Annotated in this window: 49 protein-coding genes and 1 pseudogene (1 of these 50 running past the window's edge); 24 read left to right on the top strand and 26 right to left on the bottom strand. The window is 61.0% G+C overall.

Features of this window, described 5'->3' with window-relative positions:
- Both AC3WKX_RS22110 and cobA read left to right on the top strand, forming a co-directional pair.
- Positions 1-2,668: the 3' portion of a nitrate reductase gene (locus AC3WKX_RS22110; protein WP_102605097.1), read on the top strand. It extends 41 nt beyond the left edge of the window; 2,668 of the gene's 2,709 nt are visible here — the last part of the coding sequence; the start codon falls outside the window, past its left edge; the stop codon is at positions 2,666-2,668.
- Positions 2,669-2,677: 9 nt separating this feature from the next.
- Entirely contained in the window at positions 2,678-3,421 is a 744-nt protein-coding gene (cobA, locus tag AC3WKX_RS22105; protein WP_003215019.1) for a uroporphyrinogen-III C-methyltransferase, read from the top strand.
- A gap of 60 nt (positions 3,422-3,481) precedes the next feature.
- On the opposite strand, the gene AC3WKX_RS22100 is transcribed toward cobA, so the two are convergent.
- The 8 genes from AC3WKX_RS22100 to ppsA all read right to left on the bottom strand — a co-directional run bounded on the left by AC3WKX_RS22100 (position 3,482) and on the right by ppsA (position 11,617).
- Positions 3,482-4,465 (bottom strand): OmpA family protein, encoded by a 984-nt coding sequence (locus tag AC3WKX_RS22100; protein ID WP_102605098.1) that lies wholly within the window; start codon positions 4,463-4,465, stop codon positions 3,482-3,484.
- A 107-nt stretch (positions 4,466-4,572) separates the two neighbouring features.
- Positions 4,573-5,163 (bottom strand): RNA polymerase sigma factor SigX, encoded by a 591-nt coding sequence (sigX, locus tag AC3WKX_RS22095; protein ID WP_003215014.1) that lies wholly within the window; start codon positions 5,161-5,163, stop codon positions 4,573-4,575.
- 87 nt (positions 5,164-5,250) lie between these two features.
- Positions 5,251-6,075 carry a mechanosensitive ion channel family protein gene (locus AC3WKX_RS22090; protein WP_008432650.1) on the bottom strand — a complete coding sequence of 275 codons (825 nt, stop codon included), beginning with the start codon at positions 6,073-6,075 and terminating at the stop codon, positions 5,251-5,253.
- A gap of 2 nt (positions 6,076-6,077) precedes the next feature.
- The gene (locus AC3WKX_RS22085) at positions 6,078-6,323 is read right to left on the bottom strand and encodes a hypothetical protein (protein WP_003215011.1); all 246 of its coding nucleotides are present in this window, start codon (positions 6,321-6,323) and stop codon (positions 6,078-6,080) included.
- 86 nt (positions 6,324-6,409) lie between these two features.
- Positions 6,410-7,405, bottom strand: a complete 996-nt coding sequence (locus AC3WKX_RS22080; protein ID WP_003215009.1) for a zinc transporter ZntB — start codon at positions 7,403-7,405, stop codon at positions 6,410-6,412.
- 25 nt (positions 7,406-7,430) lie between these two features.
- A complete protein-coding gene (gene rraA / locus AC3WKX_RS22075) occupies positions 7,431-7,922 on the bottom strand; it encodes a ribonuclease E activity regulator RraA (protein WP_003215007.1) in 492 nt (163 codons plus the stop codon).
- A 222-nt stretch (positions 7,923-8,144) separates the two neighbouring features.
- Positions 8,145-9,134 (bottom strand): alpha/beta fold hydrolase, encoded by a 990-nt coding sequence (locus AC3WKX_RS22070; protein WP_102605099.1) that lies wholly within the window; start codon positions 9,132-9,134, stop codon positions 8,145-8,147.
- A gap of 107 nt (positions 9,135-9,241) precedes the next feature.
- Positions 9,242-11,617 (bottom strand): phosphoenolpyruvate synthase, encoded by a 2,376-nt coding sequence (ppsA, locus tag AC3WKX_RS22065; RefSeq protein WP_102605100.1) that lies wholly within the window; start codon positions 11,615-11,617, stop codon positions 9,242-9,244.
- 178 nt (positions 11,618-11,795) lie between these two features.
- Here ppsA and ppsR point away from each other — a divergent pair, with 178 nt between their 5' ends.
- Positions 11,796-12,614 carry a posphoenolpyruvate synthetase regulatory kinase/phosphorylase PpsR gene (gene ppsR, locus AC3WKX_RS22060; RefSeq protein ID WP_003215001.1) on the top strand — a complete coding sequence of 273 codons (819 nt, stop codon included), beginning with the start codon at positions 11,796-11,798 and terminating at the stop codon, positions 12,612-12,614.
- A 189-nt stretch (positions 12,615-12,803) separates the two neighbouring features.
- Here ppsR and AC3WKX_RS22055 read toward each other — a convergent pair whose 3' ends face one another.
- Complete coding sequence (locus AC3WKX_RS22055) at positions 12,804-14,228, bottom strand: aminotransferase-like domain-containing protein (protein WP_032899027.1); 1,425 nt, start codon at positions 14,226-14,228, stop codon at positions 12,804-12,806.
- Between the two features lie 150 nt (positions 14,229-14,378).
- Between AC3WKX_RS22055 and AC3WKX_RS22050 the strand changes: the two genes are divergently transcribed.
- The 7 genes from AC3WKX_RS22050 (at position 14,379) to AC3WKX_RS22020 (ending at position 23,128) form a co-directional block, all read left to right on the top strand.
- A complete protein-coding gene (locus AC3WKX_RS22050) occupies positions 14,379-15,272 on the top strand; it encodes a DMT family transporter (protein ID WP_166742189.1) in 894 nt (297 codons plus the stop codon).
- Between the two features lies 1 nt (position 15,273).
- Positions 15,274-17,133, top strand: coding sequence for a molybdopterin-synthase adenylyltransferase MoeB (moeB, locus tag AC3WKX_RS22045; RefSeq protein WP_008432662.1), 1,860 nt, complete (start codon positions 15,274-15,276; stop codon positions 17,131-17,133).
- 24 nt (positions 17,134-17,157) lie between these two features.
- On the top strand, positions 17,158-18,072 hold the full coding sequence (locus AC3WKX_RS22040; RefSeq protein WP_043225528.1) for a PLP-dependent cysteine synthase family protein: 915 nt from the start codon (positions 17,158-17,160) through the stop codon (positions 18,070-18,072).
- A gap of 22 nt (positions 18,073-18,094) precedes the next feature.
- Positions 18,095-19,087 carry a serine O-acetyltransferase gene (locus AC3WKX_RS22035; RefSeq protein ID WP_003214992.1) on the top strand — a complete coding sequence of 331 codons (993 nt, stop codon included), beginning with the start codon at positions 18,095-18,097 and terminating at the stop codon, positions 19,085-19,087.
- 2 nt (positions 19,088-19,089) lie between these two features.
- Positions 19,090-19,818 (top strand): alanyl-tRNA editing protein, encoded by a 729-nt coding sequence (locus AC3WKX_RS22030; RefSeq protein WP_003214990.1) that lies wholly within the window; start codon positions 19,090-19,092, stop codon positions 19,816-19,818.
- 227 nt (positions 19,819-20,045) lie between these two features.
- Positions 20,046-21,791 (top strand): ABC transporter permease, encoded by a 1,746-nt coding sequence (locus tag AC3WKX_RS22025; protein WP_003214988.1) that lies wholly within the window; start codon positions 20,046-20,048, stop codon positions 21,789-21,791.
- A gap of 14 nt (positions 21,792-21,805) precedes the next feature.
- Positions 21,806-23,128 carry an ABC transporter ATP-binding protein gene (locus AC3WKX_RS22020; protein ID WP_008432668.1) on the top strand — a complete coding sequence of 441 codons (1,323 nt, stop codon included), beginning with the start codon at positions 21,806-21,808 and terminating at the stop codon, positions 23,126-23,128.
- Between the two features lie 113 nt (positions 23,129-23,241).
- On the opposite strand, the gene prpD is transcribed toward AC3WKX_RS22020, so the two are convergent.
- The 6 genes from prpD to AC3WKX_RS21990 form a co-directional block, all read right to left on the bottom strand.
- Complete coding sequence (prpD, locus tag AC3WKX_RS22015) at positions 23,242-24,726, bottom strand: 2-methylcitrate dehydratase (protein WP_008432670.1); 1,485 nt, start codon at positions 24,724-24,726, stop codon at positions 23,242-23,244.
- Between the two features lie 166 nt (positions 24,727-24,892).
- Positions 24,893-26,083 (bottom strand): 2-methylaconitate cis-trans isomerase PrpF, encoded by a 1,191-nt coding sequence (gene prpF, locus AC3WKX_RS22010; protein WP_087695199.1) that lies wholly within the window; start codon positions 26,081-26,083, stop codon positions 24,893-24,895.
- A gap of 42 nt (positions 26,084-26,125) precedes the next feature.
- The gene (gene acnD, locus AC3WKX_RS22005) at positions 26,126-28,720 is read right to left on the bottom strand and encodes a Fe/S-dependent 2-methylisocitrate dehydratase AcnD (RefSeq protein WP_102605101.1); all 2,595 of its coding nucleotides are present in this window, start codon (positions 28,718-28,720) and stop codon (positions 26,126-26,128) included.
- Positions 28,721-28,921: 201 nt separating this feature from the next.
- Positions 28,922-30,049 (bottom strand): bifunctional 2-methylcitrate synthase/citrate synthase, encoded by a 1,128-nt coding sequence (gene prpC, locus AC3WKX_RS22000; RefSeq protein ID WP_008432675.1) that lies wholly within the window; start codon positions 30,047-30,049, stop codon positions 28,922-28,924.
- 40 nt (positions 30,050-30,089) lie between these two features.
- Complete coding sequence (gene prpB / locus AC3WKX_RS21995) at positions 30,090-30,983, bottom strand: methylisocitrate lyase (RefSeq protein WP_003214976.1); 894 nt, start codon at positions 30,981-30,983, stop codon at positions 30,090-30,092.
- Entirely contained in the window at positions 30,980-31,693 is a 714-nt protein-coding gene (locus AC3WKX_RS21990) for a GntR family transcriptional regulator (protein ID WP_008432676.1), read from the bottom strand. The genes prpB and AC3WKX_RS21990 overlap by 4 nt, the downstream gene beginning before the upstream one ends.
- A 272-nt stretch (positions 31,694-31,965) precedes the next feature.
- Here AC3WKX_RS21990 and rloA point away from each other — a divergent pair, with 272 nt between their 5' ends.
- The 6 genes and pseudogenes from rloA (at position 31,966) to AC3WKX_RS21960 (ending at position 37,256) form a co-directional block, all read left to right on the top strand.
- On the top strand, positions 31,966-32,499 hold the full coding sequence (gene rloA / locus AC3WKX_RS21985; protein ID WP_023659091.1) for a retropepsin-like aspartic peptidase RloA: 534 nt from the start codon (positions 31,966-31,968) through the stop codon (positions 32,497-32,499).
- A 5-nt stretch (positions 32,500-32,504) separates the two neighbouring features.
- The gene (gene rloB, locus AC3WKX_RS21980; protein WP_003214971.1) at positions 32,505-34,037 is read left to right on the top strand and encodes an osmotic stress tolerance membrane protein RloB; all 1,533 of its coding nucleotides are present in this window, start codon (positions 32,505-32,507) and stop codon (positions 34,035-34,037) included.
- Entirely contained in the window at positions 34,037-35,023 is a 987-nt protein-coding gene (locus AC3WKX_RS21975) for an alpha-L-glutamate ligase-like protein (protein WP_003214969.1), read from the top strand. Before rloB ends, AC3WKX_RS21975 begins: the two co-directional genes overlap by 1 nt.
- Before the next feature lie 5 nt (positions 35,024-35,028).
- Positions 35,029-36,369, top strand: a complete 1,341-nt coding sequence (pabB, locus tag AC3WKX_RS21970) for an aminodeoxychorismate synthase component I (protein WP_102605102.1) — start codon at positions 35,029-35,031, stop codon at positions 36,367-36,369.
- Positions 36,370-36,597: 228 nt separating this feature from the next.
- Positions 36,598-36,900, top strand: a pseudogene (locus AC3WKX_RS21965) (type II toxin-antitoxin system HigB family toxin).
- Positions 36,900-37,256 (top strand): helix-turn-helix domain-containing protein, encoded by a 357-nt coding sequence (locus AC3WKX_RS21960; RefSeq protein ID WP_087695204.1) that lies wholly within the window; start codon positions 36,900-36,902, stop codon positions 37,254-37,256. The pseudogene AC3WKX_RS21965 and the gene AC3WKX_RS21960 overlap by 1 nt, the downstream one beginning before the upstream one ends.
- Before the next feature lie 103 nt (positions 37,257-37,359).
- Here the strand turns inward: AC3WKX_RS21960 and thrH are convergent, their stop codons facing one another.
- Positions 37,360-37,977 carry a bifunctional phosphoserine phosphatase/homoserine phosphotransferase ThrH gene (thrH, locus tag AC3WKX_RS21955; RefSeq protein ID WP_102368354.1) on the bottom strand — a complete coding sequence of 206 codons (618 nt, stop codon included), beginning with the start codon at positions 37,975-37,977 and terminating at the stop codon, positions 37,360-37,362.
- Between the two features lie 152 nt (positions 37,978-38,129).
- Here thrH and AC3WKX_RS21950 point away from each other — a divergent pair, with 152 nt between their 5' ends.
- From AC3WKX_RS21950 to AC3WKX_RS21940, 3 genes are all read left to right on the top strand, one after another.
- Positions 38,130-38,864: a phosphoadenylyl-sulfate reductase gene (locus AC3WKX_RS21950; protein ID WP_003214958.1), complete on the top strand. Its 735-nt coding sequence runs from the start codon at positions 38,130-38,132 to the stop codon at positions 38,862-38,864.
- A gap of 352 nt (positions 38,865-39,216) precedes the next feature.
- Entirely contained in the window at positions 39,217-40,746 is a 1,530-nt protein-coding gene (locus AC3WKX_RS21945; protein WP_008432689.1) for an NCS1 family nucleobase:cation symporter-1, read from the top strand.
- A 13-nt stretch (positions 40,747-40,759) separates the two neighbouring features.
- Complete coding sequence (locus tag AC3WKX_RS21940) at positions 40,760-41,488, top strand: aspartate/glutamate racemase family protein (RefSeq protein ID WP_003214954.1); 729 nt, start codon at positions 40,760-40,762, stop codon at positions 41,486-41,488.
- Between the two features lie 118 nt (positions 41,489-41,606).
- Here the strand turns inward: AC3WKX_RS21940 and AC3WKX_RS21935 are convergent, their stop codons facing one another.
- Positions 41,607-42,530 (bottom strand): LysR family transcriptional regulator, encoded by a 924-nt coding sequence (locus tag AC3WKX_RS21935; protein WP_102605104.1) that lies wholly within the window; start codon positions 42,528-42,530, stop codon positions 41,607-41,609.
- 114 nt (positions 42,531-42,644) lie between these two features.
- On the opposite strand from AC3WKX_RS21935, the gene AC3WKX_RS21930 reads away from it, so the two are divergent.
- Both AC3WKX_RS21930 and AC3WKX_RS21925 read left to right on the top strand, forming a co-directional pair.
- Positions 42,645-43,391 carry a 3-oxoacyl-ACP reductase family protein gene (locus tag AC3WKX_RS21930; RefSeq protein WP_008432692.1) on the top strand — a complete coding sequence of 249 codons (747 nt, stop codon included), beginning with the start codon at positions 42,645-42,647 and terminating at the stop codon, positions 43,389-43,391.
- Between the two features lie 120 nt (positions 43,392-43,511).
- The gene (locus tag AC3WKX_RS21925) at positions 43,512-46,982 is read left to right on the top strand and encodes a hybrid sensor histidine kinase/response regulator (protein ID WP_003214948.1); all 3,471 of its coding nucleotides are present in this window, start codon (positions 43,512-43,514) and stop codon (positions 46,980-46,982) included.
- 102 nt (positions 46,983-47,084) lie between these two features.
- Here AC3WKX_RS21925 and AC3WKX_RS21920 read toward each other — a convergent pair whose 3' ends face one another.
- Positions 47,085-48,449 carry a DNA recombination protein RmuC gene (locus AC3WKX_RS21920; RefSeq protein ID WP_173883039.1) on the bottom strand — a complete coding sequence of 455 codons (1,365 nt, stop codon included), beginning with the start codon at positions 48,447-48,449 and terminating at the stop codon, positions 47,085-47,087.
- A gap of 175 nt (positions 48,450-48,624) precedes the next feature.
- A complete protein-coding gene (locus AC3WKX_RS21915; RefSeq protein WP_023659092.1) occupies positions 48,625-48,948 on the bottom strand; it encodes an SEL1-like repeat protein in 324 nt (107 codons plus the stop codon).
- A gap of 846 nt (positions 48,949-49,794) precedes the next feature.
- Here AC3WKX_RS21915 and AC3WKX_RS21910 point away from each other — a divergent pair.
- The 3 genes from AC3WKX_RS21910 (at position 49,795) to AC3WKX_RS21900 (ending at position 52,188) form a co-directional block, all read left to right on the top strand.
- Positions 49,795-50,019, top strand: a complete 225-nt coding sequence (locus tag AC3WKX_RS21910) for a hypothetical protein (protein WP_003214941.1) — start codon at positions 49,795-49,797, stop codon at positions 50,017-50,019.
- Between the two features lie 265 nt (positions 50,020-50,284).
- Complete coding sequence (locus AC3WKX_RS21905; protein ID WP_102605106.1) at positions 50,285-50,767, top strand: hypothetical protein; 483 nt, start codon at positions 50,285-50,287, stop codon at positions 50,765-50,767.
- A gap of 146 nt (positions 50,768-50,913) precedes the next feature.
- On the top strand, positions 50,914-52,188 hold the full coding sequence (locus AC3WKX_RS21900) for an OmpP1/FadL family transporter (RefSeq protein WP_026078188.1): 1,275 nt from the start codon (positions 50,914-50,916) through the stop codon (positions 52,186-52,188).
- A gap of 65 nt (positions 52,189-52,253) precedes the next feature.
- On the opposite strand, the gene AC3WKX_RS21895 is transcribed toward AC3WKX_RS21900, so the two are convergent.
- From AC3WKX_RS21895 to cobU, 7 genes are all read right to left on the bottom strand, one after another.
- On the bottom strand, positions 52,254-52,805 hold the full coding sequence (locus tag AC3WKX_RS21895; RefSeq protein ID WP_102605107.1) for a glutathione peroxidase: 552 nt from the start codon (positions 52,803-52,805) through the stop codon (positions 52,254-52,256).
- A gap of 150 nt (positions 52,806-52,955) precedes the next feature.
- Complete coding sequence (locus AC3WKX_RS21890; RefSeq protein WP_161635735.1) at positions 52,956-54,155, bottom strand: MFS transporter; 1,200 nt, start codon at positions 54,153-54,155, stop codon at positions 52,956-52,958.
- A 62-nt stretch (positions 54,156-54,217) separates the two neighbouring features.
- Positions 54,218-54,622 (bottom strand): MarR family winged helix-turn-helix transcriptional regulator, encoded by a 405-nt coding sequence (locus tag AC3WKX_RS21885; protein WP_003214925.1) that lies wholly within the window; start codon positions 54,620-54,622, stop codon positions 54,218-54,220.
- A 42-nt stretch (positions 54,623-54,664) separates the two neighbouring features.
- Complete coding sequence (locus AC3WKX_RS21880; RefSeq protein ID WP_003214923.1) at positions 54,665-55,393, bottom strand: adenosylcobinamide-GDP ribazoletransferase; 729 nt, start codon at positions 55,391-55,393, stop codon at positions 54,665-54,667.
- A gap of 2 nt (positions 55,394-55,395) precedes the next feature.
- Entirely contained in the window at positions 55,396-55,971 is a 576-nt protein-coding gene (gene cobC, locus AC3WKX_RS21875; protein ID WP_102368349.1) for an alpha-ribazole phosphatase family protein, read from the bottom strand.
- Complete coding sequence (cobT, locus tag AC3WKX_RS21870; RefSeq protein ID WP_087695210.1) at positions 55,968-57,023, bottom strand: nicotinate-nucleotide--dimethylbenzimidazole phosphoribosyltransferase; 1,056 nt, start codon at positions 57,021-57,023, stop codon at positions 55,968-55,970. Before cobT ends, cobC begins: the two co-directional genes overlap by 4 nt.
- Positions 57,020-57,541: a bifunctional adenosylcobinamide kinase/adenosylcobinamide-phosphate guanylyltransferase gene (gene cobU / locus AC3WKX_RS21865; protein WP_102605108.1), complete on the bottom strand. Its 522-nt coding sequence runs from the start codon at positions 57,539-57,541 to the stop codon at positions 57,020-57,022. The genes cobT and cobU overlap by 4 nt, the downstream gene beginning before the upstream one ends.
- Between the last annotated feature and the right edge of the window lie 130 nt (positions 57,542-57,671).

Below are 57,671 nucleotides of genomic sequence, written 5' to 3'. Positions count from 1 at the left end.
GGTCGGTTGCGGCGTACTGATCGAGCATGATGGCTCGCAGATCCTCGGCGTCAGTGGCGATCCGAGTCATCCGGCCAACTTCGGAAAATTGTGCAGCAAGGGCTCCAGCCTGCACCTCACCGGAGACCTCGCGGCCCGCGCGTTGTACCCGGAACTGCGGCTGGGCAAAGGCCTGGCCCGCAGCCGCACCGACTGGGATACCGCCCTGGAGCACGCGGCGAACGTGTTTGCCGAAACCATCGCTGAACACGGGCCGGACAGCGTCGCGTTCTATATTTCCGGGCAGTTGCTGACCGAGGATTACTACAGCTTCAACAAACTGGCGCGGGCGCTGGTGGGCACCAACAATATCGACAGCAACTCGCGGCTGTGCATGTCTTCGGCGGTGGTCGGCTACAAGCGCAGCCTGGGGGCCGACGCGCCACCGTGCAGCTACGAGGACCTGGAGTCGAGCGACTGCGTGATGATCGTCGGCAGCAATATGGCCTACGCGCATCCGGTGTTGTTCCGACGCCTGGAGGAAGCCAAGGCCCGCCGGCCACAGATGAAAGTGCTGGTAATTGATCCCCGGCGCACCGACACCTGCGACTTGGCGGACCTGCATCTGGCGATTTTGCCGGGTACGGATGTCGCATTGTTCCATGGGATCCTGCACTTGCTGTTGTGGGAAGACTGGATCGACCGCGACTTTATCCAGGCCCATACCGACGGCCTGGTCGAACTCAAACGCCTGGTTCACGACTACACACCGCAAATGGTCACGCAGTTGTGCGGGATCAGTGTCGAGCAACTGCGTCTGTGTGCGGAATGGGTCGGCACCTCGGCGAGTTTTCTGTCGTTGTGGTGCATGGGGCTCAATCAGTCCACCGCCGGCAGCGCGAAGAACAGCGCCTTGATTAACCTGCATTTGGCGACCGGCACCATCGGCCGCCCTGGCTGCGGACCTTTCTCCCTGACGGGTCAGCCGAATGCCATGGGTGGGCGGGAAACCGGCAGTTTGTCGAATTTACTGCCTGGCCATCGTGAGGCTGCCAACCCCGAACATCGGGCAGAAGTAGCCGCGTATTGGGGGGTCGACCAACTGCCGGCCAGCACCGGGCTGACCGCCATCGAATTGTTTGAACAGATGCAGGCCGGCAAGATCAAGGCCTTGTGGATCGCGTGCACCAACCCCGCCCAATCCCTGCCCGACCAGAACACCGTGCGCCAGGCCCTGGAAGCGTGTCCGTTCGTGGTGCTACAGGAAGCCTTTCGTACAACCGAGACGGCGCGTTACGCCGACCTGTTGCTGCCAGCCGCGAGCTGGGGCGAGAAGGAAGGCACAGTGACCAACTCTGAGCGGCGCATTTCCCACGTTCGCCGAGCCATCGCCCCACCTGGGGAAGCGCGGCCGGACTGGGCAATCACCGTGGATTTTGCCCGACGCCTGGAGCAGCGTCTTTGTCCCGGAAAACCGGGGCTTTTTGCCTTTGAGCAACCGGCACAGATCTTTGATGAATACAAGCTGCTGACCCGTGGGCGGGACCTGGACCTGTCGGGTATCAGCCACGCGCTGCTGGACCGGATAGGCCCGCAGCAATGGCCATTCCCGGCCGATGCGGTGGGCGGAACGCCAAGGCTGTACACCGACGGATTTTTCCCTACGGAGACTGGCCGGGCGCACTTTGTCGCCGACCCTTATCGCGCCGCCAAGGAGCAGCGTGACGCGCGCTTCCCACTCACCCTGATCACCGGCCGCCTGCGGGACCAATGGCATGGCATGAGCCGCACCGGCACCGCTGCGCAGCTGTTCGGCCATGTCAGTGAAGCAGTGCTCAGCCTGCACCCGGACGAACTGCGTCGCCATCGCTTGAAGGAAGGGGATCTGGTCAGCCTGAAAAGCCGGCGCGGCAGCGTGATTGTGGCCGTCGGCAGCGATGACAGCGTGCGTCCCGGCCAGGCTTTCCTGCCGATGCACTGGGGCGACCGTTTTCTTAAAGGCGGCGTAAATGCGCTGACCCAGCCGGCATTCGACCCGCTGTCCAAACAGCCGGAACTCAAGCACAGCGGCGTGCGCCTGGAGGCGGTGCGGCTGCCCTGGCACTTGTTTGCGCTGATTGAAGGCGATGTGCAGCAACACTTCGAAGCGTTGCGACCGCTGTGTGACGGCTTTGCCTACGTCAGCCTGAGCCTGACCGGACGCGAGCGGCCTGCCCTGCTGATTCGTGCGGCGCATCACGAGGCGCCCGCCCTTGAACTGCTCAAGCAGATCGACCAACTGCTGGGCCTCAACGACGGCCCCGTGATGGCGTACGACGACCCGCGGCGCTCCATTGGCAAGCGGGTAAAGATTGAAAAAGGCCGTATCACCGCGATCCGCCTGGCTGGCGAAACCCTGGCTCGCCACTGGCTGCAAAGCCTGTGGCTGGAAGGTCGCACCGATGAGCAGTTACGCCGCTGGTTGTTGGCGCCATTGAGTGCGCCACCGGGGGGCGGCTCAAGCAGCAACAAGACGCTGTGCAACTGCAAGAACGTCAGCGAAAGCGCGGTCTGCGCCGGCATTGCCCGGGGCCTGGACCTGAACGGGCTGAAGCAGGAACTGGGTTGCGGCACGCAATGCGGCTCCTGTGTGCCGGAAATCAAACGGTTATTGGCGAGTGGCAAGCAGCCAATCGCGATCAGAGTGTGAGGCAAGCATATGAGCGCAAAAGTCTGGCTGGTGGGCGCAGGCCCCGGCGATCCGGAACTGCTGACACTCAAGGCGGTGAGAGCCCTGCGGGAAGCCGATGTGGTGCTGATCGATGATCTGGTCAACCCGGCGCTGCTGGAGCATTGCCCCGCTGCACGGCTGATCACCGTGGGCAAACGCGGTGGCTGCCGTTCCACCCCACAGGCGTTTATCCATCGCCTGATGTTGCGTTATGCCCGGCAGGGTAAGTGCGTGGTGCGGCTCAAGGGCGGCGACCCGTGCATTTTTGGTCGCGGCGGCGAAGAGGCGGCGTGGCTCAGGCAGCAAGGGGTGGAAGTGGAGTTGGTCAACGGCATTACGGCAGGGCTGGCCGGGGCAACGAACTGCGATATCTCGCTGACGTTGCGCGGTGTCAGCCGTGGCGTCACGTTGGTCACGGCCCATACCCAGGACGACAGCAGCCTCAATTGGCGGGCCCTGGCCGAGGGCGGCACGACGCTGGTGATCTATATGGGGGTGGCGAAACTGGGGGAAATCCGCCGGCAATTGCTGGAAGGTGGCATGAGCGATGACATGCCGGTGGCGATGATTGAAAACGCTTCACTGCCACAACAGCGCGAATGCCGCAGCAGCCTCGCCCGGATGCAGGATGATGCGCACGAATTCGCGCTCAAGAGCCCGGCTATCCTGGTGATTGGCCGGGTTGCGCAAGCGACGCAGGCGCTTGCGGCCCTGGCCAGCGCCACGGCCTGAGGCAAACTGCAGGCGAAAAAAAGCCCGGCCTAAGCCGGGCTTTTTTCTACAACTCAGTAATTACTGAGCTGCTTGTGCTTCTACCGAGGCTTCTACGCGACGGTTGATAGCACGGCCAGCTTCAGTTGCGTTGTCAGCAACTGGGCGGGATTTGCCATAACCAACCGAGCTTACACGGTTAGGAGCAATACCGTCTTTGACCAGGACTTGCTTAACAGCGTCAGCACGACGCTGGGACAGCTTCTGGTTGTAAGCGTCAGGACCGACGGAGTCAGTGTGACCTTCAACAACGGTGGTGGTTTGTGGGTACTGTTTCATGAAGTCAGCGAGGTTTTTCACGTCGCCGTAGCTGTTAGGCTTAACAACCGACTTGTCGAAGTCGAACTTCACGTCCAGCTCAACACGAACAACCTGAGCAACCGGAGCTTCTGGCTCTGGGGTTGGCTCTGGAGCTGGTGCTGGGGTAGGAGCTGGAGCAGTTTTGCCAGCGTTGCCGCCGAAGTTTACGCCCAGGCCAACCAGTGCGGAGTAGTCCCACTTGCCGTTGTCGATAGCGTAGTCAGCTTCAACACCAGCACGTGCGAACAGGTTGTCGGTGAAGTAGTACTTCACACCAGCGCCAGCAATAGCCAGGGTCGACTGATCGCGACCGCTGTGACCATCAGCCTGCACGTTGGTACGGCTCTGGTGGCCGAAACCGCCCTCAACGTATGGACGCAGGGAGTCTACGCCAGCTTGACCGAAGTGGTACTGGGCAGTAACGCTGCCGGTATCACCTTTGATCTTCTGGTTGCCAGTACCGTCGTTCGAACGGGTGTGGTTGGTAGTGTCGTAGTTCAGGTTGATCGACACGTCGTCGGTCAGGAAGTAACCGATGCTGGCGCCAGGATTGAAGCCGTCTTCGATATGTTTGACGCTATCGTTGAACTGCTTTTTGTAAAACAGCTGGCCTTCAACTGCGCCTTGGCCTTGTGCCAGAGCGCCGACAGAAGTGGCAGCAATAAGAGTACCAATGGCCAAGCCCAAGGTGTTTTTCAGTTTCATCCGTTAAATCCCCATCTGGTGATTGTAAAGCAGTCCCACATACCGGGGGACAACTCGGCGACAAGTCTAACAGAACTTGCCTACACGTAAGAGATATTTGCCACGCACTAAGTTTCAGTGCTGCCCGCAAATTTCTCACGTAATTTATCAAGAGCGCGTTTGTAACGCATTTTTGTAGCACTCAAACCCATATGCATGATGTCAGCGATCTCCTGAAACTCCAGCTCTGCGACAAATCGTAGCACCAGAATTTCCCGGTCAATCGGATTCACATGCACCAACCAGCGATCGAGTCCGCCCTTTTCTTCCGGGGTAGGCGCCTTTTCCTCAGACGCTTCCTCAAGGGGGTCCAGACTCAAAGCATCCATCAAGCGACGCTTTCGCCGTTCCTTCCGATACTGCGTGATGCACTCGTTGTACGTGATGCTATAGAGCCATGTCTTGAACTTCGATTTTCCCTCGAAGTTCTTCAGGCCGTATAGCACCTTGAGCATCACTTCCTGACAGACATCATCCGCATCTCTATCGTTCCCTAAATACCTTGAACAAACGTTGAACAGAGTGCGTTGATACCTGCGCATCAATTCTTCGTACGCGCGTGTTACGTGAAACAGCTCCGTGTGCGAGCGCGCGACCAACTCCTCATCAGAGAGCTCACGGGGGTCATAGCGCGTGGACAGCGTTTGGGCTTTATTCAAAACAAGTCGTGCCGACAGTCAGGTCAATGTCCGCCATGGCCTGGATACCCAGGTTTGCGGCGGCGTACATTAGCAGGATTCGCCGGGTTAGCGGCTAGTCACATGCTGTTCCAGCAGGATCCGGTTCGAAAGCGACACCAGTTCGCCATCGTCCGTCAGCACTGTCGTCTTGACCGTGCCGATCTCCTCGATCTGCCCTTCGACCTCGCCCACACGCACTTGTTGCCCAACCTGATATAGCTCACGCACATAGATTCCCGCAAGAATCTGCCCGGCAATTTCCCGGCTTCCCAGTCCCATGGCCAGCGCAACGGCCAGACCAACGGTAATCAAAACAATCACAATCACATGGTTCAGCAGGTCGGTCTTGACCTCCAGCTGGCTGATCGCGACCGAAATACTGATGATAATCACCAGACCCTGGGCAATTCGCCCCAGGCCGCTGGCATAATCCAGACCCACGCCTTCAGCCGCCCCACGCACCAGGCCATTGGCCAGTTGCGCCAGCAAAACCCCTACCAGCAACACCAGCGCGCCACCGAATACTTTCGGCAAATACAGCGCCAGCATGTCGAGCGTAGCTGAAACTCGCTCAAGTCCAAGGGATTCAGCCGCAGAAACCAGAAAAATCAGCAAAACAAACCAATAAACGATCTTGCCGATCAGGGTCGAGATCGGCACTTGCAACCCGGCACGCCCCAAAATCTTGGTCAGGCCGGTGCCACCCATCAATCGATCAAGACCCAGCTTGGCCAGCAATTTGGAAAGCAGGGTGTCAAGCAGCTTGGCCACGACAAAACCCAGCAGTACCACCACCAGTGCACCAAACAGGTTGGGAATGAAATTCGCCACCTTGGTCCACAACGCAGTCATTGCAGTTACCAGACTCTGGGTCCAGAGATCGAGTTCCATATTCATTCAGCCTTATCAGCAGTGCGTGCAAGAGGTTTACGACGGGAAACCGGTGAGACATGGGCCGAACCATTGTTCAAGGCCATCATCAACGCCGGCAACCAGCGGCCAAGCAGACCGAACAGATCCCCCGCCCCGACCTGGCGGTTGGCGGTTTTCAAGACGCGACCCAGGCAAGCATCGTCGTCCCGGTTGGACGGCGAGGCATTGAGCATGTCACGCAAAGACTGTTCGAACGGATCGTGCATAAAAAACCTCTCGCAAGTGATTTAAAAGACGAGGGTAAAATTCTTCGGGTCACATGACCTCTTTCCACGTTCAGGTCACATTCAGCTCAAACCCAACGTAACCGTCGAAACAACCACCATTGCCCGACCGCCACCGTGACCATCATCAGGCAGGCAATCAGGAACCCGTAAGGGCTGGAAGAGAACGGAATTCCGCCTACATTGATGCCCAGCAAACCGGTCAGGAAACTCATCGGCAGGAAGATCCCGGTGATGATCCCGAAGCGGTACATGGTGCGGTTCATGCGCAGGCTCAAACGCCGGTCTTCGGTCTCCAGCACAAGCCCCACGCGCTCCCGGGCCAGCTCAAGCTCTTCCAGGTAGCGGGTCAGGCTGTTGTTCAATTCGTTCCAGTAGTCAGCATCGTCGTCACAGAACCAGGGCAATTTGATCCGGGTCAACTGCGCGAAAATATCCCGCTGCGGCGACAGGAAACGTTTAAGCCCGGCGGCGCGCCGACGGATCTGCAAAACGCTGCCGTGCTCCGGAGTATACCGTTCGTCGGCATCCAGTTTTTCTTCTTCGATATCGACGATTTCGGACAAGTCGCTGACCAGATCCTGAACCTTGTTGGTCAGGTACTGCGCCATATACAGGACCAGTTCCGAGGAAGTCTTCGGCCCCTTGCCGTCTGCCAGTTGCACCAGCAACTCGTCGGTGGCGCGCAATGGGCGCAAACGCAGGGAAATCACCCGCGCTGCCGAGGCAAAGATCCGCACCGAGACCATGTCTTCCGGTTCGGCGCCGGGATTGAGGTTGACCCCGCGCAAAAACAGCAGCAGTTCGGCATCCGGCAGCGGCAACAGGCGTGGGCGAGTGTTCTCCTCCAGCAGCAGGTCACAGGCGAATTCGCTGAGGCCGCTGGATTTGCGCAACCAGGTCTGGGTCTGGGGATGGCTACGGTCCCAATGCAGCCACAGGCTTTCCTGAGGCTGCAGTTGCAGCTCATCAAGCTCTGTCCGGGCAATCGAACGCGCACCACCTTTACCGTCCAGCACCAGGGCATGCACCAGCCCCCACTGCGCGTTTTCTTCCTCGAACATCCTCACCCCTGTCGGCTACTGCTGTTTATTCAGGCATCTTCAGCGGGCTGGGGGAGACGATCACACCGTTATTGTCGGCGTACACGTACTCGCCCGGGCGGAAGGTCACGCCGGCGAATGTCACCGCCACGTTCAAATCGCCAATACCGCGCTTGTCAGTCTTCATCGGGTGGCTGGCCAGGGCCTGCACGCCCAGGTCGGTCTGGGCGATTACGTCGACATCGCGGATGCAGCCGTAGATCACCAGCCCTTCCCAGCCGTTTTTCGCGGCTTTCTCGGCGATCATGTCGCCCAGCAACGCGCGGCGCAGGGAACCCCCACCATCGACCACCAGCACCTTGCCGGCCCCATTGAGTTCGGCTTGTTCCTTGACCAGGGAATTGTCTTCAAAGCACTTGATGGTCACGATCTCGCCACCAAAGGAGTCCCGGCCGCCGAAATTGCTGAACATCGGCTCAACCACCTGCACCAGCTCCGGATAGGCGTCACACAGGTCGGGGGTAAGGTAATGGTTCATCGAGAAACTCCTGTAGGTGAAAGAAGGTGTCAAACATCCCACTGTTTACTTACATCTGGAAACGCTTTGCCGTGAAGGTTCTTTAATCCGGGCCGAATAGTCAGGCCCATCGGATAGCAACGCAAGACCCACTGCGCGACTGAATATGACCAGAACCACCCAACGCGTCATATCTTAGCCTCTACGGCAAACAAGCGAAACGCCCCTGATAGAGCCTCGCGCTCAAACCGCTGCCAGTTCCTGCGCCTGCGCCCCCAGCAAAGGTGTAAGCGGATTTTTCAACCAGCGCGTCACCAGCGGCCACACTTCAGCCTGGGCGGCCTTGCTGACGAGCATCTCGACATGCCCGAAATCCCCGCTGAACCCTTGCTGGCGCCCCAGGCACAGGTATTGGCGATGCTCGGAGCCGACCTGCTCAAAGAGCTTGCGACAGGCCCAGTCCGGGTCCTGGTAATCGCCGGCGGCGCTCACCGCCAACAGCGGCACGTCAACCTCGGCCAGGCCTTTCCACCAATCCTGCTTACCTTCGCCAAAGCGGCCGAACAGCCCATTCCAGCGCATGGCTTCAATCAATACGCCCGCCGGCTCGTCCTCCGGGCCGCGTTTCCACCGAGCGCCGGACAATTGGCCGAAACGTTTCAAGAGCAGGCGACCGGTCCACTCCACCGGTGGCAACTTCAACGGCCAATGCGTGCGACTGACCTGGCAGCCAAACAGCGCCACCGAGGCCACTGCCGGCGCGCCAAGGTGCTGCCCACCCAGGGCCGCAGCCAGGGTTGTGCCACCCAGGGAATGCCCGATCCAGTGGGGAATCTGCCCGCTTTGCTCACGCACGAAGGCGGCAATGGCCGGCAAGTCGTAGCGAGCATAGTCGGCGACACGATTCCTGGCGTAGTCCTGGTTGCGCCGGGACAGCCCGTGACCGCGCATTTCCGGGATCCAGACGTCAAACCCTTCGCGCGCCAGGTAGGCGCCCAGGCCGATCCCCTTGGGCGAGTACCAGAAGCGGCGGTTGGAAAAACTGCCATGCAACAAAACCACCGGCACGCCCCGGTTTTCCGGGACGTCAGCCAGGCCCAGGCGGGTCACGGCCAGCTCGACGGTACCGTCAGGGCTGTTGCCGGGTTTCAGCCGATACACATCTTCACTCAGGTCGCCACGACGCTCAGCGCTGATCAAGGCGACGGGAAACAGGTTGCTGCTGCTTTGCATAATGCTCTTGCACAAAAAAGGGCGGCGTCCGGAAGGAGTTCCGCCCTGTACAGAATGAGAAATGCCGGCCAACCGCAAGGTTGACCGGCACTTTTGGGTGTTGCGTATTACGCCTGGGCTTGACCTTCAGCCAGGAAGAACCAGGTTTCCAGTACGGAATCGGGGTTCAGCGAGACGCTTTCGATGCCCTGCTCCATCAGCCACTTGGCCAGGTCCGGGTGATCGGAAGGGCCTTGGCCGCAGATCCCGATGTACTTGCCGGCCTTGTTGCACGCCTGGATGGCGTTGGCCAGCAGCTTCTTGACCGCAGGGTTACGCTCGTCGAACAGGTGGGCGATGATCCCGGAGTCGCGGTCCAGGCCCAGGGTCAGCTGAGTCAGGTCGTTGGAACCGATGGAGAAGCCGTCGAAGAACTCCAGGAATTCTTCAGCCAGGATGGCATTGGATGGCAGCTCGCACATCATGATGACGCGCAGGCCGTTCTCGCCACGGGACAGGCCGTTTTCAGCCAGCAGGTCCACCACCTGGCTCGCTTCACCCAGGGTGCGCACGAACGGCACCATGATTTCGACGTTGGTCAGGCCCATCTCGTTGCGCACGCGCTTGAGGGCACGGCATTCCAGCTCGAAGCAGTCGCGGAAGGCTTCGCTGATGTAGCGCGAGGCGCCACGGAAGCCCAGCATCGGGTTTTCTTCTTCCGGCTCGTAAAGCTTGCCGCCGATCAGGTTGGCGTACTCGTTGGACTTGAAGTCCGACAGGCGCACGATGACCTTTTTCGGGTAGAACGCCGCTGCCAGGGTGCTGATGCCTTCCACCAGCTTCTCGACGTAAAAGCCCACCGGGTCGTTGTAGCCGGCGATGCGCTTGTCGACGCTTTCCTTGATGTCCGGCGGTAGGCCGTCGTAGTTCAGCAGGGCCTTGGGGTGCACACCGATCATGCGGTTGATGATGAACTCCAGGCGGGCCAGGCCCACACCGGCGTTCGGCAATTGCGCGAAATCGAAGGCGCGGTCCGGGTTGCCGACGTTCATCATGATCTTGAACGGCAGGTCGGGCATGGCGTCGATGGAGTTTTGCTTGATATCGAAGCCCAGCTCACCTTCGAAGATGAAGCCGGTGTCGCCTTCAGCACAGGACACGGTCACGCCCTGGCCGTCTTTCAACAGTTGGGTGGCGTTACCGCAACCGACCACTGCCGGAATCCCCAGCTCGCGGGCGATGATCGCCGCGTGGCAGGTACGCCCGCCACGGTTGGTGACGATGGCGCTGGCGCGCTTCATCACCGGTTCCCAGTCCGGGTCGGTCATGTCGGAAACCAGCACGTCGCCTGGCTGGACCTTGTCCATCTCGGACACGTCCTTGATGATCCGCACCTTGCCGGCGCCGATGCGCTGGCCGATGGCACGGCCCTCCACCAGCACGGTGCCGGTTTCTTTCAACAGGTAGCGTTCCATGACGTTGGCCGAGGTGCGGCTCTTCACGGTCTCAGGGCGGGCCTGGACGATGTACAGCTTGCCGTCGTCACCGTCCTTGGCCCATTCGATGTCCATCGGGCACTTGTAGTGCTTCTCGATGATCATCGCCTGCTTGGCCAATTCGCTGACTTCGGCGTCGGTCAGGCAGAAACGCGCGCGTTCGGCCTTGTCGACATCAACGGTTTTCACCGAGCGACCGGCCTTGGCCTCGTCGCCGTAGATCATCTTGATCGCCTTGCTGCCCAGGTTGCGGCGCAGGATGGCCGGGCGGCCGGCTTCAAGGGTGTGCTTGTGGACGTAGAATTCGTCCGGGTTCACCGCGCCTTGTACGACGGTTTCGCCGAGGCCGTAGGCGCCGGTGATGAACACCACGTCGCGGAAGCCCGATTCGGTGTCCAGGGTGAACATCACGCCGGCGGTGCCGGTTTCCGAACGCACCATGCGCTGCACACCGGCAGAGAGGGCCACCAGCTTGTGGTCGAAACCCTGGTGCACGCGGTAGGAAATAGCACGGTCGTTAAAGAGGGAGGCAAACACTTCCTTGGCTGCGCGGATCACGTTTTCCACGCCGCGGATGTTCAGGAAGGTTTCCTGCTGGCCGGCAAAGGAGGCGTCCGGCAGGTCTTCGGCGGTGGCCGAGGAGCGCACGGCGACAGCCATGTCGGGGTTACCGGCCGACAGCGTGGCAAACGCGGAGCGGATCTCGGCGTTGAGCTTCTCGGGGAACTCGGCTTCCATGATCCATTGACGGATCTGGGCGCCAGTCTTGGCCAGGGCGTTGACGTCATCGACGTCCAGCGCATCGAGGGCGGCATGGATCTGATCGTTGAGGCCGCTCAACTCGAGGAAATCACGGTAAGCCTGGGCAGTGGTGGCAAAACCACCTGGCACCGATACACCGGCACCCGCAAGATTACTGATCATCTCGCCCAGGGATGCGTTCTTGCCCCCTACGTGCTCTACATCATGGACGCCGAGCTTATCGAGGGAAACTACGTACTCTACCAAGGTGATCTCTCCACTTTCTGTGTTGGAAAAGCTCAGGACGCCGGCGGCTCAGTAGGAGCGGTTACCGGCGTTTGTGGCCTGGACCTGGAAAATAAGTGAGAATGCGGCCCACTGCGGGACGGCAAAATCGCGCCTATCATATCCAAGATTCGTCATCAGCTTAAGGCCCAAGGCTCAAATGAAACGATCTGCTTTCTTTATCTCCGACGGCACCGGCATTACAGCCGAAACCCTGGGTCAAAGCCTGCTGGCGCAGTTCGAAAACATTACCTTCAGCAAATTCACGCGACCCTATATCGATAGCGTGGATAAAGCGCGAGCCATGGTACAACAAATCAATCTGGCGGCCGAAAAAGACGGATTTCGTCCGATCATTTTCGACACCATCGTCAATCAGGACATTCGTGAGATCCTCGCCACCTCCAATGGTTTCATGATCGACATCTTCTCTACCTTCCTGGCGCCGCTGGAACAAGAGTTAAGTGAACATTCGTCATACTCTGTCGGAAAATCTCACTCCATTGGCCATAACTCCAACTATATGGAGCGGATCGAGGCGGTGAACTTCGCCCTCGACAACGACGACGGCGCCCGCACCCACTACTACGACAAGGCTGATTTGATCCTGGTGGGCGTGTCCCGCTGCGGCAAGACGCCGACCTGCCTTTATATGGCCATGCAGTTCGGGATTCGCGCGGCCAACTACCCGCTGACCGAAGACGACATGGAGCACCTGACGCTGCCGAGCGCCCTGCGCGCGCACCAGCACAAGCTGTTCGGGCTGACCATCGACCCGGACCGCCTGACGGCGATTCGCAACGAGCGCAAGCCCAATAGCCGTTACTCCAGCTATGCGCAGTGCGAATTTGAAGTGCGGGAGGTGGAAAATCTGTTCCGCCGGGAAAATATTGCGCACATCAATTCCACGCATTTTTCGGTGGAAGAGATTTCGGCGAAGATTCTGGTGGAGAAAGGGGTGGAGCGGCGGTTCAAGTAACTCCGCTCCCTGGCCAAGGTGCTTGTATGGCGAGGGAGCTTCTGTGGCGAGGGAGCTTGCTCCCGCTCGACTGCGCAGCAGTCGCAAACCAGACGACTGGTATTTAGTGAATGGCTTTGGGGCTGCTTCGCAGCCCAGCGGGAGCAAGCTCCCTCGCCACAGGGGTCATGTTCACACAAGCTGTTGGGTTCACAGGTGAAACCGCCCCCCGCCCTGCCCCAGCGCCGTCGCCAGCGCATCGAACCCATCCAGCAGCAACTGATCATCCCCCGACGTATTGCAGATGCTCGCCCGAATGAATTGCGGCACCGCCGTCTGCCCCACGGCAAACGCTTCGGCTGTCGCAATCAGGTAATTGTTCTGCTTTAACTCCGCCTCGATTTCCGACGCGCGCCATGGCTCCGGGACTTCGATCCAGAAGTGCGGGCTGTTCAGGTGAGTGCGGTACTCCAGCCCGATCAACAAACCTTCCACCAGTGCCTTGCGGCGGCTGATTTCCTGGATCTGCTGGTGCAACAGGTGTTCCGCCGTGCCGTTTTCGATCCACTGGGTCGCCAGTTCCAGCGTGACCGGCGTGGCCATCCAGCAGGTGGAACGCAGGGCCGCAGAAATCCGGCTGACCAACGCCGGCGGTGCATGCACGTACCCAACTCGCAAGCCTGCCGATACCGCCTTGCTCAGGCTGCTGATCAGAATCGTACGCTCCGGGGCAAAATGACTCAGGGGCGGCGGACGGTCTTCCACCAGCACACCGTGGGCCTCATCCTCGAGAATCAGCAGGTTGTGTTCCCGACAGACCTTCACCAATGCCTCACGGCGCGCGACCGACAGCACCGCCGTCGTAGGATTCTGGATGGTCGGCGTGCAGTACAACGCCGACACCCGGTGATTGCGGCAGACTTCATCCAGCGCCCCCGGCAGCAGCCCTTCTTCATCCATTTCCAGGCCGATCAGGCGGATGCCCAGCATGCGCGCGGCGGTGATCAACCCTGGATAGGTCAACTGTTCGGTCACCACCGTATCGCCGGCTCGCAACAGCGCCATCATTGCGCAGAGCAACCCATGCTGGCCGCCGTTCACGCAAATCACCTGCTCGGGAATCGGGTGGAAATCCCGCTGCACCAGCCACTGCGCACCCGCTGCCCGGTAACGCGGCAGCCCGGCATCCGGGGTGTAGGCACTGATGTCCTGCAAGAACTTGGCGTTGTTCGCCAGCGTCTGGAAGCTCTGGGCCAGGAACGTGGTCTCCTGCCCGGGGATGTGCATGTTGCGGCTCATATCAAAGTATTGCCGCGGCTCGTCGCTGAAGTTGCGAAAGCCTTCATCCCGTTGGCGCTCCATCCCACGCTTGCGTACGAAAGTGCCGTCGCCCACCCGCGCCACTACCAGCCCCAGGCGTTCCAGCTCACCGTAGGCGCGGCTGATGGTGCCAATGGTGACCCCCAGATTGTCGGAAAGCACCCGATGAGGCGGCAGTTTTCTTCCCGGTTCAATCAAGCCTTCAAGGATGCCTCGCTCCATGACATCGGACAGGCGCTTGTACTTCACGCCCTGCCCGTTGGAGAGTCCCTCTCGCATAATTGACACCATGTCAATATTTGTTTTGACAGCCATCATTCGCCCTAATAGTGTGCTTTTACGGGTTCAATCACCGAATCATGGCACTCAATATAGAGGTCAATTCGGTCTCATGGAAGCAATGTCACGATGCCAATGTCCGCCGTTCTCGAAAATGCTGAAAAAACAAAAACTCACAAGCAGTGGTTGGCCGGGCTGATTACCAGTGTGATGTTCCTGATCGTGTGTCTCAGCTGGGGCACTACCTGGCTGGGCATCAAGATCGCTGTGGAAAGCGTGCCACCGCTGACCTCCGCCGGGCTGCGGTTCCTGATCGCATTTCCGCTGTTCCTGTGTTTCGCCTGGGTGCGCCGCGAGCCGATCCTGTTTCCCCGGGAAAGCCGCTGGTTCTTCGTGTTTGTGACGCTGTCCTACTTCAGCGTTCCGTATTACCTGCTCAACTACGGCGAGATGCATGTCTCGTCCGGCCTCACCGCGCTGCTGTTCAGCTGCATGCCGGTGTTTATCCTGATTTTCTCCGCGCTGTTCCTGCGCGAGCGCATCTACTTTTCCCAGGTGATCGGTATCGCCATCGGGTTCGGCAGCCTGTACATGATCATCAAGAGCCAGGGCCTGCACCTGGACCATGCCGAGTTCTTCGGGGTGCTGGCGATCCTGGCTGCGGCGATCATGCATGCCTTGTGCTACGTGATTACCAAGAAACAAGGCAGTGCCATCAGCGTGATCACCTACAACACCCTGCCCATCGGCATTGCCGGGTTGATGCTGTTTGTCGCCGGGCTGTGGTTTGAAACCCCGACCTTTGAAGACATCACCCTGCGTTCCTGGAGTGCGCTGTTCTACCTCGGGCTGGTGGCCTCGGTGGGCGGCTTTATCGTGTATTTCATGCTGCTCAAGCGCCTGAGCCCGATCATTTTGTCCTTCGTGTTCATCATCTTCCCGGTGTTCGCGGTGATCATCGGGGCCTGGTACGAGGGCGTGCAGATTTCCAGGGACCTGATGATGTATTCGGCGATCCTGCTGGCCGGCTTTGCCATCACCAAGCTGCCCATCGAAAAGCTCCTGGCGAAGAAAAACTGAGATGAAGGTCCTGAGCCCAAGCGCACTGGAGCAGATCTACGCCCACGCCGACCGCAGCTACCCCGAGGAATGCTGCGGTTTCGTTTTCGCCGATGGCAGCGTGTACCTGGGCAGCAACATCCAGAACGAGCTGCACCGCAAGAACCCCGAGATGTATCCACGCAGCGCCGCCAACGGCTACACCTTTTCGGTGGCCGACACGCTGATGATGAACAAGGCGTTTCGCGGTGATAACCCGGTGGTGGTGATCTACCACTCCCACCCTGACGTCGGCGCGTATTTCAGCGACGAAGACCAGGACAAGGCCCTTTTCATGGGCGAGCCGATCTACCCCGTAAGCTACCTGGTGGTGGATGTTCGCCAGGGCAAGACCCAAGGTTCCAAGCTGTTTGCCTGGGATGGCAAACACTTCGCCCAAAAACCCTTCAACGACCTGCAAACGGAGTTGTGCATGAACGCTGTCTCTTTCCCCGACATCCTGGTCCGCGTGGCCAAGCTGCCAGCATCGACCCTCGAGGGTGCCGGATCGACATTGCGCGAAGTCATTGAAAATCTCTGCATCGAGCACCCGCAATTGCGGGCGCACCTGCTCTACGAGAACAACCAGCTCAAGGAACACTTCCTGTTCACCGCCGAAGAGGAACTGATCGACGCCAACGACCGGTTGCCCGAAAAAGCCAAAATCGAAGTGTTGCTGGCCACTTCCGGCGGCATGGACGTCGACCAACTGAGCAACGAAGAAGTGCAGCGCTACGTGCGCCACATCACCCTGCCCGGCGTCGGCCGCGAAGGCCAGTTGAACCTGAAGAAAGCCCGCGTGCTGATCATCGGCACCGGCGGCCTCGGCTCGCCCATCAGCCTGTACCTGGCGGCAGCCGGCATCGGCACCCTGGGGCTGGTGGATTTCGACGTGGTGGAAAGCAGCAACCTGCAACGCCAGATCGTCCACGGCAACAGCACCTTGGGCCTGCCCAAGGTCGAGTCCGCCAAGCAGCGCTTGCAGGACCTCAACAGCCACATCCAGATCAACACCTACGACACCGCCTTCAACACCGACAACGCCCTGGAACTGGTGGGCGCCTATGACCTGGTGATCGACGGCACCGACAATTTCGAAACCCGCTACCTGGTCAACGACGCTTGCGTGCAATTGGGCAAGCCGTTGGTGTATGGCGCGATCTATCGCTTCGACGGGCAGATCAGCGTACTCAACTATAAAGGCGGGCCGTGCTATCGCTGCCTGTTTCCCCAGGCACCACCGGCGGAACTGGCACCCAACTGCAGCGCCGGCGGGGTCATCGGCGTATTACCCGGGGTGGTCGGGATGATCCAGGCCACCGAGGCGATCAAGCTGCTGATCGGGATTGGCGAACCGTTGTCGGGCCGATTGATGCGCTTTGACGCGCTGGCGATGAAGTTCAGCGAGATCCGCTTCAAGCGCCGCGCCGACTGCCCTTGCTGCTCGGAACTGCGCCACAGCCAAACCATCGCCCCCGCCGTCTGCGCCGACGCCCTGCCAAGCCAACCCTCCCTGGCCGAAGAACGCTACATCAAGCCGCGGGTGCTCAAGCAACTGCTCGAGCAACACAGCAAGGCCGACGTACTGCTGGATGTACGGGACGCCAGCGAGCTGGAAGTGTGCAAGTTGCCGGGGGTGGTGCACATCCCGCTGGCCGAGCTCGACGGGCAACTCGCCAACCTCAGCCGCGACAACACGCACTACCTCATCTGCTACGCCGGGACCCGCGCGGAGCAAGCCGCCAGCACCTTGCTGGCCGCCGGATTCGCCAACACCAAAGTACTGCAAGGTGGCATGAAACACTGGGTTCGCGACGTCGAACCCGACATGCCTTTGTACTGATCAGCGGCCATGGGCTCTTACTTGATGTTGCATAACTCGATACTCGACGCCATTGGCCAAACGCCCATCGTGCGCCTGGAACAGTTTTCCGAAGACCTCGGCATCGAGGTCTACGCCAAGCTGGAATCCCTCAACCCCGGCGGCAGCCACAAGGCACGCATCGCCCTGGGCATGATCCTCGACGCCGAGCGCCGGGGCATTCTGATTCGTGGCTCAGGGCAAACCATCATTGAGCCCAGCGGCGGCAACACCGGCATCGGCCTGGTGATGGCCGGTAACGTGCTGGGCTATAAAGTGGTGCTGGTGATCCCCGACAACTACAGCCCCGAGAAGCAGAAACTGCTGCGCCTGTACGGCGCCAGGGTGGTGCTGTCGGACAGCCGCCTGGGCAACAATTCCCACGGCGAAAAGTGCATGGAGCTGCAGCTGGAAAACCCCAGCTACGTGATGCTCAACCAGCAGCGCAACGGCGCCAACCCGCAGACCCACCGTGACACCACCGCCCGGGAAATCATCCGCGCCTTCGGCGAGCTGCGTGTGGACTACTTCGTCAGCGGCATCGGCACCGGGGGCCATATCACCGGCATCGGCGAAACCCTCAAGAGCACCTGGCCGGCGATCCGCGTGATGGGGGTGGAGCCGGAAGAGTGCGACCTGCTCAGCGACCGCCATGCGCCGCACCATATCCAGGGCCTGTCGATCGGCTTGATCCCGAGCATTCTCAACGTCGCGATCATTGACGGAATGCTCAAGGTGTCGCGCCAGGAATGCCTCGACATGATCAAACGCATCATGCGCACCGACGCCATCAGCCTCGGGCTGTCGTCGGCCGCCAACATGGTAGCCATCGCCAAGCTGGCGCCGGAGCTGCCCACCGACACCGTCGTGCTGACCATGGTCTACGACAGTGCCGACAGCTATCTGCCCTGTTTTGAATAACAACTATTGCGGGGGTGCCTCCATGGGGGGCTTTATCGACATGCAACAACTGCACGATGAGTTGCTCACCCACCTCATCACCACGCTTACGCCTGCGCAGTTGAAGCAGCTGGAGGCGCATCTCGCGCCGCTGATCCAGGCGGCGGCCCAGGCGGTGGCCGAAGACCTGATCGCCTATGCCTGGCGCGACCCGGCGTCCCGTGGGCGCGGAGAGCTGATCCTCGAGTCCTACGCCTCGTTCAAGGCCGTGCTGTATTACCGCCTGGCCCACCTGGTGTGGAATTTCCCGGACAAGAACAACGGCGTGTTTTCCGCCATCGCCCTGAAGCTGAGCAACCAGGGCAAGATCCTGTCCGGCGCCGAAATTCACCCCGCGGCGCGGATCGGCCGGCGCTTTGTGCTGGACCACGGTTACGGCACGGTCATCGGTGAAACCTGCGAGATCGGCAACGACTGCTACATCCTCTGCGGCGTGACTCTCGGCGCCCGGGGCATCGCCAACAACCCGGACGGCAAGCGCCACCCGCGGCTGGGCAACAACGTGGAAGTCGGCTCCGGCGCGCGGGTGCTCGGTTACGTGCTGATCGGTGACAACGTGTTCATCAGCCCGTCCTGCGTGATCACCCAGGACGTGCCGGCCGGCACCAAGGTCAAGGTGGTCAACCAGATCCAGTTGCAGAAAAACGATGAGTCGGACCACAGCAATTACCTCGGCGCGTTTGCCCTCGACGAACGCCTGCACGTGGTGGGCGAAGTCAACGCCAGCCACAAGGTGACGGTATTGGACGCTGACTTTCATCCCCTGCCCGGCCTGCTGCTGGAGCCGACAGTCAAGGAACGTCATCACCTGCAATTCCGCCTGCGGCACATCGAAACCAACGCCTACCCGCCGCGCCTGCCGCTGAACCTGAAAGTGACCGGGCCCGAATTTGAAATCACCCTGCTATCCCCTCCTGGCTTGAGCGCGATGGTTCGTCGCCTGCTGCAAGCCAGCCCACTGATCGTCGGAGGTTGAACATGTCCGTGCACACCATGGAAACCCTCGCGCTGTTCGACAGCGCGCCTTACCAGAATGCCTTCAGTGCGCGGGTGATTGCCGTCAGCGAACAGGGAATCGCCCTGGAGCACACGCTGTTCTACCCCACCGGCGGCGGCCAACCGGGGGACACCGGCCATTTCATCCTGCCCGACGGCAGCCGCGTGGACATCACCGGCACCGTGCGTGACCCGGTGCTGCGCTCGATCATCTGGCACCAGGTAGAACACTGCCCCGAGCAACTGGCCGCCGGGATGCAGGTAGACGCCAGCCTGGACTGGGAACGTCGCTACCAGCACATGAAAATGCACACCTGCCTGCACCTCCTGTGCTCGATCATCGACGCTCCGGTGACCGGTTGCAGTATCGGCGCCGACAAGGGCCGCCTGGATTTCGACCTGCCGGAAATGACCCTCGACAAAGAGACCATCACCCGTGACCTCAATGCCTTGATCGAACAGGCTCATGGGGTGAAAACCCTGTCCATGCCCGCCTCGGAGTATTCAACCCTGCTGCAGATCACTCGCACCCAGGCGGTGGCGCCACCGGTCATCCAGGGGGCAGTACGGGTGATTGAAATCGCCGGGATCGATATCCAGCCCTGCGGCGGCACCCATGTGACCAATACCGAGGAAATCGGCCGGGTGTTCTGCGAAAAAATCGAGAAGAAGAGCAAACACAATCGCAGGGTGATCCTGCGGTTTGAATAACCGCCGAGCGACGACCGGGGCGCCGACGCCCTAGTCGCCGTTCGTACAGGAAACTGACAGCAAATTTATGCGCTTGTAACATTCAGAAACGTACAATCCCGCCAGCAACGCCTCGTTGCCCCTGACTCGCGAAAACAGCGCCCGCCCTTCTCGGTGGGTCATTCGTGCAGCAGCTAAGCTCACTCCCATCACGCCCCTGAACCTGAACGCTGCAGGAATGACTGCCTATGAAAAGAGTGTTCCGTCACTACATCCCTGCATCCACATTGCGCTTGCTACCCAACCGCTGGGATTTGGTCGCCCTGCCCCTGGTGATCGGCTTTTTACTGTTTTTCTCCATCACTGCGCGGGAAACCTGGGCGCCTATCGCCACCCTGCAGAGTGAAGTGATCTCGCTGGACCCGGCCAACCTGCCGGAATACGCGATGCGCACCACGATGCGCATGCTGGCGGCGATGGTTGCAGCGCTGGTGTTCACCCTGTTGTACGGCACCCTGGCCGCCAAAAGCCGGCGCGCCGAGAAACTGCTGGTGCCCGTGCTCGACATCCTGCAATCAGTACCAGTGCTGGGTTACATCTCGTTCACAGTGACGTTCTTCCTGCTGCTGTTCCCCGGGCGTGTGCTCGGCGCGGAGTTCGCGGCCATCTTTGCGATTTTCACCAGCCAGGCCTGGAACATGACGTTCAGCTTCTACCAGTCGCTGCGCATGCTGCCCCATGACCTGGTGGAAGTGTCGACCAACCTGCGACTTTCCGGTTGGCAGCGGTTCTGGAAGCTCGACGTGCCCTTCGCCATGCCCGGGCTGGTGTGGAACATGATGATGAGCATGTCCGGCGGCTGGTTTTTCGTGGTCGCCTCCGAGGCCATTACCGTCGGCGACAAGACCATCACCTTGCCGGGCGTGGGCTCATACCTGGCCCTGGCGATTGCCCAGAAAGACCTGCACGCCGTGGGCTACGTGATCCTGGCGATGATTGTGGTCATCCTGATGTACGACCAGTTCCTGTTCCGCCCACTGGTGGCCTGGGCCGACAAGTTCCGCATGGAAACCACCGCCTCCCAGGGTGCCGCGCCGCAATCCTGGCTGCTGAACCTGATCCAGCGCACGCGCATCGTCCAGCGCATCCTGCGGCCTGTCACCCGCGCCATCAGCCGCATTGGCAACAAGCGCTTCAGCCTGGCGGGCGGTGCACTCAAGGCGCTGCCGGCAGAAACCCCGAAAGCGTCAAAAGTGATCGACTGGGTATGGGGCGCACTCATCGCGCTGCTGGCCGCTTATGCGCTGTACCACATCGTGCAGTACGTCGGCACCGAAGTGACCCTGGCCGAAGTCGGCCATGTATTCGTGCTAGGGCTGATCACGTTGTTGCGGGTGGTCGGCCTGATCCTGATCGCCTCGCTGATCTGGGTGCCGCTGGGCGTGATGATCGGCTTGCGCCCTGCGCTTGCGGAAAAAATCCAGCCGCTGGCGCAGTTCCTTGCGGCCTTCCCGGCGAACCTGCTGTTCCCGGTGTTCGTCATCGTGATCCTGCACTACAACCTCAACCCGGATATCTGGCTGAGCCCGCTGATTGTGCTGGGCACCCAGTGGTACATCCTGTTCAACGTGATCGCCGGAGCCAGCGCGTTCCCGAATGACTTCAAGGAAGCCGCCGCCAACTTCCGCATTCGCGGCTGGTTGTGGTGGCGCAAGGTGATGCTGCCGGGGATTTTCCCGTACTACGTCACCGGCGCCATTACCGCCTCGGGCGGTGCCTGGAACGCCAGTATCGTGTCCGAGTACGTGTCCTGGGGCCACGACAACGTGGTCGCCCACGGGCTGGGCGCCTACATCGCACAAACCACTGCGGCCGGCGACTTCCCGAAGATCGCCCTGGGCGTGGTGGTGATGTCGATCTTCGTGGTGGCGTTCAACCGCGCCGTGTGGCGGCCGATGTACGCCATGGCTGAAAACAAACTTCGTCTGAATTGATGGGACTCGCTGTGATGACTACCTATACCGAGCATGCCGCCGACACTCCGGAAATCTACTCGTTGAAAAACGTGAACCGGGTGTTCGGCAAAGGTAAAGACGAGCTGCAAGTCCTCAGCGGCGTGAACTTGAGCCTGCACGAAGGCGAGATTGTCGGCATGCTCGGCCGGTCCGGCTCGGGCAAGTCGACCTTGCTGCGCATCATCGCCGGGCTGATTCAGCCGTCGTCGGGCGAAGTGCGCTACAACGGCGCGCCACTCACCGGCCCGGCCGAAGGCGTGGCCATGGTGTTCCAGACCTTCGCGCTGTTCCCGTGGCTGACCGTGCTGGAAAACGTCGAGGCCGGCCTGCAAGCCTTGCAGGTCGAGCGCAAGGAGTCCCGCAGGCGCGCCCTGGCGGCCATCGACCTGATCGGCCTGGACGGCTTTGAAAACGCCTACCCGCGCGAACTGTCCGGCGGCATGCGCCAACGCGTGGGTTTCGCCCGCGGGCTGGTGGTGAACCCGACCCTGCTGCTGATGGACGAACCGTTCTCGGCGCTGGACGTGCTCACCGCTGAAACCCTGCGCACCGACTTGCTGGATCTGTGGAGCGGCAAGCAGCTGCCGATCAAGTCGATCCTGATCGTGACCCACAACATCGAAGAAGCGGTGCTGATGTGCGACCGTATCCTGGTGCTCTCGTCCAACCCTGGCCGGGTGGTGGCCGAGATCAAGGTGCCGTTTGCCCACCCGCGCAACCGCCTGGACCCGACCTTCCGGCAAATGGTCGACGACATCTACGCCCTGATGACCGACCGCCGCAGCGCCGACGCGAGCAGAGGTTTGCCTGAGCTGAAAATGGGCAGCCTGTTGCCGGAAGTCTCCACCAACCTGATGGCTGGCCTGATCGAAACCCTGGCCGCCGAGCCCTACAATGGCCACGCCGGCCTGCCGACCGTGGCTGAACGGCGTTTGCTGGAAGTCGACGATCTGTTCCCGGTGGCGGAGATGCTTGAGCATTTGGGCTTCGCCGAACTCAAGGGTGCCGATATCACCCTGACCGATGCCGGCAAACTGTTCGCCGACTACGGCACCCAGGAGCGTAAAACGCTGTTCGCCGAACACTTGATCCGCCACGTGCCATTGGCCGCGCGCATTCACCAGGTGTTGCTTGAGCGCAGCGGCCACCGGGCGCCACGGGTGCGCTTCGAGCAGGAACTGGAAGATTCGATGACGGAAGCCTTTGTGGAGAAAACCCTGGAAAGCGTGGTGGCCTGGGGGCGGTATGCGGAGATTTTCTCCTATGACGACCATACCGAGACGTTCAGCCTGGATGATGTGGAAGGCAGCATGTAGGTTTAATGTGGGAGCGGGCTTGCTCGCGAATGCGGTGGATCAGCCATATATGTATTGGCTGACACTCCGCATTCGCGAGCAAGCCCGCTCCCACATTTGACCAGTGGTGTTCTTCAGATGACGAACAGGTCCACAAACCGGTTTACCGCAGTGGCCTCAAGCCGTGCCTGATCCTTGCACAGCGCAAAAATCTCGGCACTGCGCTGCGCGGTAAACCGGGTCGCCAGGTTGGCCTTGAACTTGTCTTCCAGCAACGGAATGCCATCCACCCGACGGCGACGGTGGCCAATCGGGTATTCCACGGCCACCTGTTCCGTGCTGGAACCATCCTTGAAGAACACCTGCACCGCATTGGCGATGGAGCGCTTGTCGGCCTCCAGGTATTCGCGGCTGTAGCGCGGCTCCTCGACGATGACCATCTTTTCGCGCAGCTCATCGATGATCGGATGGGCCGCGTGGAATTCATCTTCGTATTGCTCGGCCACCAGGTTGCCAAACGCCAGCGGTACGGCGGTCATGTACTGGAGGCAATGATCGCGGTCCGCCGCGTTGGCCAACTGCCCGACCTTGGAGATGATCCGGATCGCCGATTCGTGGGTGGTGATCACAATCCTGTCGATCTCATGCAGGCGGTGCTTCACCTGTGGGTGCAGGGTGACTGCTGCCTCGCAGGCGGTTTGTGCGTGGAACTCGGCGGGGAAGCTGATCTTGAACAGTACGTTCTCCATCACATACGTGCCGTAGGGCTGCGACAGGCTGAAGGCGCGCTTGTCTTCGGGCTTGAGCGCCAGGTCCTTGTTGGTGTGGCTGAACAGCACGTCATAGAAGCCCCACTGCGGCGCGCTCAACACACCGGGAATGCCCATCTCGCCGCGCATGGCGATATCCGCCAGGCGCACCCCGCGACTCGACGCATCCCCCGCCGCCCACGACTTGCGCGAACCGGCATTCGGCGCATGACGATAAGTACGCAATGCCTGGCCATCGACAAACGCCTGGGACAGGGCCGACAGCAGTTGCTCACGGTTGGCGCCCATCAGCTTGGCGGTGACGGCGGTGGAGGCGACTTTCACCAGCAGCACGTGGTCAAGGCCGACACGGTTGAAGGAGTTTTCCAGGGCAATCACACCCTGGATTTCGTGGGCCATGATCATCGCCTCAAGCACTGCCCGCACGGTCAGCGGTGCGTCGCCGTTGGCCACGCGTTTTTGCGAGAGATGGTCGGCGACCGCGAGGATGCCACCGAGGTTATCGGAAGGGTGACCCCATTCGGCGGCAAGCCAGGTGTCGTTGTAGTCGAGCCAGCGCACGATGCAGCCGATGTCCCATGCGGCCTTGACCGGGTCCAGGCGGAACGAGGTGCCCGGCACCCGTGCGCCGAACGGCACCACCGTGCCTTCGACGATCGGCCCCAGGTGCTTGGTGCACTCCGGGAAACGCAGGGCCAGCAGGCCGCAACCGAGGGTGTCCATCAGGCAGTTGCGGGCGGTGTCGAGGGCATCGCGGGATTCGATCCTGAAACTCAGTACGTAGTCGGCGATGTCCTGCAGGACCTGGTCGTAGTCGGGGCGGTTGTTCTGGTCGACGTTGGCGCTCATGGCAGTACTCCAAAGTGGGTTAGGTGTGGTCCATCCTCAGGGTCAGGGTGTTCGTTCCCACGCTCTGCGTGGGAATGCCGCCTTGGACGCTTCGCGTCCCGTACGGCGCAAGGGTGACGCAGAGCGTCACGGGATGCATTCCCACGCAAAGCGTGGGAATGATCGGTTAGAAAGAGTCGCCGGGGACGCGTACGAACCCTTCCATCAACACTCGCGCACTGCGGCTCATGATGGCTTTTTTCACGACCCATTCACCGTCGACCTGGCTGGCCTCGGCGCCTACGCGCAATGTCCCGGAGGGATGCCCGAACCGCACCGCATTACGCTCCACGCCGCCCGCCGCCAAATTCACCAGCGTGCCGGAAATCGCCGCCGCCGTGCCAATCGCCACCGCCGCCGTGCCCATCATCGCGTGGTGCAACTTGCCCATGGACAGCGCCCGCACCAGCAGGTCGACATCGCCCGCCTTGATCGCCTTGCCGCTGGACGCCACGTAGTCCGCAGGCCGCGCCACAAACGCCACCTTCGGCGTGTGCTGACGCTGGGCCGCTTCGTCCAGGTGTTTGATCAAGCCCATGCGCAGCGCACCATGGGCGCGGATGGTTTCAAACATCGCCAGGGCCTTGGGGTCGCCATTGATCGCGCCCTGCAGCTCGGTGCCGGTGTAACCCAGGTCCTGGGCGTTGATGAAGATGGTGGGAATCCCGGCATTGATCAGCGTCGCCTTGAACGTGCCGACACCCGGCACTTCCAGGTCATCCACCAGGTTGCCGGTAGGGAACATTGAGCCACCGCCGCCCTCTTCTTCCGCCGCCGGGTCCATGAATTCCAACTGCACCTCGGCGGCCGGGAAGGTCACGCCGTCGAGTTCGAAGTCGCCGGTTTCCTGCACCGCACCGTCGGTGATCGGTACGTGAGCGATGATGGTCTTGGCGATATTCGCCTGCCACACCCGCACCACGGCCACGCCGTTGTGCGGAATGCGCGCGGCATCTACCAGACCGGCGCTGATGGCGAACGAACCCACCGCCGCCGACAGGTTGCCGCAGTTGCCGCTCCAGTCCACGAACGGTTTGTCGATGGACACCTGTCCGAACAGGTAATCCACGTCGTGATCGGCTCGGGTACTTTTGGCCAGGATCACGGTTTTGCTGGTGCTGGAAGTCGCGCCGCCCATGCCGTCGATTTGCTTGTCATACGGGTCGGGGCTGCCGATCACCCGCAACAACAATGCATCCCGCGCCGCGCCCGGCACCTGGGCCGACTCGGGCAAATCCTTGAGGCTGAAAAACACGCCTTTACTGGTGCCGCCACGCATGTAGGTGGCGGGAATCTTGATCTGCGGTACGTGTGCCATGGTGGTCCTCATGGGCCGGGGCGTTGACCCCGGCCGCAGTTGTCAGGCAGTTACAGCCGATTCCAGGAAGTCCTGGGCAAAACGTTGCAACACGCCGCCCGCCTCGTAGATCGACACTTCTTCAGCCGTGTCCAGCCGGCAGGTCACCGGCACCTCGACACGCTCGCCGTTCTTGCGGTTGATCAGCAACGTCAGTTGCGCACGCGGGGTGCGTTCGCCGATCACGTCGTAGGTTTCAGTGCCGTCGATCTTCAGGGTCTTGCGGTCGGTGCCCGGCAGGAACTCCAGCGGCAGCACGCCCATGCCCACCAGGTTGGTTCGGTGGATGCGCTCGAAACCTTCGGCGGCAATCGCTTCAACACCGGCCAGGCGTACGCCCTTGGCCGCCCAGTCCCGGGACGAACCCTGGCCGTAGTCGGCGCCGGCAATGATGATCAGCGGCTGCTTGCGCTCCATGTAGGTTTCGATCGCTTCCCACATGCGCGTGACCTTGCCTTCCGGCTCCAGGCGCGCCAGCGAACCCTGCTTGACCTTACCGTCTTCAACCACCATTTCATTGAACAGTTTCGGGTTGGCGAAGGTGGCGCGCTGCGCGGTCAAGTGGTCGCCGCGGTGGGTCGCGTAGGAGTTGAAGTCGACTTCCGGCAGGCCCATTTTCGCCAGGTATTCGCCCGCGGCGCTGTCGAGCATGATCGCGTTGGACGGCGACAGGTGATCGGTGGTGATGTTGTCCGGCAGCACCGCCAGCGGGCGCATGCCCTTGAGCGGACGTGCACCGGCCAGGGCACCTTCCCAGTACGGCGGGCGACGGATGTAGGTGCTCTGCGGGCGCCAGTCGTACAGCGGCGTGACCTTCGGGCCGGTGTCTTCGTGGATCGCGAACATCGGGATGTACACCTGGCGAAACTGCTCCGGCTTGACCGACGCCTTGACCACCGCGTCGATTTCTTCGTCGCTTGGCCAGATGTCCTTGAGGCGGATTTCCTTGCCGTTGGCGTCCAGGCCCAGCACGTCTTTTTCGATGTCGAAACGGATGGTGCCGGCAATCGCATAGGCCACCACCAGCGGCGGCGACGCGAGGAACGCTTGCTTGGCGTACGGGTGGATACGGCCGTCGAAGTTGCGGTTACCCGAAAGCACGGCGGTGGCGTACAGGTCGCGGTCGATGATCTCTTGCTGGATCACCGGGTCGAGTGCGCCGGACATGCCGTTGCAGGTGGTGCAGGCGAATGCCACGACACCAAAACCGAGTTGCTCCAGTTCGGTGGTCAGCCCGGCTTCGTCGAGGTACATCGCGACGGTTTTCGAACCCGGTGCCAGGGACGACTTGACCCACGGCTTGCGGGCCAGGCCGAGCTTGTTGGCATTGCGTGCCAGCAGGCCGGCGGCAATCACGTTGCGCGGGTTGCTGGTGTTGGTGCAACTGGTGATGGCCGCGATGATCACCGCGCCGTCGGGCATTTGCCCCGGCACGTCATCCCACTGGCCGGAGATGCCCTTGGCCGCCAGATCGCTGGTGGCGACGCGGGCGTGGGGGTTGCTCGGGCCGGCCATGTTGCGCACCACCGAGGACAAATCGAAGCTCAGGCCACGCTCGTATTGCGCGCCCTTGAGGTCGTCCGCCCACAGGCCGGTGTGGCGAGCGTACTGCTCCACCAGGGTGACTTGCTCGTCTTCACGGCCGGTGAGCTTCAGGTAGGCGATGGTCTGTTGGTCGATGTAAAACATCGCGGCGGTGGCGCCGTATTCCGGGGCCATGTTGGAAATGGTGGCACGGTCGCCCAGGGTCAGCGCCGAAGCACCTTCACCGAAGAACTCCAGCCACGCACCGACGACCTTCTGCTTGCGCAGGAACTCGGTCAGCGCCAGCACCATGTCGGTGGCGGTGATGCCCGGTTGCAGCTTGCCCGTCAGCTCCACGCCAACACTTTCCGGCAGGCGCATCCACGAGGCGCGGCCGAGCATCACGCTCTCTGCTTCAAGGCCGCCAACGCCGATGGCGATCACGCCCAAGGCATCAACGTGAGGCGTGTGGCTGTCGGTGCCGACGCAGGTATCCGGGAAGGCCACGCCGTCACGTACCTGGATCACCGGAGACATTTTCTCCAGGTTGATCTGGTGCATGATGCCGTTGCCCGGCGGGATCACGTCGACGTTCTTGAAGGCCTTTTTGGTCCACTCGATAAAGTGGAAACGGTCTTCGTTGCGACGGTCTTCGATGGCGCGATTTTTCTCGAACGCCTGCGGGTCAGAACCACCGGCTTCGACGGCCAGGGAGTGGTCGACGATCAGTTGGGTCGGCACCACCGGGTTGACCTGGGCCGGGTCACCGCCTTGCAGGGCGATGGCGTCGCGCAGGCCGGCAAGGTCCACCAGGGCGGTCTGGCCGAGGATGTCGTGGCACACCACGCGGGCCGGGAACCATGGGAAATCGAGGTCGCGCTTGCGTTCGATCAGTTGGCTCAAGGAGGCATTGAGGGTTGCGGGGTCGCAGCGACGCACCAGGTTTTCCGCGAGTACGCGGGAGGTGTACGGCAGTGTGGCGTAGGCGCCGGGGGTGATTGCATCGACTGCCGCGCGGGCGTCAAAGAAATCGAGGCGGCTGCCGGGGAGCGCTTTGCGGTGTTCAGTGTTCATCGTCAGGACTCGGTCACGGTAGTTGCAAAAGGAAGAACCGTTGCTGATCCAAGGTGGAATGCGATCAAAATGTGGGAGCGGGCTTGCTCGCGAAAGCGGTGTGTCATGCAACACACATGGCGACTGTCACACCGCCTTCGCGAGCAAGCCCGCTCCCACCTTTTTGATCGGGTTTCACCCCAAGATCAGCGGTTTCTCCACTCAGCGACGTTCGATTGGCACGAACTTGCGCTGCTCAACGCCGATGTACTCGGCGCTCGGACGGATGATGCGGTTGTTGGCTCGCTGCTCGAACACATGAGCTGCCCATCCTGTCAGCCGCGAGCAGACGAAAATCGGGGTGAACAGCTTCGTCGGGATGCCCATGAAGTGGTACGCCGAGGCATGGTAGAAGTCGGCGTTGGGGAACAGTTTCTTCTGCTCCCACATGGTCTTGTCGATGGCTTCAGAAACCGGGAACAGCACGGTGTCGCCCACTTCGTCGGCGAGTTTTTTCGACCAGGCCTTGATCACTTCATTACGCGGGTCGCTGTCTTTATAGATCGCGTGGCCAAAGCCCATGATCTTGTCCTTGCGCGCCAGCATGCCGAGGGTGCCTTCCACCGCTTCCTGGGCGGAAGAGAAACGCTCGATCATCTCCATCGCCGCTTCATTGGCGCCGCCGTGCAGCGGGCCACGCAGGGAGCCGATGGCGGCAGTCACGCAGGAATACAGGTCCGACAGGGTCGACGCACACACGCGGGCGGTGAAGGTCGAGGCGTTGAATTCGTGCTCGGCGTAGAGAATCAGCGACACGTTCATCACCTTGACGTGCAAGTCGCTGGGCTTCTTGTCGTGCAGCAGGTGCAGGAAGTGCCCGCCGATGCTCGGCTCGTCGGTCACGCAGTTGATGCGCTGGCCGTCGTGGCTGAAGCGGTACCAGTAGCACATGATCGCCGGGAACGCGGCCAGCAGGCGGTCGGTCACATCGCGCTGCACGCTGAAGTCTTTCTCCGGCTCGATGTTGCCCAGAAACGAGCAACCGGTGCGCATCACGTCCATCGGGTGCGCGTCGGCGGGGATGCGTTCCAGCACTTCTTTCAGCGCCTGGGGCAGGTCGCGCAGTTTGCCGAGCTTGGCGGTGTAGGCGGCCAGTTCGGCTTTGGTCGGCAGTTCGCCGTAGAGCAGCAGGTAGGCGACTTCTTCAAACTGGGCATCGGCGGCGAGTTCGCGCACGTCGTAGCCGCGATAGGTCAAGCCGGCACCGGCCTGGCCCACGGTGGACAGTGCGGTTTGCCCGGCAACCTGGCCACGCAGGCCAGCTCCACTGAGTACTTTTGCTTCGGCCATGGTTATCTCCAATCTTGTAGTTATTAGTGAGGCGCTCGCGTTACTTCTTGGCGGCGAACAGCGCGTCGAGCTTCTGCTCGAAGGTGTGGTAGTCGATGCGATCATAAAGCTCCATGCGGGTTTGCATGGTGTCGATCACGTTCTGCTGGGTGCCGTCGCGACGGATCGCGGTGTAGACGTTCTCGGCCGCCTTGTTCATGGCGCGGAAGGCCGAGAGCGGGTACAGGACGATGGAAACATCCGCAGATTTCAGTTGATCGACGGTATAGAGAGGTGTCGCACCGAATTCGGTGATGTTGGCCAGGATCGGCGCTTTCACGCGAGAGGCGAACAGCTTGTACATCTCAAGCTCAGTGATGGCTTCCGGGAACACCATGTCGGCGCCGGCCTCAATGCAGGCGGCCGCACGTTCCAGGGCGGATTCCAAACCTTCCACGGCCAGTGCGTCGGTGCGGGCCATGATCACGAAGCTGTCATCGGTACGCGCATCCACCGCAGCCTTGATGCGGTCGACCATTTCCTGCTGGGACACGATTTCTTTGTTCGGGCGATGGCCGCAACGCTTGGCGCCCACCTGGTCTTCGATATGGATCGCCGCCGCGCCGAACTTGATCATCGACTTGACGGTGCGCGCCACGTTGAACGCGGAGGAGCCGAAACCGGTGTCCACGTCCACCAGCAGCGGCAGGTCGCACACGTCGGTGATGCGGCGCACGTCCGTCAGCACGTCATCCAGGCCGGTGATGCCCAGGTCCGGCACACCGAGGGAGCCGGCAGCCACCCCGCCACCCGACAGGTAGATCGCCTTGAAGCCGGCGCGCTTGGCCAGCAGCGCATGGTTGGCGTTGATCGCGCCGACTACCTGCAACGGGTGCTCGCTGGCAACCGCGTCACGGAAACGCTGGCCTGGAGTGGTGTTGTTATTGGAACTCATGACTCACCTCGTGATTGGGGAGCGCCGTCCGGGAAGTGACGGGCAATGTTGCGTTTGGAGGCGCCGATATGCCGGCGCATCAACAACTCGGCCAGTTCACCGTCGCGATCGGCAATCGCGTCAAGAATGCGGTGATGCTCGGCAAAGGCCTGGCGTGGACGATTGGGGGTGGCGGAGAACTGGATGCGGTACATGCGCACCAACTGATACAGCTCGCCGCACAACATTTGGGTCAGGGTGCGGTTACCGGCGCCTTGAATTATCCGGTAATGAAAATCGAAGTCGCCTTCCTGCTGGTAGTAGCCGACACCGGCCTGGAAGGCCGCATCGCGCTCGTGGGTGTGCAACACCTGACGCAGCTCTTCGATCTCGGCGTCGGTCATGCGCTCGGCGGCCAGGCGGCAGGCCATGCCTTCCAGGGATTCGCGGATTTCGTAGAGTTCGATCAGTTCTTCATGGCTCAACGAGACCACTCGCGCGCCCACATGGGGGATGCGCACCAGCAGGCGCTGGCCTTCCAGGCGGTGGATCGCCTCGCGCAGCGGGCCACGGCTGATGCCATAGGTGCGCGCCAGTTCCGGCTCGGAGATCTTGCTGCCGGGGGCGATTTCGCCCTTGACGATGGCGGCCTGGATACGCCGGAATACGTTCTCGGACATGGTCTGGGAATCGTCTTGGGCCATCACTGGGGTTTCCAGTTGATCCAGCATATTGTCGACACCTTTAAAAACAATGCCGCAAAAACTAGCCAATCAGCCCCGGATAGTCAAAGAATAAATACACATTGTCGACAATCGTCTAATAACCCGCCTTGCACTCTATCGGGGCATGGCCGGCTGCCAGCGCTGGCGCCAGAAAACCTTCATGTTAGAATGCCGGCCACTTTTGCCTCACATCCCTGGATGAAAAGGCGCACGAGGGAGCTTGCGCAGCAATGCCAGTCGCCTTGAATTGAACATCGCACTGCACCGCGTCAGGATTTATGAGACTCAAGCCCTTCCCCCTTTTGCTTCTACTGTTTATCCCGGGCCTTGGCGTTGCTGCCGAGAAGACCGTTTATGGACTCAATGAATACGCCAAGTTGGCCGGCATTGACCTGGAAGTGGCCGCCAAGCTCGACACCGGCGCCAAGACCGCGTCCTTGAGCGCCCGCGACATCAAGCGCTTCAAGCGCAACGGCGAGTCCTGGGTGCGCTTCTACCTGGCCATCGACACCGCACACTCCCACCCCATCGAGCGCCCCCTGGCCCGCGTGAGCAAGATCAAGCGCCGCGCCGGTGACTACGACCCCGATGAAGACAAGAACTACACCGCCCGTCCAGTCATCGCCCTGGACATCTGCATGGGCACCGCTTTACGCAGTATCGAAGTGAACTTGACTGACCGCAGCGCCTTCCAATACCCGCTGCTGATCGGCTCCGAAGCGCTGAAACGCTTTGATGCGCTGGTCGACCCCAGTCTTAAATACGCGGCGGGCAAACCTGCCTGCGCCTCCGACGCTCATACCGCTGAGTAATTTGAATGCGCTCTCTTAATCTGCACCTGAAAATCCTGATCGCCGTTTTGGTGGTCTTGGGCATTTCGGTCACCGCCTATCAGATTTTCGTGCTGGGGATTCCCGTCACCGAGGACGCCACCGACGACCTGTGGAACATCGACGCCAAGGTCGAGTTCGTCGCCAGCGCCAAGGACCCGGTGAAAATCCAGATGTTCGTGCCGCCCCTGAGCCGCGACTTCGTCAGCCTGAATGAAAGCTTTATCTCGAATAACTACGGCGTCAGCGTCAATCGCCTCGACGGCAACCGCAAGGTCACCTGGTCGGCACGCCGGGCCAAGGGCAACCAGACCCTCTACTACCGCCTGGTGCTGACCAAGCGTTACAGCGGTGAAAAGGTCAAGGTCAAGGGCCCGACCTTCCGCGACAGCATCGCCGTCGAAGGCCCGGAAAAAATCGCCGCCGAAGCCCTGCTGGCGCCGATCCGCCAGCACTCGGCCGACGTCGAGACGTTTATCAGCGAAGCCATCAAGCGCACCAACAACCTCAACGACGACAACGTGAAGCTGCTGCTGGCGGGCGACCCGTCGACGCCGCACAAGGCCAAGATCGTCGAGTTGCTGCTGTCCATCGCCCATGTGCCGGTGGAAAAGGTCCACACCATCCGCCTGGTGGCCGACCAGCCGCAAACCCCGGAACTCTGGCTGCGCAGTTTCAATGGCAACGACTGGCTGTACTTCAACCCCGACACCGGCGAGCAAGGCCTGCCGGCCGACCGCCTGCTGTGGTGGACCGGTGATGAAAACCTGATCACCGTCGACGGCGGCAAGAAGGCCATGGTGACCTTCAGCCTCAACAACAGCGAAATGAACGCGATTCGCCTGGCCAAGCTGACGGACGAAAACACCGACGCCAACTTCCTCGAGTACTCGCTGTACGGCCTGCCGCTGCAAACCCAGCAGACCTTCATGATCATGGTGATGATCCCGATTGGCGTGCTGGTGATCCTGATCCTGCGCAACCTGATCGGCCTGCAGACCCTCGGCACGTTTACCCCGGTGCTGATTGCCCTGGCGTTCCGCGAGACACAGCTGGGCTTCGGGATTGTGCTGTTCACCATTATTACGGCGCTGGGGCTGTCGCTTCGGTCTTACCTGGAACACTTGAAGCTGCAGATGCTGCCGAGGCTCTCGGTGGTGCTGACCTTCGTGGTGGTGCTGATCGCCGCCATCAGTCTGTTCAGCCACAAGCTCGGCCTGGAACGCGGGCTGTCGGTGGCATTGTTCCCGATGGTGATCCTGACCATGACCATCGAACGCCTGTCGATCACCTGGGAAGAACGCGGTGGCGGCCATGCGATGAAAGTCGCGATCGGCACGCTGTTCGCCGCTTCCCTGGCGCACATCATCATGAGCGTGCCGGAACTGATCTACTTCGTGTTTACCTTCCCGGCGATCCTGTTGATCCTGGTGGGCTTCATGCTGGCCATGGGTCGTTATCGCGGCTACCGCCTGACCGAACTGGTGCGTTTCAAGGCCTTCCTCAAGGCTGACTCGTAATGTTCGGCTTTTGGAAGACCTGGAAGGCCCTGGAAGCGCGGGGGATCATGGGCATCAACCGGCGAAATGCCGACTACGTGCTCAAGTACAACAAGCGCAGCCTGTATCCGATCGTCGATGACAAGATCATCACCAAGGAACGGGCCATGGCCGCCGGCATCCACGTGCCGGAAATGTACGGGGTCATTTCCACCGAGAAGGAAATCGACAAGCTCGACGAGATCATCGGCGGGCGCAGCGACTTCGTGATCAAGCCGGCCCAGGGCGCCGGTGGTGACGGTATCCTGGTGATCGCCGACCGTTTTGAAGGGCGCTATCGAACGGTCTCCGGCAAGATCATCAGCCATGAAGAAATCGAGCATCAGATTTCCAGCATCCTCACCGGCCTGTATTCCCTCGGCGGCCACCGTGACCGCGCGCTGATCGAATACCGGGTGGTGCCTGACCAGATCTTCAAGAGCATCAGCTACGAAGGCGTACCGGACATCCGCATCATTGTGCTGATGGGCTACCCGGTGATGGCCATGCTGCGCTTGCCCACCCGCCAGTCCGGCGGCAAGGCCAACCTGCACCAGGGCGCGATTGGCGTGGGTGTCGACCTCGCCACCGGCCTGACCCTGCGCGGCACCTGGCTGAACAACATCATCACCAAGCACCCCGACACCACCAATGCGGTGGACGGCGTGCAACTGCCCAACTGGGACGGTTTCATGAAGCTCGCCGCCGGCTGCTACGAGCTGTGCGGCCTGGGCTATATCGGCGTGGACATGGTGCTGGACCAGGAAAAGGGTCCGTTGATCCTGGAACTTAACGCTCGCCCGGGGCTGAACATCCAGATTGCCAACGACTGCGGCCTGACCTTGCGCACCCATGCCGTGGAGGCTCGACTGGAAGAGCTGAAGGCGGCGGGCGTAACGGAAACACCGGAGGAACGGGTTAAGTTTGTGCAGGAAATGTTTGGGCATATTCCGGCGGTCGAGGGATAAACCCAGTGACCTGCTCCGTACACCCGCTGCCCTACCGGGCCAACCCTGCCGAATACTTTGCAGCAATACGCCATGCGCCCGGCGCGGTGCTGCTGGACAGTGGCCGACCGGCGGCCGAGCGCGGCCGTTATGACCTGCTGAGCGCCTGGCCCGAGACGACCCTGGCGGTACTGCCCGGCGAAAACGGCAGCGATTTCCTGCAACGCCTGCGGGAAAACCTGACGTTGCTGGGTGAAGCCACGATCCCCGCGCCCTACGAACTGCCGTTTGCCGGCGGCCTCATCGGCTACCTGAGCTACGACTTCGGTCGCCATCTTGAGCACCTGCCGCACCTGGCGGTGGACGACCTGCACCTGCCGGATGCACGCTTTGGCCTGTACGCCTGGGCCTTGATCAGCGATCACCAGGCGCAGACCAGCCAACTGGTGTTCCACCCCAAACTGGCGGAAAGCGAACGGCAACGCCTGATTACCTTGTTCGGTCAGCCGACCATCAGCGCATCGGCCACCTTCAAGCTGCAAGGCCCAATGGCCCCGGACGTGACCGCCGACACCTACCAGCACGCCCTCGCCCGTATCCAGGACTACATCCAGGCCGGTGACTGCTACCAGGTCAACTTTGCCCAACGTTTCCGTGCTCCGTGCAGTGGCGATCCGTGGGTGGCCTACTGCGCCTTGCGCGAAGCCTGCCCGACGCCGTTTTCCGGTTTCCAGAGCCTGCCGGACGACGGCGCAGTGTTGAGCTTGTCGCCGGAACGCTTCGTCAAAATTAGCCAGCGCCAGGTGGAAACCCGCCCGATCAAGGGCACCCGGCCAAGGGGGCCGACGCCCGAGGAAGATGCAGCCAACGCCGCTGAATTGCTGGCCAGCCCCAAGGATCGTGCCGAAAACCTGATGATCGTCGACCTGCTGCGCAACGACCTGGGCCGCACCTGCCGCACCGGCTCGGTGAGGGTCCCGGAGTTGTTCAGCCTGGAAAGCTATCCAAATGTGCATCATCTGGTGAGCAGCGTGACCGGCGAATTGGCCGACGATAAAGACCCCCTCGACCTGATCGCCGGCAGCTTCCCCGGCGGCTCCATCACCGGCGCACCGAAGATTCGCGCGATGCAGATCATCGACGAGCTGGAGCCGACCCGGCGCGGGTTGTATTGCGGTTCGCTGGTGTATCTGGACGTGCGCGGCGAGATGGACAGCTCCATCGCCATTCGCAGCCTGTTGGTCAAGGATGGTCAGGTGTGCTGCTGGGGCGGCGGCGGGATTGTCGCGGACTCGGAGTGGCAGGCGGAGTATCAGGAGTCGATGACCAAGGTGCGGGTGTTGTTACAAACCTTGGAAAGCCTGTAGCACCCAGCCCCTTCCTGGCTCGCTGACGTAGAGCCACGCAGCAGAAAAGACCTGAATCAGTACCGAAGTAGACGGGGTCGAAGCCGGAGGATAGCGTCCGGTTTCAACCGTCCACCAGCCGTCTGTGAAGGATCACATGAAACGACTGCCTACTTGTCAGGAAAGATTTCCGAGATTGCATCTGCCCTCAACCGCACCTATTATCTCCCAAATTGGGAGATCGCAGCGATGCGGATAATCGCTCTGTCTTCCCTACGAATATTCTGGGAAAACCACCCTGGTTGCATGGATGCCAAAACGCCGCTGGTCGAGCTGTAGCGCCATATGGAAAAAGCTGTTTACCCAACCCCTCAGGCCCTCAAGGCAGAGCTAAGGACAGCGAGCATTCTCAAAGGGGGCAGGGTTGTGTTCAACATAGGCGGCAACAAGTATCGAGTGATCATGGCGATCAATTATCAGCGACAGCTTGCGTTCATACGCTTCGTGGGGACCCACGCGCAGTACGATCAGATCAATGCGGAGACCGTGTGATGAACATCAAACCCATTCATTCCCAGGAAGACCTGACCGCTGCGCTCGCGCGCGTCGAACAGCTATGGGAAGCGGAAATCGGCTCGCCCGAGGGTGACGAGCTGGAAATTCTCGCGATACTTATCGAAAAGTACGAAGCGGAGCATTTCCCAATGCCGCCTTCGGATCCCGTCGAAGCGATTAAATTTCGAATGGAGCAACTAGGCCTGACCGCCCGTGACCTGGAGCCTTTCATAGGTCCGAGCGGGCGGGTTTCCGAAGTGTTGAATCATAAGCGCAAGCTGAGCTTGTCGATGATCAAACGCCTGCATGAAGGCTTGCGCATTCCTTATGAGAGTTTGCTGGCAGGGGTCTAGGCTGTGCAGTGGCCATACCGGCCCTATCGCGGGCAAGCCCGGCTCCCACATGGGAGCGCGGTCAACATGTGGGAGCTGGCTTCCATCAGCCACACCCAATAACTTACAGGCTCAACTGCCGATTCGACGCCTTGATGAACTCTTTCTTCAAGTCCTCAAACGTATGCACCGCCGGGAACTGCGGGAACTCGCGAATCACGTTCTCCGGCGCGTGGAACAGAATCCCACGGTCGGCCTCACCCAGCATGGTGGTGTCGTTGTAGGAATCACCAGCGGCAATCACGCGGTAGTACAGGGTCTTGAAGGCCAGCACCGACTGACGCTTGGGATCTTTCTGACGCAGCTGGTAGCTCACCACCCGGTCACTCTCGTCGGTGATCAACCGGTGGCACAGCAAGGTCGGGAAACCCAGTTGGCGCATCAGCGGCTGGGAGAACTCATAGAAGGTGTCAGACAGGATCACCACCTGGAAGCGCTCGCGCAGCCAATTGACGAACTCGATGGCGCCGTCCAGCGGCTTGAGGGTGGCGATCACTTCCTGGATGTCCGAGAGCTTCAGCCCATGCTCATCAAGAATGCGCAGGCGCTGTTTCATCAGCACGTCGTAGTCGGGGATGTCCCGGGTGGTGGCCCGCAAGGATTCAATACCGGTTTTTTCGGCGAAGGCGATCCAGATTTCCGGAACCAGCACCCCTTCCAGGTCGAGACAGGCAATTTCCACAAGACACTCCCATTTAAAGTTATTGAGTTGAGCGAGCAAAAGGACTGCCGAACTCTAGCGATTCACGCTGGCCGCCGCAACGCAGGCGGGATTTTGTTACCATCGCCCCCCTATAGAGCGCTCAGCGCCACTGACCTGTAGGAACCGTCCTGATGAACCAAGCCTTCGACGTCGCTGAACTCGCCGCGACTTACGCCAACAAATCCGCCCAGGACATTCTCAAGCTGGCCTTCAGCCAGTTTGGCGACGACCTGTGGATCTCTTTCAGCGGTGCCGAGGACGTGGTGCTGGTAGACATGGCCTGGAAGCTGAACAAGAACGTCAAGGTGTTCAGCCTCGACACCGGTCGCCTGCACCCGGAGACCTACCGGTTTATCGAGCAGGTGCGTGAGTTCTACAAGATCGACATCGAACTGATCTCGCCGGACCAGAGCAAGCTGGAACCCTTCGTCAAGGAAAAGGGCCTGTTCAGTTTCTACAAGGACGGCCATGGCGAGTGCTGTGGCGTGCGCAAGATCGAACCGCTGCGCCGCAAGCTGTCCGGTGTAAGCGCCTGGGCCACCGGCCAGCGCCGCGACCAGAGCCCCGGCACCCGCAGCCAGGTGGCCGCGCTGGAAATCGATACGGCTTTTTCCACCCCGGAACGCACCCTGTACAAGTTCAACCCGCTGGCGCAGATGACCAGTGAGGAAGTATGGGGTTACATCCGCATGCTGGAGTTGCCGTACAACAGCCTGCACGAGCGCGGTTTTATCAGCATCGGCTGTGAGCCGTGCACCCGTCCGGTACTGCCGAACCAGCACGAACGCGAAGGCCGTTGGTGGTGGGAAGAAGCAACCCAAAAAGAATGCGGGTTGCACGCCGGGAACATCATCAGCAAGGCGTAACGCCTGAGCCAGAATCCTGTACACAGAAATGTCACCATCGGTGCCATTTTTGTGTGCACTTATAAAATCCTGCACCGAAAAGTTACATCCTCCCTCGTCACACCTCTTCTAAAATCCCCGCCCCTCTCTGCACCACAAAATAAATAGCTGTTCAAACGGTCAATTTATATCGCTTCAAATTCAGCCGGTTATTTCCAATCACGCTAAAAACCAAATCGCCGTGTATTTCACCCGGCGAAAATCTGGCACGCATGTGGCTTAAGGCAAAACACACTTTGTATACAATTAATAAAAAAGATACATACACTTTGACATCAGCCGCTCTCCTGCTGATGTCCAGGAGCCTGCCGGAATGCGTACAAGTCTCTCCAATAACATCGCACTGGATCTGCCCTCCTCCACCCTGAACCCCGAGGCCACGAGCCCCGGCCCGTTGGTCCTCAGCCCGCGCCTGCACAACAAGGACCTGGCGCCTACCAAGGCCGAAGGCCGGCGCTGGGGCCGCTACAGCATCTTTGCCTTGTGGACCAACGATGTGCACAACATCGCCAACTACTCCTTCGCCATCGGCCTGTATGCGCTGGGCCTGGGTGGCTGGCAGATTCTGCTGTCCCTGGGGATCGGCGCGGCGCTGGTGTACTTCTTCATGAACCTGTCGGGCTATATGGGGCAGAAGACCGGCGTACCGTTTCCAGTGATCAGCCGCATCAGTTTTGGCATCCATGGTGCGCAGATTCCGGCACTGATTCGTGCGGTGATCGCGATTGCCTGGTTCGGGATACAGACCTACCTGGCCTCGGTGGTTTTCCGCGTGCTGTTGACGGCGGTTCATCCGGGCTTTGCCGACTACGACCACAACTCGATCCTCGGCCTGTCCACCCTGGGCTGGGCGTGTTTTGTGGCGATCTGGTTTGTGCAGCTCGCCATCCTCGCCTATGGGATGGAGATGGTGCGCCGCTATGAAGCCTTCGCCGGGCCGGTGATTCTGCTGACAGTAGCGTCCCTGGCCGGCTGGATGTATTTCCAGGCCGGCGGCCAGATCGCCTGGTCGATCCGCGAGCCGCTGACCGGTGGTGAGATGTGGCGCAATATCTTTGCCGGCGGCGCGCTGTGGCTGGCGATCTACGGCACACTGATCCTGAATTTCTGCGACTTCGCCCGCTCCTCGCCGTGCCGCAAGACCATCAAGGTCGGTAATTTCTGGGGCCTGCCGGTGAATATCCTGGTGTTCGCGGCCATCACCGTGCTGCTGTGCGGCGGGCAGTTCCACCTCAATGGCCGGGTGATTGAGAGCCCTACGGAAATCATTGCGGCGATACCCAACACATTCTTCCTGGTGCTGGGCTGCCTGGCGTTCCTGATTGTGACCGTGGCGGTGAACATCATGGCCAACTTCGTCGCGCCGGCCTTTGTGCTGAGCAACCTGGCGCCCAAGTACCTGAACTTCCGCCGCGCCGGGCTGATCAGCGCCACCGTGGCGGTGTTGATCCTGCCGTGGAACCTCTACAACAGCCCGCTGGTGATCGTGTATTTCCTCTCGGGGCTGGGCGCACTGCTGGGGCCGTTGTACGGGGTGATCATGGTCGACTACTGGTTGATCCGCAAAAGCCAGGTGGACGTGCCGCAGCTGTATAGCGAAGACCCGAATGGCGCTTATTACTACAGCCGCGGGATCAATTTGCGCGCCGTGGCGGCCTTCATTCCTGCCGCGGTGATCGCCATTCTCCTGGCCCTGCTGCCCGGTTTCGCCCTCGTCTCGCCCTTCTCCTGGCTGATTGGCGCCGGTATTGCAGGGCTGCTGTACCTGCTGTTCGCCAAGCGCCAGCCGTACTACGCCGATGTGAGCGGCGAAAGCATTGCAGTCGATAACGTCAGTCATTAAGTAAGGACATTCCATGCGCATCCTTGTGGTCAACGTCAACACCACCGAGTCCATCACCGAGGCCATCGCCAAACAGGCACGGGCGGTGGCGTCCCCCGGCACCGAGATCGTCGGCCTGACTCCGTTTTTCGGTGCCGAATCGGTGGAAGGCAATTTCGAAAGCTACCTGGCGGCCATCGCGGTGATGGACCGGGTGATGGCTTACGACCAGCCGTTCGATGCGGTAATCCAGGCCGGCTACGGCGAACATGGCCGCGAAGGCTTGCAGGAGTTGCTCAACGTGCCGGTGGTGGACATCACCGAAGCGGCCGCCAGCACCGCGATGTTCCTCGGACATGCCTACTCCGTGGTGACGACTCTGGACCGCACCGTGCCGCTGATCGAGGACCGGCTGAAACTGGCCGGCTTATATCAGCGGTGCGCGTCGGTACGGGCCAGCGGCATGGCGGTATTGGAACTGGAGGAAGACCCGCTGCGGGCCATGGAGGCCATCGTGCGCCAGGCTGAATTGGCGATCAGCGAAGACAAGGCCGAAGTGATCTGCCTGGGCTGCGGCGGCATGGCCGGGCTGGATGAGCAGATTCGCTACCGCACGGGTGTGCCGGTGGTGGACGGTGTGACCTCGGCTGTCACGATTGCCGAAGGCTTGGTGCGGTTGGGGCTGTCGACCTCGAAGATACGCACGTATGCGACGCCGAGGCCGAAGAAAGTGATCGGCTGGCCCGGAAAGTTCGGACATTGAAGATCCAAAATGTGGGAGCGGGCTTGCTCGCGAAAGCGGTGGATCAGTCGATGCATGTGGTGACTGTCACACCGCCTTCGCGAGCAAGCCCGCTCCCACACTTTGATCCCCACAAGGATCAAATGGCGCTGAACCGCCGCCCCAACTCGCGTTCGACAAACTGCTCCAGGATGAAATCCACAAACGCCCGGGTCTTGCCGGGCAGCAGCTTGTGTTCGGCGTAGTACAGCGAGATGTTGCCGTCGTCGACGTACCAGTCGGGCAGCACTCGCACCAGTTGGCCGCTGTCCAGATACGGCACCGCCATCGGCATGCTGACCAGCGCAATCCCCAGGCCCTGGGCGCTGGCGCAGCAGGCAGCGCCCGAGTCGCTCATGGTCATGCGCGGCTTGAGCACCAGCGGGCGTTGTTCGCGCGTGCGGTGGGTGAGTTGCCACGAACGCACGCGCCCGGTTTGCGGTGAGCGGATCAGGATGCCGTTGCACACAGACAAGTCCTCGGGCGCGACCACCGGCTTGCGTTTGGCGAGGTATTCCGGTGAGGCCAGCAGGATCCGGTGCGCCGGCGCCAGCTTGCGCGCGACCACGCCCTGGGGCAGCTCAAAACCACCGCCGATCGCGGCATCGAAGCCCTGGCCGATCAGGTCCACCTGGCGGTTATCAAAATGCCAGTCGGGGTTGATATCAGGAAAGCGCTTTAGAAACTCCCCCAGCAACGGCACCACATAACGGTTGCCGAACACCGTGCCCATGCTCACTTTCAGCGTGCCCACTGGCCGCCCTTCGGCACTGGCCAGGTTAGCCACGGCGTTTTGAATGGTGGTGAGGCTGCCGCTGACTTCTTCGAGGAAGAGCTTGCCGGCCTCAGTCAGCGTCAGGCGCCGGGTGCTGCGCTGGAACAGCCTTACACCCAGGCGCGCCTCCAGCTTGGCCACACTTTTGCCCACGGCCGCCGGGGTCAGGCTCAGGTGCCGGGCAGCTTCGGCAAAACTGCCGCCTTCGGCGCTGCGCACGAAGCATTCGATACTGCCAAAGCTTTCCATATCGCCCCACTCTAAACTTCTGGTTTACACAGACTATAGCAATCACGGTCTACCGAGGACGCCACACGAGGTCGATACTCGACTCCAACCTCAACACACCTTTTGGAGAACGACATGACCACACAAAACCTCAGCGGCAAAGTCGCCTTGATCCAGGGCGGTTCCCGCGGTATCGGCGCCGCCATCGTCAAGCGCCTGGCCGCACAGGGCGCTGCCGTCGCCTTTACCTACGTCAGTTCGGCTGCCAAGGCTGAAGAGTTGCAGAACAGCGTGATCAGCCAAGGCGGCAAAGCCCTGGCGATTCATGCCGACAGCGCCGACGCAGACGCCATCCGCAGCGCCGTCAACGCCACCGTCGAAGCGTTCGGGCGCCTGGATATCCTGGTCAACAACGCAGGCGTGCTGGCCGTCGGCCCGCTGGAAGATTTCAAGCTGGAAGACTTCGACCGCACCCTCGCCATCAACGTACGCAGCGTATTTGTCGCCACCCAGGAAGCCGCGCGGCACATGGGCGAAGGTGGCCGCATCATCAACATCGGCAGCACCAATGCCGATCGCATGCCGTTTGCCGGTGGCGGCCCGTACGCCATGAGCAAATCGGCGCTGGTCGGCCTGACCAAAGGCCTGGCCCGCGACCTGGGCCCACGGGGCATCACCATCAATAACGTGCAGCCAGGCCCGGTGGACACCGACATGAACCCGGCAAGCGGTGATTTCGCCGAAAGCCTGATCGGCTTCATGGCCGTGGGCCGTTATGGCCATGTAGAAGAGATCGCCAGTTTCGTCGCCTATCTGGCAGGCCCTGAGGCCGGCTACATCACCGGCGCCAGCCTGACCATCGACGGCGGTTTCGGCGCCTGAACCAACGCTGCGACATCACACCACGCTCCGACCTTGGTCGACACTGACTAACGCCAAGCATCATGCGAGACTGTTCGCCCGGGCCGGGAATGCCCGGGCGTTCTTATGTCTGGAGTTCTCATGACGCTGTCCAGCGGGCTGATCGCCGCCGTTGCCCTGGCCTATATGGCCATTATGTTTGCCATCGCCTTTTACGGTGACCGTCGCCATGCGCCGCTGCCGCCGCGGATGCGTGCCTGGGTGTATAGCCTGTCGCTGGCGGTGTATTGCACCAGTTGGACATTCTTTGGTGCCGTAGGCCAGGCGGCCGAACAGTTGTGGGCGTTTTTACCGATCTACCTGGGACCGGTGCTGCTGCTGGTGCTCGCGCCGTGGGTCCTGCAGAAGATGGTGCTGATCAGCAAGCAGGAAAACATCACCTCCATCGCCGACTTTATCGCCGCCCGTTACGGCAAATCCCAATCCCTCGCGGTGGTGGTGGCGCTGATCTGCCTGGTGGGCGTCCTGCCTTATATAGCCTTGCAACTCAAAGGCATCGTGCTGGGGGTGAACCTGCTGATCGGCGCAAGCGCCGACACCACGGGCACCCGCTCCCAGGACACGGCGCTGATCGTGTCGCTGGTATTGGCGTTGTTCACCATTGTGTTCGGTACCCGCAACCTGGACGCCACGGAACACCACCGCGGCATGGTGCTGGCGATTGCCTTTGAATCCTTGGTCAAGCTGTTCGCGTTTCTCGCCGTCGGTGCGTTTGTGACCTACGGCCTGTACGACGGTTTCGACGATTTGTTCAGCCAGGCGATGCTCGCGCCACGGTTGGAGGAATACTGGAAAGAGACCGTCAACTGGCCCTCGATGGTGGTGCAGACCGGTGTCGCGATGATGGCGATCATCTGCCTGCCCCGGCAGTTTCACGTCACCGTGGTGGAAAATATCGACCCGCAGGACCTGCGCCTGGCCAAGTGGGTATTCCCGGCCTACCTGATCCTGGCCGCCCTGTTTGTCATCCCGATTGCCCTCGGCGGGAAGATGCTGCTGCCGGGCTCGGTATTACCGGACTCCTACGTGATCAGCCTACCGTTGGCCGAAGCCCATCCGGCGCTCGCCGTGCTGGCGTTTATCGGCGGCGCCTCGGCGGCTACGGGCATGGTGATCGTCGCGAGCATCGCCCTGTCGACCATGGTCTCCAACGACATGCTGCTGCCCTGGCTGCTGCGCCGTTCCAGTGCCGAGCGGCCGTTCGAAGTGTTCCGTCACTGGATGCTGTCGGTACGCCGGGTGAGCATTGTCATCATCCTGCTGCTGGCTTACGTCAGTTACCGGCTGCTGGGGTCCTCCGCCAGCCTTGCAACCATTGGCCAGATTGCCTTTGCCGCCGTGACCCAACTGGCACCGGCGATGCTCGGCGCGCTGTATTGGAAACAGGCCAACCGACGCGGAGTATTTGCCGGGCTGGCGGCGGGTACGTTCCTGTGGTTCTACACCTTGGTCCTGCCGGTCACCGCGAAAAGTCTGGGCTGGTCGTTCAGCCTTTTCCCGGGCATGACGTGGCTGCATTCGCACCCGCTGGGCTTGTCTGTAACTTCTCTGACGCTGGGCACCGTATTTTCCCTGGCGGGTAACTTCACGTTGTTCGTGTGGGTCTCGATGCTGTCCCGCACGCGCGTGTCGGAACATTGGCAGGCCGGGCGTTTTATCGGCCAGGAAATCAGCCAGCGGGCCAGCGCTCGCTCGATGCTTTCGGTGCAGATCAACGACTTGCTCAGTCTGGCAGCGCGGTTTGTCGGTGAAGAACGGGCTCACCAGAGTTTTGTGCGCTTCGCCTATCGCCAAGGCAAAGGGTTTAACCCCAACCAGAACGCCGACAATGACTGGATTGCCCACACCGAACGCCTGTTGGCCGGCGTGCTCGGTGCGTCGTCGACCCGGGCGGTGGTGAAAGCCGCCATTGAAGGCCGGGAAATGCAGTTGGAGGACGTAGTTCGCATCGCCGACGAAGCGTCGGAAGTACTGCAGTTCAACCGGGCACTGCTGCAAGGCGCCATCGAAAACATCACCCAGGGCATCAGCGTGGTCGACCAGTCCCTGCGGCTGGTGGCGTGGAACCGGCGGTACCTGGAGCTGTTCAATTACCCCGAAGGCCTGATCAGTGTGGGCCGGCCGATAGCCGACATCATTCGCTACAACGCCGAGCGCGGGCTGTGCGGCCCGGGCGAGGCCGAAGTGCACGTGGCGCGCCGCCTGCACTGGATGCGCCAGGGCCGTGCGCATACCTCCGAGCGGCTGTTTCCCAATGGCCGGGTGATCGAACTGATCGGCAACCCGATGCCGGGTGGCGGGTTTGTGATGAGCTTCACCGACATCACCGCGTTCCGCGAAGCCGAGCAGGCGTTGACCGAGGCCAATGAAGGCCTGGAACAGCGGGTGACCGAGCGAACCCACGAACTGTCGCAACTCAACGTCGCGCTGACCGATGCCAAGGGCGTGGCCGAGACCGCCAGCCAGTCGAAAACCCGGTTCCTCGCAGCGGTCAGTCACGACTTGATGCAACCGTTGAACGCCGCAAGGCTGTTCTCTGCCGCCCTCTCCCACCAGAACGACGGCATGTCGCCGGATGCCCGGCAGTTGGTGCAGCATCTGGACAGCTCGTTGCGTTCGGCGGAAGACCTGATCAGCGACCTGCTGGATATTTCCCGCCTGGAAAACGGCAAGATCAATCCGCAGCGCCAGCCCTTCGTGCTCAATGAACTGTTCGATACGCTGGGCGCCGAGTTCAAGGCGCTGGCTCAGGAGCAGGGTTTGCGCTTCCGCCTGCGGGGCAGTCGTTTGCGGGTGGACAGCGACATCAAATTGCTGCGGCGGGTGTTGCAGAATTTCCTCACCAACGCGTTCCGGTATGCCGACGGGCCGGTGCTATTGGGTGTGCGGCGCCGTCGCGGCGAGTTGTGCCTGGAAGTATGGGACCGTGGTCCCGGGATTCCCCAGGACAAGCAAAAAGTCATCTTCGAGGAATTCAAACGCCTGGACAGTCACCAGACCCGTGCCGAGAAAGGCCTGGGATTGGGCCTGGCGATTGCCGATGGCCTGTGCCGCGTGCTCGGGCACCGCTTGAGCGTGCGTTCATGGCCGGGCAAAGGCAGCGTGTTCAGCGTGCGTGTGCCGTTGGCGCGCACTCAGGTCAGCGCGCCTGCCAAGCCGGCGCAGGAAAGCGGCCAGCCGTTGAGCGGTGCACAGGTGCTGTGTGTGGATAACGAAGAAAGCATCCTGATCGGCATGCGCAGTTTGCTCACGCGCTGGGGCTGTGAAGTCTGGACCGCCCGCGACCAGGCGCAATGTGCCGCGTTGCTGGCCGAGGGTGTGCGGCCGCAACTGGCCCTGGTGGATTACCACCTCGACCACGGGGAAACGGGCACCGAGTTGATGGGTTGGTTGCGGGCGCAATTGGCAGAGCCGATTCCGGGTGTGGTGATCAGTGCCGACGGGCGGCCGGAGATGGTGGCCCAGGTGCATGCGGCAGGGTTGGATTACCTCGCCAAACCGGTGAAGCCGGCGGCGTTGCGGGCCTTGTTGAGCCGGCACCTGCCGCTTTAGCCCATGTGGGAGCTGGCTTGCCTGGGATGGCATCGCCTCGGTGTATGCGGAGGAACGAGGTGTCTGCATCGCAGGCAAGCCAGCTCCCACAGAGCCCGGTGACTATTCTGGCAACTGCGCCACGCCGTCTTCATCGGTCATCGCCCGTTCCAGCAAGTCGGCCGGCAGGCTTTTGCTGGCGCGGGCGCCGAGCAGCTTCAGTTGCTCGGTACGGCTCACCAGGTTTCCGCGTCCGTCGGTCAGCTTGTTGCGCGCTGCACTGTAGGCTTTATCCAGCTGCTGCAGGCGGTTGCCTACCTCGTCCAGGTCCTGGATAAACAGCACGAACTTGTCGTACAGCCAACCGGCGCGCTCGGCAATTTCCCGGGCGTTCTGGCTTTGCCGTTCCTGTTTCCACAGGCTGTCGATCACCCGCAAGGTGGCCAACAGCGTGGTCGGGCTGACGATCACGATGTTGCGGTCGAAGGCTTCCTGGAACAGGTTCGGCTCGGCTTGAAGCGCCGCCGAAAATGCGGCTTCAATGGGCACGAACAGCAGCACGAAATCCAGGCTGTGCAGGCCTTCCAGACGTTTGTAGTCCTTGCCGGCCAGGCCTTTGACGTGGTTGCGCAAGGACAGTACGTGCTGCTTGAGGGCTGCCTGGCCGATCGCCTGGTCGTCCTCGGCGACGTACTGTTGATAGGCGGTCAGGCTGACCTTGGAGTCCACCACTACCTGCTTGTCCCCCGGCAGCATGATCAACACGTCGGGCTGGAAGCGTTCGCCGTCCGGGCCTTTGAGGTTGACCTGGGTCTGGTACTCGCGGCCCTTTTCCAGACCGGCATGTTCCAGCACCCGCTCCAGGATCAACTCGCCCCAGTTGCCCTGGGTTTTCTGGCCCTTGAGGGCGCGGGTCAGGTTGGTGGCTTCATCGGACAGGCGCAGGTTCAGCTGTTGCAGGCGCTCCAGCTCCTTGGCCAGGGAGAACCGCTCGCGGGCTTCGCTCTGGTAGCTTTCTTCGACGCGCTTTTCGAACGACTGGATGCGCTCCTTGAGCGGGTCGAGCAATTGGCCGAGGCGCTGCTGGCTGGTTTCGGCGAAGCGTTGCTCGCGCTCGTCGAAGATCTTCCCGGCGAGTTCAGCGAACTGCGCGCGCAGCTCATCACGGGAACCTTGCAGGTCGCTGAGGCGTTGCTGATGGCTTTCCTGTTGCTCGCGAAGTTCGGCGCGCAGGGACGCGGACAAGGCATCCAGGCGGCGCAGTTCGGCTTCTTTGGCGGAACGGTCTAGGTTCCAGGCGTGGGCGGCGTCGCGGGCGTTGTCACGGTCGATCTGCAGCAGTTCGACTTCCCGGCGCACGGCGGCCAGATCAGCCTGTTTGGCAGCGTTGGCCTGGCTCAGGTCGCTGATTTCGTCACGGCTGGCGTCCAACTGCGCGGCGAGCCCTTCCTGGGCCAGTTGCGCGGTGGCCAGGCGCTCTTCGAGCAATTCCCAGCCGGCCATTCGCGCGCTCAGTCGGCGCTGAATCTGCCAGCACAGGCCCAACAGCGGCAATCCAGCAGCGGCGAGACCCAGCACAACACTGGTCCAGTCAAAAGCCATAGCGATTCCTGCCGTCACCCGAAAAGAAGAAGGTTAACCAAGCCAGCGCATTGAGGACAGCTCAGTCTTCGATCTGGCCCAGTTCACGCTGGGCGATGCGGTCGCCGGCGCGGGCGGCCTGGCGCAGCAGTTCGTGGCCGATACGGCGGTCGCGGGCATTGCCGCACTCGCGGCACATCAACTGGCCCAGACGGCTTTGCGCCACCACCACGCCAGCACGAGCCGGTTGCTTGAGCAAATGCCCTGCAAAATGTTTGACGTTGGGGCTGTGGCCCAGGCGCGGGCTGTCGAGCAACCACAAGGCAACTTTCAGGGAAAAACGCTTGGGTGCGGTAACAACCTGAGGGCTGTCGGTAACAGAAGGTGATACTGAGCGAAACTTCATAAAGCACTGTGGGACAGAACGGAAGGCGCGCCACTCTACTCTTTTTTTCGTACAGGTAAAGCTGAAAAAAGCCTGCACGCCCGTTCTAGAGCAAGCGCTTGGGACAATCCACAGAAGCTGTGGATAACTCAGTGGACAACCGTTCTGTAAGTCCCGCAAAGGCCCATGGAACGGGGGCCGCAGTCAAACTGACGATTTTTTCACCAATAAAAAAAAGCTCGATTTTTCATTGACTTAAATTTTAGTTGCAGGCACCCGGGCGCTTTGCGGGGCGTATGTCAGTTCAGTTACACAGGGCGCCACCAATGTGCACAACTACCCACTCGCCGGTTATATCAACAGCGTTTTTTGCTCAGGCAGCGGCTAAGGAATGTTACCGCAGGCCCAGGACCCGAAAAGTTTTTTGCCTATCACACTTCCTTTCATCGTTTCAATCCGTTACTATCCGCGGCGTTAGTACCAAGCTGAAAGTCAATTCTGGTCGAACAACTCCCTCACGGCACCGCCGACAAAAAGGGATCGACCACCTCGATGGTTTCCAGGTATCACTTGCGACGACACGGCCTTTGAACAATGCAAAGGGTGTCGCGAAGTTTCCATACTCTGAAAGAACCAACCTGCAAATTGATCAGGATCTTCACCCCGGGCCCAGAACCTTTGCCCCTGTTGTGTTGCCTGCCCTCCTAAGTACCTACCTGCCAGCCCAAGCGCGCCAACTTAATAGCGCTTCAAACTGGCTGCTTTGTTCCAGTCGGGTTCTTCGTTCGATCAATGGTGATCAACGTCACTGGAACGTTTTAACGTTGCACGGTTCTTAACCGTGTCATTTGTAGGAACACCAATAATATGTCCACTCAAATCCACACTCAGGATGCCATTCGCACCCTCACCAACGCTTTTGCACCAATGAACTGCCTGATCATGGCCGCTCGCAAAGGCTGCTTCAGCTTTACCCTGGTCAACGAACACGGCATCGCTCGTCACAGCGAACGCCTGTACCCCGATCAATACTCCAGCGCAGAACCGCTGCAGGCCGTGATCGATCGTACTCGCCAGGCACTGGTTGCCTGATCGACCCGAATCGCTGAAACACAAAAACCCCGGTTAAAACCCGGGGTTTTTTATTGCCTGAAATTCAGGCGCGCTAAGTTTAAATTGATATAAACGATATAACTAAATGATAAAAATATTTTAAAAACAGTCCTTTACATCGTAAATATGACACTACACTTCAACTCAAGCGGCATGATCCGCTTCCGGCGGACCTGAGATCCGATTCACCGCTGCCAAGCCCTCGCTCAGGTATCGCCGATTAATTTCATGGATTGAGGCATTTATGGGCATCGCCGCCAGCGAATTGTGTCGTTATGTGATCCGGCCCACCCTGCTTTACCTGGGTCGCCATAACCAGACGGCTGAATCCCTGCTGCTGGGCATCGCCGCCAGCCAGTCGGCGCTCGGCTCAGCCCTGCACGACCGCCGCGGCCATGGCCTCTACAGTATCACCGAGCCGCGCCATCGCGCGCTGTGGGATAACTACCTGGCGCTGGACCCCGAGCGCGCCAGCCTGGTACGCGGACTCGCCAGCCAGCATGCCTTCCTCAGCGGGCCGCAGCTTGAGCTGACGGTCAACCTGCGTTACGCCACCGCCATCGCCTGGCTGCTGGTGGAACAACACCGCCCACACCTGCCACCGGCCGACGACGTATTGGCGATGGCACGTATCTGGAAAGAAATATTTCACCCTCAAGGCCGGCTCCGGGATTTCACCCAGGCCTGGCAAACCTGTGTTTCACCCATGAATCACGTCGTCTGTTGACCGGGCGATTTGCAAGATTCGGCTAAAAACGTTGATTTTGGTCGGATTGTCCTACAAAACCGCTCTATCTCCTGTGTTTGAGCCTATAGCGCAAACATAAATTTATTGTTACTTTCCGCAGCGGTGATCACCACGGAGTTCTAATAATGAAAAAAGTAATGCTCAAGACGACACTTAGCCTCGCCGTTGCAATGGCATCCTCCCACGTGTTCGCGAGCGGCTTCGCCCTCAACGAACAAGACGTTGCCGGGATGGGTACCGGTTTTGCGGGACGTTCTTCATCTGCCGATAACGCAAGCACTGTTTATGGCAACCCTGCCGGTATGGCTCGCCTTGAAGGCCAGCAAATCACGGGTGGTGTTGCAGCCATCGATGCCTCGACCGACATCAAAGATGCCGGCGGCCGTTCCAGGGGCACCAACAAAGGCGACATGGTGCCCTTCACCGGCGTACCGTTCGGCTTCTACACCAACAAACTCAACGATCAGTGGGCTGTCGGCTTTGGCGTTTACGCACCGTTCGGCCTGGTGACTGATTATGAACGCGGCTTCCAGGGCAGCGGGTTCGGCAGCTACAGCAAAGTATCTGTAATCACTCTGCAGCCAACGGTCAGCTACGCATTCAACGACCGGGTTTCCATCGGTTTCGGTCCTACCATCAACCGGATCTCCGGCAAGCTGGAGTCCGAACTGACCCTGAACCCTGCCGTGCCTTCGACCAACGTCACGATCAAGGGCGACGATACCGCCATTGGTTTCAACGTCGGCGTACTGGTACAGGCCACCGATACCACGCGCGTCGGCCTGACCTACCACTCCAAGGTCAGCTACAAGCTTGACGGCCACACCGAGGTGACAGCGCCTGCCCCGACTGCCGGTGCCATTGGCAGTGGCCGCTACGACGCCTCGCTGAGCATCGACACGCCAGAATCTTACGACCTGTCGGTAACCCAGGACCTGACTGACGCCTGGAAACTCTATGGCGGTGCGACCTGGACCCGCTGGAGCCGCCTGAAAGACATCACTGTCAAGAACCAGGGTGTAACGGGCGCCAACGGCTTCCTCGCACCGTCGGTCATCGGCACTATCACTGAACCTCAGAACTGGCACGACACCTGGGCCTACGCCCTTGGTACTTCGTACCAGGTCACCAAGCAAGTGGTACTGCGTACCGGCCTGACTTTCGACCAGTCGCCAACCAACAACACTGACCGTTCCCCACGTATTCCTACTGGCGACCGGACCATCTTCAGTGTGGGCCTGGGTTATGCGGTGATGGATAACATGACTGTCGACCTGGCTTATTCCTACCTCAAGGAAGAGCCGGTCAAAGTCAACAAGTCCAATGCACTGGGTTCCTACAGCGCCAAGTACGAAAACAGCGCCAACGGTTTCGGCCTGGGTGTGACGTACAAGTTCTGATGTAAAGCGACATAAAAAAGCCCCGCACTCTTGCAAAAGAGGCGGGGCTTTTTAGTGGGTGCCCATCAGGGTTTCGAAGCCAGCGCCTCTTCCACCGCCTTGATCAGGTCCGCGCTATCCGGCTTGGTCAGGCTGGAGAAGTTGGCGATCACCTTGCCCTGGCGGTCCACCACGTACTTATAGAAATTCCACTTCGGCGCACTGCTCTGCTGCGCCAGGATCTTGAACAGATGCACCGCGTCCGGGCCCTTGACCTTCTGTGGTTCGGTCATGGTGAAGGTCACGCCGTAATTAACGTAACAAACCTTGGCAGTTTCCTCCCCGGTCTTGGCTTCCTGCTTGAAGTCATCGGACGGCACGCCAATCACTTCCAGCCCCTGGCCCTTGTAGCGCTGGTACAACGCTTCAAGCCCTTTGAACTGCGGCGCAAACCCGCAGAAGCTGGCGGTGTTGACGATCAGCAGCGGCTTGCCGGCAAAGCGCTGGCACAGGTCGATGGATTCCTTGGCGCGCAGCTTGGGCAACTGGCCTTCAAGCAACGGCGGGCAATCGGCAGCCATGGCTACACCGCCAAAAGCCACCATCAGAGCGGGTACTGCGAACCAGCGCATCTGCATGTGAGGTGTCCTTGAAAAGTCTCAGACACAGAACTTAACAGATCGCCATGCCCAACTGCATCAATGCCAGGCCGCCCTGTTGCCAGCCCCACCACGCCAGCAGCAGCAAGAGTCCTGCTCCTGCTGCGCCGAGCCAATGCCAGGTCGAATTCATGCCACCCCCATTTGCGCCTGCAAACGTGCCACCGGGCGCTCGCGCACCGGCCAGTTCAGCGCCGCTGCCACCAGGCTCAGGACGATTGCCACCTGCCAGATCAAATCGTAGCTGCCGGTTCGATCATAGACCACCCCGCCCAACCAGCCGCCGAGGAACGAGCCCAGTTGATGGAACAGGAACACGATCCCACCGAGCATGGAAAGGTTTCTGACACCAAACAAGGTCGCGACCGTGCCGTTGGTCAGTGGCACCGTGGACAGCCACAGGAAGCCCATCGCCATGCCGAACAGGTAGGCGCTGGTCTGCGTCACCGGCGCCCACAGGAAGATCACGATCACCACCGCCCGCAGCAGGTACAAACCGGTCAACAAACGGGGTTTGGACATGCGCCCGCCGAGCCATCCGGCGGTATAGGTGCCAAAGATATTGAACAGGCCGATCAATGCCAGCACGGTCGTTCCCACCGAGGCCGGCAAGTGCTGGTCCACCAGGTACGACGGCAAGTGCACGCCGATAAACACCACCTGGAAACCGCAGACAAAAAAGCCGAACGCCAGCAGCCAGAACCCTGAATGGGAGCAGGCCTCACCCAAGGCTTCGCGCAAGGTCTGCTGGCCAGCCACCGCAGGCAACGGTCGGTCCTTGAGCATGGTCACCAACGGCACGATCAGCGCCACCATCAGGCCCAGCACCAGCAACGCGGCGGACCAGCCAAGCCAGCCGATCAAACCGAGGGTGCCCGGCAACATGGCGAACTGGCCGAACGAGCCGGCGGCGCTGGCGATACCCATGGCCATGCTGCGTTTTTCCGGCGCCACGGCACGCCCCACCACCCCGAGGATCACCGAGAACGAAGTACCCGACAGGCCAATGCCGATCAGCAACCCGGCACTCAGGGACAGCGACCACGCTGAATCCGAAAGGCCCATGAACACCAGGCCCAGCGCGTAGAGCACGCCACCGATCATCACCACCTTGGCCGCACCGAAGCGGTCGGCCAGGGCGCCGGTAAATGGCTGTGCCAGGCCCCAGATCAGGTTTTGCAGGGCGATGGCAAAGGCAAAGGTTTCACGGCCCCAGCCGAATTCGGCACTCATGGGCGCCAGGAACAGGCCGAAGCCATGTCGCACGCCGAGGGACAACGCGAGGATCAGCGCACTCCCCACAAGAATCCAGCCGCTGGTGCGCCACATCGAGGTCATTTCTTATTCTCCGTTCGCGGGTATATACCCGCTTATCTTCGAACAAACTCGCGTCAAGCGAGTTCATCCAGCAAGGCCAACAGGGTTTCGCGCTTTTCGGCGCCCAACTTATCAATCAATTTCTGCTGCGCCGCTTCCCAGGCCGGCAATGCGGCGGCGAGCCGTTCGATACCCGCCTCGGTCAGCAAGACCAGGCGGTTGCGCAAGTCATCGCCCTCCACCAACTGCACCAAGCCCTCGCCTTCCAGCACCCGCAGGTTGCGCCCCAGTGTGCTGCGATCCAGGCCCATGGCGTCGGCCAGGCTGGAAATGCTCGGTTGATCGAGGCGCTGCAGATTACACAGCAAAGAATACTGGGCAACGTTGATCCCGAAGCCGTCGAGAGCGCCGTCGTAATGCCTGCTGACGCCACGAGCGGCGCGACGCAGGTTTGTGCATAAACATTGGGAGGCAAGCATGGAGCGTGTATATACCCGGGATTAATGAAATGCAAGAAAGTGTTACAACACCAGACTGATCAACACCGCCACTTCCAGCAGCTCCAACAGCGCGCCGGCGGTGTCGCCGGTGGTGCCGCCGAGGCGATTGACCATCAATTGGCGCAAGCCGATAAAACAAAGGGCAGCCACCAGCACGGCAATCCCGCCACTGAAACCGCCGATCAAGATACACGCCAGGCCGCTGAGGATCAGCACCTGTTGGCCGACGATCCGTGGCAAATGATCCGCCAGGGCCTGCCCCAACCCACCGGCGCGCACATAGCGCGTGGTGAGAAACAGCGCCAGCATCGAAGCGCGGCCAATCAACGGTGCGAGGATCAGCGCGGCGCCGTTGTGCTGCTCGATCAATGCCACCAGCGCGGTGAATTTGAGCAGCAACACCAGGCCCAGGGTGACCACCGCGATCGGGCCGCTGCGCGGGTCTTTCATGATGGTCAGGGTGCGCTCGCGGTCACCGAAGCCACCGAGCCAGGCGTCGGCGCTGTCGGCCAGGCCGTCCAGGTGCAGGCCGCCACTGAGCAACACCCACGCGGTCAACAGCAGCGCGGCGTGCAGCAGCAATGGCGCGCCCATCAACACGGCGTTCAAGCCCCACAGCAGTAGCCCGAACAGCAGCCCCACCACCGGATAAAACAGCAACGAACGCCCCAGTTCCTGGGGCTGCGGCATGCCCGGCAAGCGAATCGGCAGGCTGCTGAGAAACTGCAAGGCGATCCAGAACGGCAACATGCTCAGCGTCCTTCCCTTAATACGCCATCCGCCTCGACCTGCAGGCTGAACAGGCCACCATGGCCGACTTCGACATTCAACAGTTGCTCACGCGGCAGGCCTCGCGCCTGGGCCAGCAGCAAACGCATGACTCCACCATGGCTGATCAGCAGCACTCGCTGGCCGGCATAAGCTTGATACAAGCGGCCGACAGCCCCCAAAACACGCGCGGAAAACTGTGAAACCGGCTCGCCCTGCGGCGGCGTGAAACTGTAGGGATCAGCCCAGAACAGGCCCAGCGCGTCGGCGTCGGTTTCCATCAAGGCTGCAGCGCTCTGCCCTTCCCAGGCGCCGAAGTGCAGTTCCTGCAGATCCTTTTCGAGGGTGACCGGCAGGTTCAGGCGCGTGCCCAACTCCTCGGCAAACCGCGCACAACGTTGCAGCGGCGAACTGACCAGACGCTCCCAAGGGCCCTGCGCCACCACCGCCTCACGCATCTGCTCCCAGCCCTTGGCCGTGAGCGCATCGTCCAGGCTGCCGCGCAAGCCGCCGCCCAGTTCGGTTTCGCCGTGGCGCAGCAGGTCCAGGCGCAAAGTCATGCCGGGCGATCCGCTACGGCTGCTTCGGCGAAGGTCGCCATCTGCCCGTGCAGCGCGCAGGCCAGGCGCAGCAACGGCACAGCGAGCGCGGCGCCACTGCCTTCACCCAGGCGCAGCCCGAGTTCCAGCAAAGGCTCGGCGTTGAGGCTTTGCAGCACGTGACGATGGCCGGGCTCGGCACCGCGGTGGCCGAACAGCAGCCATTCACGACAGCCGGGGTTCAGGCGCGTCGCGACCAAGGCGGCGACGGTGCATATAAAACCGTCCACCAGCACCACGACACCTTCTTGGGCACAGGCCAGATAGGCACCGACCAGTGCGGCAATCTCAAAGCCGCCGAGGTTGAACAGGGTTTTCAGTGCGTCGTCGCGGTCGCTGGCGTGCAGCGCAAGGGCGCGCTCGATGACGGCGACCTTATGGCTGACACCCTGGGCGTTCAGGCCGGTGCCGGGGCCGGTCAAGTCACTGACCTGGCAATCCAGCAGCGCGCAGGCCAGGGCACTGGCGGCGGTGGTGTTGCCAATGCCCATTTCGCCGCCGATAAACAGTTGCGCACCGCTGGTGATAGCGCGGTGCACGCTGTCGCGGCCGGCTTGCAGGGCCAGTTGGCCCTGGGCTTCGGTCATTGCCGGGCCGTTGACGAAGTTGGCGGTGCCGAGACCGATATTCAGGTGGCGGACGCCCGGCAGGTTCAACGTCGGGGTGATGGTGCCGAGGTCGACCACTTCCAGCTTGGCGTCGAGTTGGCGCGCAAGCACGCTGATGGCGGCGCCACCGGTGACGAAGTTGTGAAGCATCTGGCCGGTGACTTCCTGGGGGAAGGCGGAGACACCCTCGGCGACGACGCCGTGGTCGCCGGCGAAGATCGCGATCCACAGGTGGTCGACGCTGGGTTTGACCTGGCCCTGGAGGCCGGCCAGTTGGACGGCCACGGCTTCCAGCCGGCCGAGGGAGCCGGCGGGCTTGGTCAGTTGCTGCTGGCGGGCCAGGGCTTGTTCGTGGGCTTGGGTGTCGATCGTTTTGCAGGGGTTGAGCCACCAGGTGTCGGTCATAACGCAGTACCTTTCAAAGTCAGGGGCAGGCCGGCGACGGTCAGGACAACGCGCTGACAACGTTCGGCCAAGGCTTGATGCAGCCAACCGGCTTCATCGACATAGCGGCGAGTCAATTCGCCCAGCGGGACGACACCCATTCCGGTCTCGTTGCTGACAAAAATGATTTCTCCCGGGAGGGTGGCCAGGGTTTGTAGCAGGGCCTCGCGCTCGTGGTTGAGACGGTCGGGGTCTTCGAGCATCAGCAGGTTGGTGAGCCATAAGGTCAGGCAGTCGACCAGCAGGCAATGGTTCGGGGTGGCGTTTTCCTTGAGGACACGGGCCAGTTCGACGGGCTCTTCGATCAGGCCCCATTCGGATGGGCGGCGTTCGCGGTGGTGGGCGACGCGTGCGGTCATTTCGCCGTCCAGGGGTTGGCTGGTCGCTATGTAGGTGACGCTTAGGCCGCTGTCGGTGGCGAGTTTTTCAGCCAGGCGGCTTTTGCCGGAGCGGGCGCCGCCGAGGATCAACTGGAGCATGGGGTGTGCCTCTGTTTTTGACGGTGTGTATATCCGTTATTTCGGTAACGGCGGCTTATGGTTCCGCTCTTACAGCGGCTCACTTTTGAAAAGCGCAAAAGTAAGCAAAACGCTCTTGCCCCACCACTCG

This window comes from Pseudomonas sp. GP01-A4 (assembly GCF_058780865.1).
Note: the sequence above shows the minus strand (reverse complement) of the source record. Positions and strands in the feature narration are given on the sequence as shown.

Coding starts and splice junctions, on each gene's coding strand:
- cobA (WP_003215019.1), top strand. CDS start 2,678: ATGAGCGCAAAAGTCTGGCTGGTGGGCGCAGGCCCCGGCGATCCGGAA.
- AC3WKX_RS22100 (WP_102605098.1), bottom strand. CDS start 4,465: ATGAAACTGAAAAACACCTTGGGCTTGGCCATTGGTACTCTTATTGCT.
- AC3WKX_RS22090 (WP_008432650.1), bottom strand. CDS start 6,075: ATGGAACTCGATCTCTGGACCCAGAGTCTGGTAACTGCAATGACTGCG.
- AC3WKX_RS22085 (WP_003215011.1), bottom strand. CDS start 6,323: ATGCACGATCCGTTCGAACAGTCTTTGCGTGACATGCTCAATGCCTCG.
- AC3WKX_RS22080 (WP_003215009.1), bottom strand. CDS start 7,405: ATGTTCGAGGAAGAAAACGCGCAGTGGGGGCTGGTGCATGCCCTGGTG.
- rraA (WP_003215007.1), bottom strand. CDS start 7,922: ATGAACCATTACCTTACCCCCGACCTGTGTGACGCCTATCCGGAGCTG.
- AC3WKX_RS22070 (WP_102605099.1), bottom strand. CDS start 9,134: ATGCAAAGCAGCAGCAACCTGTTTCCCGTCGCCTTGATCAGCGCTGAG.
- ppsR (WP_003215001.1), top strand. CDS start 11,796: ATGAAACGATCTGCTTTCTTTATCTCCGACGGCACCGGCATTACAGCC.
- AC3WKX_RS22055 (WP_032899027.1), bottom strand. CDS start 14,228: ATGGCTGTCAAAACAAATATTGACATGGTGTCAATTATGCGAGAGGGA.
- moeB (WP_008432662.1), top strand. CDS start 15,274: ATGAAGGTCCTGAGCCCAAGCGCACTGGAGCAGATCTACGCCCACGCC.
- AC3WKX_RS22040 (WP_043225528.1), top strand. CDS start 17,158: ATGTTGCATAACTCGATACTCGACGCCATTGGCCAAACGCCCATCGTG.
- AC3WKX_RS22035 (WP_003214992.1), top strand. CDS start 18,095: ATGGGGGGCTTTATCGACATGCAACAACTGCACGATGAGTTGCTCACC.
- AC3WKX_RS22030 (WP_003214990.1), top strand. CDS start 19,090: ATGTCCGTGCACACCATGGAAACCCTCGCGCTGTTCGACAGCGCGCCT.
- AC3WKX_RS22025 (WP_003214988.1), top strand. CDS start 20,046: ATGAAAAGAGTGTTCCGTCACTACATCCCTGCATCCACATTGCGCTTG.
- AC3WKX_RS22020 (WP_008432668.1), top strand. CDS start 21,806: ATGACTACCTATACCGAGCATGCCGCCGACACTCCGGAAATCTACTCG.
- prpD (WP_008432670.1), bottom strand. CDS start 24,726: ATGAGCGCCAACGTCGACCAGAACAACCGCCCCGACTACGACCAGGTC.
- prpF (WP_087695199.1), bottom strand. CDS start 26,083: ATGGCACACGTACCGCAGATCAAGATTCCCGCCACCTACATGCGTGGC.
- acnD (WP_102605101.1), bottom strand. CDS start 28,720: ATGAACACTGAACACCGCAAAGCGCTCCCCGGCAGCCGCCTCGATTTC.
- prpC (WP_008432675.1), bottom strand. CDS start 30,049: ATGGCCGAAGCAAAAGTACTCAGTGGAGCTGGCCTGCGTGGCCAGGTT.
- prpB (WP_003214976.1), bottom strand. CDS start 30,983: ATGAGTTCCAATAACAACACCACTCCAGGCCAGCGTTTCCGTGACGCG.
- AC3WKX_RS21990 (WP_008432676.1), bottom strand. CDS start 31,693: ATGCTGGATCAACTGGAAACCCCAGTGATGGCCCAAGACGATTCCCAG.
- rloA (WP_023659091.1), top strand. CDS start 31,966: ATGAGACTCAAGCCCTTCCCCCTTTTGCTTCTACTGTTTATCCCGGGC.
- rloB (WP_003214971.1), top strand. CDS start 32,505: ATGCGCTCTCTTAATCTGCACCTGAAAATCCTGATCGCCGTTTTGGTG.
- AC3WKX_RS21975 (WP_003214969.1), top strand. CDS start 34,037: ATGTTCGGCTTTTGGAAGACCTGGAAGGCCCTGGAAGCGCGGGGGATC.
- AC3WKX_RS21960 (WP_087695204.1), top strand. CDS start 36,900: ATGAACATCAAACCCATTCATTCCCAGGAAGACCTGACCGCTGCGCTC.
- AC3WKX_RS21950 (WP_003214958.1), top strand. CDS start 38,130: ATGAACCAAGCCTTCGACGTCGCTGAACTCGCCGCGACTTACGCCAAC.
- AC3WKX_RS21945 (WP_008432689.1), top strand. CDS start 39,217: ATGCGTACAAGTCTCTCCAATAACATCGCACTGGATCTGCCCTCCTCC.
- AC3WKX_RS21940 (WP_003214954.1), top strand. CDS start 40,760: ATGCGCATCCTTGTGGTCAACGTCAACACCACCGAGTCCATCACCGAG.
- AC3WKX_RS21935 (WP_102605104.1), bottom strand. CDS start 42,530: ATGGAAAGCTTTGGCAGTATCGAATGCTTCGTGCGCAGCGCCGAAGGC.
- AC3WKX_RS21930 (WP_008432692.1), top strand. CDS start 42,645: ATGACCACACAAAACCTCAGCGGCAAAGTCGCCTTGATCCAGGGCGGT.
- AC3WKX_RS21925 (WP_003214948.1), top strand. CDS start 43,512: ATGACGCTGTCCAGCGGGCTGATCGCCGCCGTTGCCCTGGCCTATATG.
- AC3WKX_RS21915 (WP_023659092.1), bottom strand. CDS start 48,948: ATGAAGTTTCGCTCAGTATCACCTTCTGTTACCGACAGCCCTCAGGTT.
- AC3WKX_RS21910 (WP_003214941.1), top strand. CDS start 49,795: ATGTCCACTCAAATCCACACTCAGGATGCCATTCGCACCCTCACCAAC.
- AC3WKX_RS21905 (WP_102605106.1), top strand. CDS start 50,285: ATGGGCATCGCCGCCAGCGAATTGTGTCGTTATGTGATCCGGCCCACC.
- AC3WKX_RS21900 (WP_026078188.1), top strand. CDS start 50,914: ATGAAAAAAGTAATGCTCAAGACGACACTTAGCCTCGCCGTTGCAATG.
- AC3WKX_RS21895 (WP_102605107.1), bottom strand. CDS start 52,805: ATGCAGATGCGCTGGTTCGCAGTACCCGCTCTGATGGTGGCTTTTGGC.
- AC3WKX_RS21890 (WP_161635735.1), bottom strand. CDS start 54,155: ATGTGGCGCACCAGCGGCTGGATTCTTGTGGGGAGTGCGCTGATCCTC.
- AC3WKX_RS21885 (WP_003214925.1), bottom strand. CDS start 54,622: ATGCTTGCCTCCCAATGTTTATGCACAAACCTGCGTCGCGCCGCTCGT.
- AC3WKX_RS21880 (WP_003214923.1), bottom strand. CDS start 55,393: ATGTTGCCGTTCTGGATCGCCTTGCAGTTTCTCAGCAGCCTGCCGATT.
- cobC (WP_102368349.1), bottom strand. CDS start 55,971: ATGACTTTGCGCCTGGACCTGCTGCGCCACGGCGAAACCGAACTGGGC.
- cobT (WP_087695210.1), bottom strand. CDS start 57,023: ATGACCGACACCTGGTGGCTCAACCCCTGCAAAACGATCGACACCCAA.
- cobU (WP_102605108.1), bottom strand. CDS start 57,541: ATGCTCCAGTTGATCCTCGGCGGCGCCCGCTCCGGCAAAAGCCGCCTG.